Below are 55,435 nucleotides of genomic sequence, written 5' to 3'. Positions count from 1 at the left end.
GCGGTGGCTTCTGCGGCATCGCCTGGAATGATGTCGGCATTACGCGGTTTCAGCTGCCGACGTCGAGTGCCGAGGCAACCGAGCGATTGCTCCTTCGCCGCATTCCCGGCGCCGAGCCGGCGAAGCCGACGGCCGCCGTTGCCGAAGCTGTTGCCGCAGTGAAGCGCTATTTCAGCGGCGAGCCGACGGACTTCTCAACCGTGAAGGTCGATCTCGCTGGTCAGGATGCCTTCTTCAGGCAGGTTTACGATGCTGCCCGCCAGATCGGCTGGGGCCACACGACCACCTACGGTGCGCTCGCGAAACAACTCGGCGTAGGGCCGGAGGCCGCCCGCGACGTCGGCCAGGCGATGGCGAAAAATCCGGTCGCCTTGATCATCCCCTGCCATCGCGTGCTAGCGGCCGGAAACAAGATCGGAGGCTTCTCCGCGCCCGGCGGCTCAACGTCCAAGCAGAGGATGTTGGAGCTCGAAGGCGTTAGCCTGGCGCGGCCAAAGCCGGTGCAGCAGTCACTTGATTTCTGATGGACGTCGCCTCGATTGAGGCGACTCTCAAATCATTCCCACTCGATCGTGCCGGGCGGTTTCGACGTCACATCGTAGACGACGCGGTTGATGCCACGTACTTCGTTGATGATGCGGGTAGCGGCGCGGCCGAGGAATTCCATGTCGTAGTGGTAGAAATCCGCCGTCATGCCGTCGACCGAGGTCACGGCGCGCAGTGCGCAGACGAATTCGTAGGTGCGGCCGTCGCCCATGACGCCGACGGTCTGGACGGGAAGCAGCACGGCGAAGGCCTGCCAGATCGCGTCGTAGAGACCGGCCTTGCGGATTTCGTCGAGATAGATGGCGTCGGCTTCGCGCAGAATTTCCAGCTTTTCGCGGGTGATGCCGCCGGGGCAGCGGATCGCGAGGCCTGGACCCGGGAAGGGATGGCGGCCGATGAAGCTGTCGGGCAGGCCGAGCTCCTTGCCGAGCACGCGCACTTCGTCCTTGAAGAGCTCGCGCAGCGGCTCGACGAGCTGCATGTTCATCCGCTCCGGCAGGCCGCCGACGTTGTGGTGCGACTTGATCGTCACCGATGGGCCGCCGGTGAAGGAAACGCTTTCGATCACATCGGGGTAGAGCGTGCCCTGGCCGAGGAAGTCGGCGCCACCGAGCTTCTTGGCCTCTTCCTCGAAGGTCTCGATGAACAGGCGGCCGATGATCTTGCGCTTGGTCTCGGGGTCGGAAACCCCTTCCAGTTCGCCGATAAACTTGTCGGATGCGTCGACGTGGATCAGGTGTAGATTGTAGTGTTCGCGGAACATGGCGACGACGTTGGCCGCCTCGTCCTTGCGCATCAGGCCGTGGTCGACCAGTACGCAGGTGAGCTTGTCGCCGATCGCTTCGTGGATCAGCAATGCTGCAACAGAGCTGTCGACGCCGCCCGAAAGGGCGCAGAGGACACGCTTGTCGCCGACCTGCTCGCGGATTGCCTCGACGGCCTTCTGGCGATAGGCCGACATCGACCAGTCGCCCTTGATGCCGGCGATGTTGTGAATGAAGTTGGCGATCAGCTTGGCGCCATCGGGAGTGTGTACGACTTCCGGGTGGAACTGCACGCCGTAATATTTGCGCTTCTCGTCGGCAATGAAGGCATAGGGTGCGTTCGGTGAAGTCGCGACGACCTCGAAACCTTCGGGGAGCGCCGTGACGCGGTCGCCGTGGCTCATCCAGACCTGATGGCGCGAACCCTTCGACCATAGGCCCTCGAACAGCGCGCTGTCTTCGTCGACTTCGAGGAAGGCGCGGCCGAATTCGCGGTGATGGCCGCTCTCGACCTTGCCGCCGAGCTGCATGCACATCGTCTGCTGGCCGTAGCAGATGCCGAAAACGGGCAGGCCGCTGTCGAAGATGATCTGGGGGGCGCGGGGCGAGCCTTCATCCACCGTCGAGGCCGGGCTGCCGGACAGGATCACTGCCTTCGGCTGCAGGCGCTTGAAGCCTTCTTCGGCGGACTGGAAGGGAACGATCTCGCAGTAGACACCCGTTTCGCGCACGCGGCGTGCGATCAGCTGGGTTACCTGGCTGCCGAAATCGACGATGAGAACGCTGTCTGGATGTGCTGTCTGGGTCATGGCGAGCCTTTAATGAAAAGCACCCGGTCTTGCAATGCGCGAAATCCTTGGCTGGAGGATTTTATTGTCCCGATTGTCCCTGTTTAGCAGGGGTTAGAACCAGAATACCCCGTCCTCCAGCGCCGTAAACAGACTGTCGACGGCATAAGACAGCTTGCGATCGACGACATGCAGGTATTCTGTCCAACCGGAAATGTGCTGCAGTTCCTCCACACCGTCTGAAATCCCGCGCAGGCCGATCAGCGGCAGGCCATAGGCCTGGCAGGCACGCAGGATTGCGAAGGTCTCCATATCGACCATGTCGGCGGCGATGCCGCTGTAGGCCTGCCCGGACACGACGTTGCCACCGGTCGAGAGGCTTGCTTCGGCAATGCCCGGAATCCTCAGCGGCAATTCGACGACGGCGGGCAGATCGAGAAAAGGCGTGCGCCCCTTTTCGAAACCAAGTGGCGAGGCGTCCATGTCGCGATAGGAGACTGACGTGACCTGGTAGACTTCGGTCTGCTCAAGCTTGGACGAGCCCGCCGATCCGAGCGAGACGACGAGTTGTGGCAGGTCGTCCGCGTTATCCAATTCCGTCAGTGTCCGCGTGAGGGCGACAGCCGCCTCGACGGGGCCGACCCCGGTCATCAGCGGCTCGAAGCGGGAGCGCAGGAACGGACCGTATTCGGCCTCCGCCGCCATCACGAACAGAATGGATTTGCCGGCGACCGATTTCAGCTCAAACTTCATCCCGAAATTCCCTCTCTGCCACGGATGATCATCATGGTGCTTGTCATGGAAGCAATCAGCTTTGCCGGCCCGTCGCCAATCGCGTAGCCGCGCCCGTCCGCGACGATGATGTTCGATCCCGGCTTGGTGATCTCGCCGCGAAACAGAAAACGCTCGCCCCGGCCCGGCGACAGCAGATTGACCTTGAATTCGATCGTCAGAATGGATGCTTCGGCGTCAATGACGCTATAAGCGGCAAAACCACAAGCGGAATCGAGCGCCGCGGAAATCACGCCTGCATGCAAAATACCGTGCTGCTGGGTGAGCTTGACGTCGAATGGCAGCTCGATTTCCACCGTTGCCCGCTCGACGCGGGTCAACTCGGCGCCAATGGTCTGCAGCGCCGCCTGGCGCGCAAAGTTTCTTCGGATCCGCTCGTGGAAGTCGCCGTTGTCAGTCATCGCTTTGCCTTTTTTGCCGGCGCGAAAGTGGCATGGTGCGTCGCGTCAGACAAGCGGTTCCCGGAAATCAGTTGGCAGAAGGTTTCTGCGCGCTGGATGTTGTCTGACTGACGAAGCGTCCCGTGCCGCGCGTAAAGATTGGATTCAGTCTTTTTTGGTAATTTTCCATTAGCCATTGCCTTTCAATGGTTCCCCGGTGGCGGCTCCCTGCCATCGACAATTGTTTTGCGTGCGGGTTCTCAATGCGTCTATCGGCTGCGCCAGCGTTCTTTCTTGCTTCTCTTGCTCTGTCCGGCTGCACATCCAGCTTGGGGCCGGACCTTGTCGCGAGCGTGCCGTCCCGCGAGACGACCAGCTCGGTTGCACGCCCAAGCGCGCCTGTGCCGGCAAGCCCGGTGCCATCGGCGGATGTTGCAGAAACGCCTGCGGCAACGGCGCCAAGACAGGAAGAATTGGCCTGGGCCGGCCCGGTTCCTCAGCCACGAGCCTTCGAACCGCAGGCAGGCGTGTCCGCCGCCCCCATGCCTTCGGAAAGGCCGGTTGCAACAGTCCAGCCAGCCGTGCTAACGCCGACGGCCCCCGAAATCGACGACGCGCCGCGGACACGCTCGCGGATCTACAACCATCGTTTCCGCGACGTCAAACCGATCAATTTCGGCTCCTCGTCGCCCAGAAAGCTTGCCGTCCATGGTGTCGACGTTTCGCGCTGGCAGGGCGATATCGACTGGCAGAAGCTGAGAACGCAGGGCGCGAACTTCGTTTACATCAAGGCGACCGACGGTGGCGATCACCTCGATCCGATGTTCCGGAAGAACTGGCGCGACGCCAAACAGGCCGGGATCAAACGCGGGGCCTATCACTTCTTCTACTGGTGCCGCACGGCGGGCGAACAGGCTGACTGGTTCATCCGCAACGTTCCCCGCGAAGCCGGGGCCTTGCCACCGGTCATCGACGTCGAATGGAACGGCGAGTCGAGCTGCAAGCGGCGAGTCTCGCCCGAGAAGGTTCGCGAGAAGATGCAGGTCTTCATGGACAAGCTGGAGCAGCACTACGGGCAGCGGCCGATCATCTACACCGCGCCGGACTTCTATCGCGACAACCTGAAGGGAGCCTTCCTGAACTATCCCTTCTGGCTGCGTTCGGTCGCGGCGCACCCTTCCAAGGTCTATCCCGGACGCCGCTGGGTGTTCTGGCAGTATTCAGGCTCCGGCATCTCGCACGGCGTTGACGGCCGGATCGACCTGAATGTCTTCCACGGCAGCGAAGCGGACTGGCACGACTGGGTCGCCAAAGCCGATTAGAATCCGGCAAACGAGCTCTCTTTTTCTGCCTTCGGGCGGAAGCCTCCGTGGCTCGCGACCGACGATCCCGCTGCCGCTGCTTCAGTTCAGATAGACGATCGAGGCGTTGAGAAGCGTCGCGAAACCGACCCAGATGGCATAAGGCATGAAAAGCAGCGCGGCTGCCCGGTCGGCGTTCCAGCGGTTGACGACAAAGGCGATCACTAGCCCCAGCAACAGCACGATGACGACCAGGGAGGCGGAGAGCATCCGCATGCCGAAAAAGAACGGCGACCACAGAAAGTTCAGTACCATCTGCCAGGCCCAGATCAGCATGCCGACGGAGAGATGGCCGCGCAACCATGTCCGCGCACCGGCAATACCAATCAAAACGTAGAGGGTGAGCCACACAGGGGCGAATATCCAATCAGGTGGATTGAACGGCGGCTTGGCGAGGGATTGATACCATTCACCGGGCAAATTGTTGACGCCGACAGTCAGGCCCCCGCCGAGCGCGATGGCGATGAAGACGACGTAGGTCAGGGCTCTGCTCATCCGCGCTAGATAGGGCGAGCGCACCCTCCAACCAGATCGCTAGCGATCTTTTGCGCACAATTCAGACGGCCGCAATACGCACGATATGCTGGTCCCAGGCCACATCGCTCCGCGTTGATAAAAACCCGCCATCATAGGATGACACGGCAAAGCCGGTCTTGGCCGCTGCAATCCCAGCCGCGTCAGGCACGACCGCTTCACGCAGCACGCGGCCGCTCTTCGCATCGATCGTCACGGATGCACCGCCCTTGGGCGAGGTGATGCCGACGAGCCCATCTGCCCGGTTGATGGCGATAGCTCCGACATAGTTGGCGAGGCGGCGCGTGGTTTCGTCCGGCAGATCGACGAAGCGCAGGTCTTCTCCCTTTGCAAAGGAACCGACGAGCGGCGGCAGGTCGTTGCGGTGACCCTCGTACTGGCACGCAAACCAGATGCGGCCGCTATCGTCGACATCGACGTGACGCGTGGAGAGTTGTGCCCATTGCGACGGCAGAGAGCGCTTTTCGATCAGCGATCCCGTCGCTGCATCGATCAGCGTCAGCGAAGGCTGCATATTGAAAAGATTGAGCTTGGTGCGGCCGAAATCCGGATGCGTTTCAATCCCGCCATTGGCAATGATCAGCATGCGCCCGTCGTCGGACACCGTCATGTCATGCGGACCGACACCGTAGGTCTCGAATTCATCGATACGATCGAAACGACCGGTCGCGTCGTAAAGGCCGATCACGCCGCGATTGGCGTCGAAGGCATTCTCGCTGGCATAAAGGAGCCGACCATCTGGTGAAAAGGCGCCATGACCATAGAAATGGCGTCCCTCGGCGGCGGCAATGGTGATTGGCTCGTTCTTGCCGCGCGGGTCGAAGATCATCGCATAGGTGCCGGGGCGACGCGCAAAGGCGACGGTCTTTCCGGTCGCCCGGCTGAAGGCCATGCCATGCGCCCGCGCGGGAAGCGCAACCTGGTCGATAATTTCACCGCGTTCCGAGACCGTGGCTATGGCATAGGATCCGTCGGCCGTCCGCAAACCGGATGCATAAACAGCATCTGCACGCTCCAGTGCCATCAGCGCGCGCGGCTGCAGTGCCGCCAGGAACGTTAGTCCGGCAGCCTTGACGAAACTGCGCCGATCAATCGCAGAGCTGTTCCACATGTTCAGTCGCCGTCGGAGAAGGAGAAGCCAGCCGATAGGCCGATCGCCGCTCCGTAGTCGTCGCTTATCTTGGTAATCAGCTCACGCGTGCTGACCAGAAGGGCATCCAGCTTTGCTTTCTCGGCATCGCTTGTCGCGACTTCGATATCGGGGTTGAGCTTTGGTACGGTTTCCAGCAGCGACTTGAAGCTGGCATCGATCGCGTCGGCAATTGGTTTCTTGTCGGCGGGAAGAAGCTCTACCATGCCGGCCTTCTGCCAGAGCGTGCGCAGTCCGTCGAGATTGGCTGCCATCGACTTCCAAGTGTTCTTGGAACGCCAATAGATCGCCATGCGCGGGCGCGGCGTGCTGTCCTTGCCCTTGTAGAACTGCTCGAGACGCTGATCGCGAACCGTTTCGGCGCCGTGGACGAGAATACCGAGCAGCGCCGTCACTGCTTCCTTGTTATCCATGAAGTCCGCGCTTTGCGGGCCGGGATGCTTCCAGCTCGCCTGCACGCCGTCGGGCTTTTCCCAGGCGGCGACAACCTCGCCGGCCTCGCGCTGAATGTTGCCGGCGACGGCTGCGCCATAGAGGCATCGGAAACTATTTTTCTGTGTCGTCAGGTCTTCGGCGCCGGTGCCGTAGAGCACGTATTCAAGCGCAGTGAGCCCTTGCAGCGCAACACTCTTGCCGGCGATCGCATCGACCGTGGTGTCCTTCGGATCGGCTTTGGCGATCAGCGCCTGAACCTGCTTCAGGCCGACCCCTTTGCGATCGGGATAAAACAGGATGTGCTCGAAGAGATTGTCCTGAATGACAGGTCCTGTCTGGACGATCTCGATGACCGACCAATAGCGGATCGTGTCGTCGAAAGCCGACTTCGCCTTGTCGAGCTTCTGCTGCGTCGCGTCTTCGCAGAGGTCCTTCATCGCCGTCGTCAGGCGTGCGGCCGATTGCTGGGCATTGCGATAGCCGGGGCGGATCACCTCGTCAACTGCCCGCTGCATCACCGTGGATACCGCTTCCTCGTTCAGGCCGGCTTGCGGTGCGGGGGTCTGTGCGGAGGCAGAAGTAGCAAGGGCCAAGGAGAGAAGAAGAGGTTGCCAAAGGCGCATCAAAGGGACTCCAGGAATGTAATCAGTGCCTGCCGATCATCCTTCGGCAGGGATGCGAAAGCGTCACGCGCTTTTTGAGCCTCGCCGCCATGCCAGAGAATCGCTTCGGTGAGATTTCTGGCGCGGCCGTCGTGGAGGAAAAAGCTGTGCCCGCTGACAGTCTGGGTCAGACCTATACCCCATAGTGGCGGCGTGCGCCATTCACGACCGTTGGCGCTCCCGACTTGTTGTCCGTCCGCGAGACCTTCGCCCATATCGTGCAGCAGGAAGTCGGAATAGGGCCAGATCAGCTGGAAGGATTGGGCCTTGTCGGCGCTGTCCCGGCGGGTGACGAACTTCGGCACGTGGCAGGAAATGCAGCCGCTTTGGTAGAAGATCTTCTTGCCCTGCAGGGTAGCCGGGAAGCTCGCCTTTCGCCGGGCAGGGACGGCCAAGTTGGCAGAGTAGAAGGTCACGAGGTCGAGGATCGGGCCGGGGGCCTCCTCCTTGCCAAGCCGTTTCTGCACGCCGGTCGGCATCTCCCTGCACTTGGCCTCGGCTACGGTGCAATCGCCATGCGAGTCAGGCTGGTCCGGCGTCGAAATGCCGATGTCATTGGAGAAGGCATCCGCGCTCTGATCGCGCACACTTGCGTTCTGCGCCTTCCAACCGAAGCGGCCGAGCGCGATCTTGCCTGTGCGATGGTCGCGCACAACAGCCGCCTTGCCGTGAATGCCATCGCCGTTCGTATCGTCCGGATCGGCATGGGCCAGGATATCCGCCTCGGGGATGGCTTCGATCAGGCCGAGCCCGATCATCGCGGGCGCAACGCGCGGCGAGATCGTCGTCGCCGGGTCGAGTGGGCCATAGCCTGGGTTGGTCACCTCGTAGCTCGGGCGGCGGAGCGAAGCCGTCTCTCCGCCAGCAAGTGTGACCGTTACCTCGGAGTAGCGGATCGCCATCTTGCCCTCGGAGGGCAGACCCGGAACCGCAAGATCCTGCAGCTGGTGGCCGTAAACGGGATCAGGGAAGTTGACGATCTCGGCGTTGGCAATTGCCCGCTGTTCGTCAGGCGTGGCTGCGGGACGCGACAGGCGCAGGAACATCGAGGTGGCGCTGACGCCGCCTTCCGGCGGCTTGCCGCGGCCGTCGTTTACGTGACAGCTCATGCAGGAGCGGGCATTGAAGAGCGGCCCAAGGCCATCCGAGGCCTGTGTCGAGGAAGGAGCGGAAACCCAGAGCTTCTTGAAGAGGGCGTTTCCCAGTCGGAACGGCTGCTCTTCCTCGAAGGGGATGGTCGCGGAAATATGCGAAAAGGAATCCTCGGTGGCCGGATCGATGGACGTGGCGCCGCCCGCCTGCATCGCCTCGTATTGCTCGGCCTTGGAAAAATCCGTGGTCGGCCGGGTCACCGCGGCGACGCGTTTCATATCCGCTTCGGAAAGGTCGCCTCGTTTCGTCGGAAGATCGAACCCGGATGCCAGCGCAACGGAAAATCCGGCAATCGCGGCGCAAAATGCTGCGCAACTCAGAAGACGACGAGCCGATCTGGGAGGCATTCGAGAGTTCGGGCCGCTGCGTCGAACGAAGCGGCCCGCCTTTTCACTTATTGGAAGACCGCGCCAGGATTATCCAAGCTGTCGGAACCTTCAAGCTTCACCGTGCCGAGATCGAGTGCGGCAATAACGCGCTGCACCGTCTTGGTCTGGTCGACGAGACCGTCGATGGCAGCCTGAACGACAGCGTTGCCCTTCTTGTTGCCTTCGCCGATCATCTGGTCGTACTTCTCGACGTTCAGACCGCGCTTCGCCATGACCTGCATCGCATCGAGCGTCTTCTTCAGTTTGGCCTGCATTTCCTTGTCGAGTTTCTCGTCCTTGGCGGCGACGAGATCGTGCAGCGACGGTCCCTTCATCTTCGTGCCGTCAACGCGGGTGTAGTCGCCCGTGTAGGCAGCGGCGATGCCGATCGCGTCGTTGAGGTGCGAGTTGAAGGTGTTGTCGGAGAAGCAATCATGCTCTTCTTCCGGATCGTGCAGCAGCAGGCCGAGCTTCATGCGCTCGCCAGCCAGTTCTCCGTAGGAGAGCGAGCCCATACCCGTCAGGATGGCAACGAGACCAGCTTTCGGATCGGCTTCGACATGCTTGGTGGCTTCACCATCCGCAGTCCAGTTGTTGGTCATCTCCTGAAGGTCGGAGACCAGCAGCGTCGAGGCGGACTTCAGATATTCGGCACGGCGATCGCAATTGCCGTGCGTGCAATTCTTCAGGTCGTAGTCAGTGGCAGGGCGGTTGCCAGCTCCGGGACCGGTGCCGTTCAGGTCCTGGCCCCAGAGCAGGAACTCGATGGCATGGTAGCCGGTGGCGACATTGGCTTCGACGCCGCCGGCTTCGGCCAGCGTGCCGGAGAGGAATTCGGGCGTTAGCTTCGACGCGTCCACATCCTTGCCGTCGATCTTGATCGTCTTGTTGGCGATGACATTGGCAACGTAGAGCGAATTCTCGTCGCTCTCGGTTCCGTACGACGCATCGACGTAATCGATCAGGCCTTCGTCGAGCGGCCAAGCGTTGACCTTACCTTCCCAGTCGTCAACGATCGGGTTGCCGAAGCGATAGACTTCCGTCTGCTGGTAAGGGATGCGTGCCTTGATCCACGCGGCGCGGGCAGCCTTCAATGTCTTGTCGGTCGGGTCCTTGAGCAGGGCGTCGATTGCCGCGTCAAGGGCCTTGGCCGTCGTCAGCGAATCTTCGTATTTGGCATGCGCAACGTCAGCGTAGTGCTTTACAACTGCAGCAGCATCCGGAGCCGCGTAGGCGGGAATGGCAAGCAGAGCGGTTGGGGCCACCGCCAGCGCCACGGCTGCGCAGAAATTCTTGTTGAGTTTCATGATCCTCTCCTGTGCGGACGTTCAGCGCGAAGTCCGACGCAAATCTCTTTGCGCAAAAGCAAACTGGTGTCAAACACTCTAGTTTGGAATGGTTTTAAGTGTATTCGCCGCGGTTGCGGGCGCGAAGACCGGCTGTTCAGCCGTTCCGCTTCATGCGGCAGAAGAAGAACCCGTCCGTATCGGTGGAAGCGGGCGTCAGCGTGATGGTCTTGCCGTCGGACGAGCGTGGGCGCGGGCTGTCCTTTCCGAACAGTCCGTCCCAGGCGGGCAGGGCGCTGACGATCTCGTAGTCGCCGTTCTCGGCGGTGAAGCGTCGGACCTGCTCTTCGTTTTCCTGCGGCAGAACCGAGCAGGTGACATAGATCAACTCGCCACCGGGGCGGACAAAGGCGCTCGCCTGCTTGAGGGCATCCTGCTGCTGGGCCGTGCGCTCGTCGAGGTTCTTGGCGGTCAATCGCCATTTGGTGTCGGGCCGCCGCCGCCAAGTCCCGGTTCCCGTGCACGGCGCATCGACGAGCACCTTGTCGCAGCGATCGCTAAGGCTCTTCAGGGCCTTGGCGTCATCATGGACCTGGACATTGCGGGTGCCCGCACGCTTCAGCCGTTCGATGATCGGGGCGAGCCGCTTGCGGTCGGCGTCGTAGGCATGAACCTGGCCCTTGTTGTGCATCGCCGCCGACATGGCGAGCGTCTTGCCGCCGCCGCCTGCGCAATAGTCAAGCACCTGTTCGCCGTCCTTGGGAAGCACGAGATCGGCAACGATCTGCGATCCTTCGTCCTGAACTTCGAACCAACCTTTTTGGAACGAAAGCTCAGCTGTCACGTTTGGAAGTCTTGAGGCTCCTTCGCCGGCGGGAATCCGGATCCCGTAGCGCGCGATTTTTGCCTCTTGTGCGCCGGCCCTCTCAAGCGCTTTGACCGTCTTGTCGCGGGTCGCCTTGAGGATGTTCGCGCGCAGATCAAGTGTAGGACGTCCCGCAAGGGCCTGTGCCTCGGCAAGCCAGCTGTCGCCGAAGGCATTTTCAAAGGAGGATTGGACCCACTCAGGGATATCACCCTGGATATGAGCCGGAGCGTCGGTCAGGCGCCGGCTATTGAATGCGGACAGTTGAGCTTCCGAAAGGGGGGCAGGTGCGAACTTGTCGTCCGCAAGTTCCGCAGCAAGCGTGTCCGGCGTGAAACCCCACTGGCGGAACATCACGGCGTAAGCGATGGAGGAAGCACTGTCGTCGTCCATCAGCCAGGCGTGGGACAGGCGCATGCGGAGCGCATCGTAGACGATGTTGCCGATCGCGGCGCGGTCGCCGGAGCCGGCAAACCGATGAGCGAGGCCCCAGTCCTTCAATGCATCGGCTACAGGCCGTCTGCGGGCATCGATATCTGCAAGAACCGAAATCGCCCCTTCGAGCCGCCCGCCCAATCGCATTCAAACAGCTCCTATCGCCTGGATCAAAATACCGGGCTTGTGAACAATCCGCAGGAAGCGCGACAGACGCAGCGGATAGTACACAAGTCTAAACCGCGTCGTAGACGCGATTGGCGGCAAGAGCAAGCGACCCGTTCGTATACGGGCGAACGCTTAGCCTATGACTTCGTAGCAGACCTTTGCCGTGCCACTGCTGACCATGCCAATGTTCTGGGCGGCAGCGCGGGAGAGATCGAGGACGCGGCCGCGAATGAACGGACCACGATCGTTGACGCGAACGACGACGCTGCGGCCGTTGTTGCGGTTGGTAACTTTCAGCTTCGTGCCAAATGCCAATGAACGATGTGCTGCAGTATTGATGGTCGGGTTCATACGTTCCCCGGAGGCGGTTTTGGAGCGAAGTGCGTACCAGGAAGCGCCACCGCAACCATTTGCAGCAAATCCTTCGACGGGAAGGATGGTAGAGCAAGCTGCAATTGTTGCTGCGGCGATAACAGAACGGCAGATTTTCTTCAAAACGGATTGTCCCTCAACTGTTGAACTCACGCCTTGTGGGCGGTGAAGGGGTTGAATCCGGCCAAGTGTGGCGAAAAAGTGCCCCCAATTATCACGGAATGTTACAGAGTGTAATATCTGTGATGGATAGATGCACGACAGGTAACGCCGTTAAAAACAAGGAGATGGAAAAAAAGATAATGAAATCAAGTAAAATTCGAACGTTTTTTACAAGACATGATCCACGCAACCCGAGATCACAAAATTTACGAAAATAATTTTGCGCAATTGCCATAATTGCTGCCCCATTTGAGCAAATTTAGGGGCCGTTAACCATAAAGCGGCGCAGAATTGTGCGTGCGCACCGGAAAGGTAGGAATTTCCTACCTCTTTTGGCGAGCTGTCTGCGAGCGGTTGCACAACCCATGGACGTAAAAATCTGAGGTCCGCTCCCGCCGGCTTGCCAACTCGTGCTATCAAGTTGGCTGGGAGTTGGCGAGGTGTCGCTCAAAATACGACGACGTTGTCGAAAATGCGGACGCCCGAACGTCTTTAGCTTGCAGGCGCGCAAGTAGTGCACGCCTCGTCAACTTGGGCAGGGAGGCTGCGAAGTTATGAGCATACCCTATCGTTGGATCATTGTTGCTGCTGGGGCTTTGATGACGTGCGTCGCGCTCGGCGCGATGTTCTCCCTAGCGATTTTCCAGGAGCCGATCGCCATAGACACCGGCTGGTCACATGCTGGCATCGCGAGCGCAATGACGCTCAATTTCATTGTCATGGGGATCGGTGGCTTCTTCTGGGGCACCGCAAGCGATCGCTACGGGCCCCGCGTCGTCGTTCTGATCGGGGCCGGAGGCCTCGGCCTGGCGCTTGTGCTTGCAAGTCGAGCCGAGTCCCTTCTGCAATTCCAACTGACCTACGGCATTCTGGTCGGGCTGGCCGCCAGCACCTTCTTTGCGCCGATGATCGCGACGACGACGGGTTGGTTCGAGGAGAACCGTGGCCTTGCCGTTTCGCTGGTGTCGGCTGGCATGGGCGTTGCGCCCATGACTATCTCACCGTTCGCGCGCTGGCTGATCTCCGCCTATGATTGGCGAACTGCGATGCTGCTGATCGGCATCACCGCCTGGGTGCTACTGATACCGGCAGCCTTGCTCGTTCGCCGTCCGCCCGCGGAAACGGGGGACGCTGCGGCCGCCGATGTGGCGAGTGGCGAGCAGCCGTCGCTTTCCCGAGTGTTCCGCTCGCCGCAATTCATCGTGCTCGGGCTGACATTCGCTGCCTGCTGTGCCGCGCATTCAGGGCCGATCTTCCACATGGTCAGTTACGCCACGATCTGTGGCATTGCGCCGATGGCCGCTGTCAGCATCTACAGCGTCGAGGGGCTCGCGGGGCTGGGCGGACGGCTTCTCTATGGCGGGCTTGCCGACAGGATCGGCGTGAAGCCGGTGCTTGTGGCCGGCCTGCTTGTCCAGGCGATCGCGCTGGCAACCTACCTTTTCGTCAGCAGGCTCGGTGAATTCTATGCTCTGGCGATCATCTTCGGTAGTGCCTATGGCGGCGTGATGCCGCTCTATGCGGTGCTGGCGCGGGAATATTTCGGACCGCGTATCATCGGCACCGTTTTCGGCGCCGCCACTATGCTCTCCAGCCTCGGCATGGCCTTCGGCCCACTGATCGGTGGCTGGATCTTCGACACGTTCCACAACTACTCGTGGCTCTTCATCGGATCCGCCCTGGTTGGGCTTGGGGCGGCTGCGATTGCCCTGGCGTTTCCGCCGCTCGCAAGAGCAAAGACCGAACCGGCTCTCGGCGTGTCGGCTTGAGGCTGCCTATCCTCGCCAGCTGTTGCTTTGCTTCAGCTGCGCGAGGGAGGTCGGATAGGTCGGGAACGTGAAGGTAAAGCCTGCCGCTTTCAGCTTGGCGTTGGATACCCGCTTGTTCTCGCCGTAGAAGGACCGCGCCATCGGCGTGAGTTCGGCAGTCTCAAACGGCTGCTCCGGCGGGGGCTCGACGCCCAGAAGGCGAGCGGCCTCGACAATGACATCCTGAGGCGGGCCGGGCAGATCGTCGGTGACATTGTAGATGCCGCCAAGTCCGCGCTCGGCAAGGAACCGCGTCGCAGATCCAATGTCCTCGACGCGGATGCGGTTGAAGACCTGGTCTTTCTTGATCAGCCGCCTTGCCGTGCCGCGCTCCAGATTGCAAAACGCATTGCGGCCGGGTCCGTAGATGCCGGAAAGGCGGAGAACCGCCGCCGGAATATTGTTCTTTGCGCCGATGGCCATCCAGCCGTCTTCCGCTTCCAGCCGCTCCTTTGAGCGGCCGGAAACCGGCGTGCAGGGCGTGTCTTCAGTGACCCAGTTGCCCTTGTGATCGCCGTAGACGCCGACCGTCGAGAGATAGCCGATCCACTGGAGCTTCGGCATCATCTCCCGCAATCGCTCACCTGCGAGCCCGATCAGCGGATCGCCGCTTTCCCGTGGAGCAATGGATTGAACGAGATGCGTCGTATCGCGCATCGCGACGCTCAGATCATGTCCCAGAGTCTCGCCGTCGAAAAGGAACGCGTTGATCCCGAGGCCACGCAAAGCGGCAGCCTTTTCGTCCGTCCGTGTCGTCCCGGTTACGCGCGCCCCATCAGCTATGAAAGCCTCGGCGATTGCCTTACCGGAAAAACCGCAGCCGAAAATCATCACATCCATCATACAGCTCCCGCTAGCCGCCATTCGTCCCTGACATCGCTGTCCGATTCATCTGGCCTTTGTGCCGCAAAGGCTGCGAATTCACCAGCCTCGAAAAGGCGTGAAAGCGCCCAGACCGCCATACCACGTACGACGGGCGAGGGGTCCAGCGACAGCGCCCGACATCGCTCGACAAAGCGGCGGTCGCCCGAATTGCCGGCAGCGATGAGCACATTGCGGATGAAGCGGTCGCGGCCGATCCGCTTGACCGGCGAGCCGCTGAAGAATGCGCGAAAGGCGGCGTCGTCGAGGTTGAGCAGGAACTCGATCGTCGGTTCCTTCAGGTCCTCTCGGGGCTGCAGCTTCATTTCGGACGCCTCATGGGCAAACTTGTTCCATGGGCAGACGGCAAGGCAATCATCGCAGCCGTAGATCCGATTGCCGATCAACGGACGCAGGGCGGGATCGATCGGTCCCTTGTGCTCGATGGTCAGGTACGAAATGCAGCGTCGCGCGTCGATTTGATAGGGTGCCGGGAATGCATTGGTCGGGCAGATGTCGAGACAGGCACGACAGGAGCCGCAGTGGTCGACTTCAGCGGCATCTATATTCAGATCCGCGGTTGTGAACATCGAGCCGAGAAAGAGCCACGAGCCGAGTTCACGGCTGACGAGGTTCGTGTGCTTGCCCTGCCAGCCAAGGCCGGCCGCAGCCGCAAGCGGCTTCTCCATCACAGGCGCGGTATCGACGAAGACCTTCACGTCCGCCCCCGCACGCGCCGCAAAACGCGTCGCAATCTCCTTCAGCCGTCCCTTGATGACGTCGTGATAGTCGCGATTGCGCGCATAGACCGAGATCGCGGCCTTGTCGGGTTTCGTCAGAATTTCGCGGGGATCTTCATCCGGTCCGTAATTGAGGCCGAAGACGACGATTGACCGGACATCGCTCCAGAGCGTGCGCGGATCGCCGCGCCTGTCGCGAGTTTCCGCCATCCACTCCATCGTGCCGTGCCGCCCGGCGTCGATGAATTCGCCAAGCCGCTCCTTGGCCTCGGGGATTGCATCGGCTCGGGTGATGCGACAGAGATCGAATCCGAGAGCGTTCGCCTCCGAGCGAACGAAGGCGGTGAGGGTGTCGCGGCGTTTCTGTTCCTTGTTTTCTGTGGCCATCGAAGGCCCTCGTCAGAAATCCAGATCGGCGTAGTGGGACACCGGTGTCAGGCCCCGTACGCGTTCGGTGAGCAGGGGCCGGAAGGATGGACGCGACTTCAGGCGCTGATACCACTCCTTGACAACAGGCGCTTCCGACCAGTCGATCTCGCCGAGGTAGTCGAGAATGGAAACGGCGGAGGCGGCAGCCAGGTCGGCATAGCTCATGCGGTCGCCAGCCAGCCACTGGCGCGAGCCTGCGAGCCATGTGAGGTACTTCATATGCTGGCGGATGTTTGCCCGTGCCGTGCGAAGGATCTTCGAGTCAGGCGCACCGCCTCCCTGGTCCGCCGTCATCTGCAGCTTGTAGACCCGCTCGCGGGCAAGCGGCCTGGTGACGTCGGTTTCCATCTTCTGCATGAACCACTCCGCCAGCCGGCGGATTTCGGCGCGCTGGAACGGATCTTCTGCGAGTAGCCGGCGATCCCGCTTGAGCACGCCATGCGTCTCGTCGAGATACTCCGAGATGACTGTGGCGCCGCAGAGCGCCCGCATGCTGTCATCGACATACACCGGCAAGGTTCCGGCCGGGTTCAGCGCGAGGAAATCCCGCCGCTTCTCCCATGTCTGTTCTTCGATCAGATCCGCCTGATAGCCGTACTCCGTCAGGATCAGCCGAACGAAGCGTGATGCGGATGACATGGGGTGATGATAGAGCGTGGGCATCGATTCTCGGATTTTTGATGGCTGTGGGTGCGTTGCGGGAGCGCGATGATCATAGCGCCCTAGTCATGACTTATTCGTTGAAGCTATAGGAGTTTGGTCCTTCCAATACAAGCGAGTCGGACAGCCGACCGCCTGGACAAAGGACGTGTACGCGCCAAAGACCGATTTTTGCCTTCCCGCCCTGCCTTCGTCACTTACGGCCGCCATAACCCCCGCGCAGCCCGACCAAATTTCCACGGAGAGAATGTATGGAATATGTGAACTCTATAATTCTAGGCATAATAGAGGGAATTACCGAGTTTCTGCCGATTTCGAGCACTGGCCACCTTATCATTGCGGAACAATGGCTCGGCCACCGCTCGGACATGTTCAACATTGTCATTCAGGCTGGTGCCATCCTCGCCGTCACCATTATCTACTGGCGGCGCCTCGTGGATCTCGTTCTCGGATGGCGTGATCCGAGAAACCGCGCCTATGCCGCCAAGCTGATTGTCGCATTTCTGATCACGGCCGTCCTCGGGCTGATCGTCAAGAAGCTCGGCTTCGAGTTGCCGGAGAACGCAACACCGATCGCCTGGGCGCTGATCATCGGCGGCGTCTGGATGATCTTTGCCGAGTGGGCCGCCGCGCGTAGGCCCCCGCACAAGGAAATCACCTGGCTTGTTGCCATCCTGGTCGGCATTGCCCAGGTCGTCGCAGGCGTTTTCCCGGGAACTTCCCGCTCGGGTGCCACGATCTTCGTCGCTATGCTGGCCGGCACTGGCAACCGCGCTGCGGCGACCGAATTCGCCTTTCTGGTCGGCATCCCGACCATGTATGCTGCCAGCGCCTACGAACTGTTGAAGACGTTCAAGGATGGCGGCGCCGCAAATGAGAACTGGACGAGCCTCGGTATCGCCTTCGTCGTCTCGACGATTGTCGCGTTCGTGGCTGTGAAGTGGCTGCTCTCCTATATCCGCAGCAACCGTTTTACGATGTTTGCCATCTACCGCATCATTCTGGGCGCCATTCTGCTTGGCATGGCCGCGACTGGGGCGATCGCCTGAGATAGCTTTTGACTGCCGCATTTGCGCACTGATCGCGCAAATGCGGATTGCCCGACGAAGTGACAAACACTTCAGATGTCTGACGGCACAAAAAAACCGGCGTAGAGCGCCGGTTTTTCGTTATCGGCTGATGGAGCCGGTCTCGCAGGGATCGATGCCATAAGCTGGCGAGCACTCACCCTTCACCGCTGCAACCGAGCCGGGTGCAATGAAGGAGCCTGCCAGAATAACCAGCGCCGCGCACGCAAACAGAAGCGCGATTGACCTACCCATCGAAGAAAGCCTTTCAAAGTCGTTAGCGCGCCGTCAAGGCGCTGAGTCCATTGGGAGACGCGCGGGGTGTGTAGTCAGTGGAATGACAAATAGCAATAAATGTTCCTGCTAAATTTGGTGTTAATTCCGCTAATTTTTTGGTGCGGCTTTTATGCAACGAGTGCCTTGCCGGCACAGAGAAAAAAGCATCCACAACTTGCGCGATTCCGGAAAACTCTTCCAAGAAAAATGCCGCCCGCGATCCCGCGAGCGGCACACCTAGATAGAAGTGGACAGCGGCTTTAGGCGGCCTTGCCCGAGCCGGTGTATTGGCCGTGTGGACGATACTGCACGAGGTACGACCCGATAACCGAGTTCACCAGAGTTGGCGTGACGCCGATGCCCTTCAGCGTACGGCCTTCGGCTTCTGCTTCCTTCGAGACGACGTTGTTCTTCCTCAGGAGGCGCACCTGGTCCGCCGTGATCGGCGGGGTGATGAACGGAACGAGCGAGGCAATGCTGCCGATCATCGAGGCGATGCCGAACGGAAGCGACACGAGGCGGTTCTTGCGCGAGGTTGTCTTCAGCATGATTTCAAGACATTCGCGGAAGGTCAGTACTTCGGGGCCGCCGAGCTCGAAGGTTTCGCCAGCGGCAACCTTGCCCTCGACAGCCTTCGCGACCGCTTCGGCGACGTCGACGACGTAGACCGGCTGGAATTTCGTCTTGCCGCCGCCGATCAGCGGCAGCATCGGCGACATGCGCGCCATGTCGGCGAACTTATTGAAGAAGCTGTCCTCGGGGCCGAAGACCACCGACGGACGATAGATGATGGCGTCCGGCTTTATCGCGTGGATCGCCGCCTCGGCGCGACCCTTCGTGCGGGCATATCCGGAGTCGGAATGGGCATGTGCGCCGATCGCGGAGGTATGGATCAGCTTGGCACCGACGCCGCGCGCGGCTTCGGCGACGGCACGGGCGCCAAATTCCTGGACCGCCTCGAAGGTATTGCGGCCGGCTTCGTGGAGGATGCCGACGCAGTTCACCACATAGTCAGCGCCGTCGACCGCACGATCGACCGAGTTGCGGTAGCGCAGGTTCGCCTGGACAAAGGAAATCTGGCCGACATTGCCGAGTGGCTGCAGGAAGCCGGCGAGATCGGGACGGCGGACGGCAACACGGATGCGGTAGCCGCGCTTTGCGAGCTCGCGAACGATATGCCTGCCGATGAAGCCGGACCCTCCGAACACGGTGACGAGTGGCGGCAGGTTGGCAAGGGTCATGGCAGGCTCCTCGAAAGGCTCAGTTGTGTGGTCGATGTGGTTTCGTCTTAGACCAATCACGGCGTGACGAAAAGGGCCATCGCGCCGCAGTTCTCACCGCTGAGAACTCGTCTCAGATGCCTTCGACGACGACCATCTCGGCATCGGCGATTTCCTGGCGGATTTTCGCGGCGATCTGGTATTCCGGTGAATTGTAGCAATCGACGGCATGCTGCATCGAGGGAAATTCGATGACCACGTTGCGTGCGCGGGACTTGCCTTCAAGCTCGGTGATCGCGCCGCCACGGGCGAGGAAGTTGGCGCCGTACTTGTCGAATGCCAGCTTTCCGGCTGCGACGTAGTCCTTGTAACGCTCGAGGTCGCGAACATCGACGCGTGCGATCCAGTATGCTTTTGCCATCTGAGTGCTCCCTGGCATGCTTGGTTATTGTAGGACGGTTGCCATTTCGGCGAGGATCGCCCGCGCGGCTTCGCGAGGATCGGCGGCTTTGACGATCGGGCGGGCAACGACCAGATGGCTGGAGCCGGCCTTCAGCGCATCGGCCGGTGTCATCACACGTTTCTGGTCGCCCTTGTCGGCGCCGGCAGGGCGGATGCCCGGCGTGACGAGCGCCATATCGGGGCCGATGATCTTGCGCACGGCCGCAGATTCTTCCGCGGAGCAGACGATGCCGCCCATGCCGGCGAGATGCGCCTGTTCGGCGCGGCGCAGCACGAGCGTATGCGGATCATACTCGTAGCCTGCGGCGATCAGGTCCTGCTCGTCCATCGATGTCAGCACGGTGACACCGAGGAGGCAGAGATCGGAGCCCTTCGCCGCCTCGACCGCAGCCTTCATCGCCTTCGGATAGGCGTGCAGCGTCAGCATCGACATGCCCATCTTGACGATGTTCTCGACGCCCGACGCGACCGTATTGTCGATATCGAGCAGCTTCATGTCGAGGAAGACCTTCTTGCCGCTCTTGGCAAGGTCGCGCGCAAATTCCAAGCCGCCGGCAAAGGCCAGTTGATAGCCGATCTTGTAGAAAACCACGTCGTCGCCGAGTGTGTTGACGATCCTTTCGGCTTCGCCAAGCGTTGGAACATCCAGCCCGACGATCAGGCGCTCGCGTGCGTCCATCTCACATCCATCCCTGCCACTCTTCGATAGGCGTCCAGTCGCACGATAGGCGCTGATCTGCAAGGCTGAAACAATAGAGATTACCGCCACCGCCAGGCTGATCGCCGTCGCGCCGGATCGCCCGGCCCTGAAGGTGGCATTTCAGCAGCGTGCCGACGCCGCCGTGCCCGACAAACGCGATGGGCAGGACGGAATCATGCGATGCGAGGACATCGGTAACCGCCGAAACGATACGCCGTTGTGCATCGATTGCTCGCTCCCAACCGCGGAAGCTCTCCTCGGGGTGCGCAAAGAACCAGTCGGCTGCCTTTTCGAACTCCGGCGGCGACAGGAAACCGGTTGCCGTGCGATCGTTCTCATGCATGCCCGGGACGATTTCGACGGTCAGTCCGGCTGCGGACGCAAGGATTTCGGCAGTTTCGATCGCTTTCGTCTCGTCGCTGGAAACGACCCGCCGCAACTGCCTTGCCCAACCGCTTTCAGCTGCCTTGCCAGCGCGCGCAGCCCCGATCTCCGACAGCCGCCATTTCGGTACAGGGACATCGGGGTCGATCTTCACCTGTGGATGCGTGATGTAGAGGCCGAACACCGGTTCAGCCGCGCCGGTAGATCCAGAGCTGCGCAGGTGGAATGTTGCGGACGATGAAGTCGAAGTGCTGGATATGGTAGCGATCCGGCCGCGCGATGATCGGCGATACAGGGCCGTAGGAAATCTGCACGACCGGGCGACCGGCTGGCAGACGGTCGAGCAGGCTCTCGAGAAGTGCGATGCGCGCCTGCATCGGAAAGTTCAGCAGCGGCACGGCGGAAACGACGGAATCGAACGTTTGATCCTTCATGGCGCCGAGCGTCTTGTCGAGATTGAACGCGTCGCCATTGATGAAATTCACGCCCGGATAGAGCCGGACGAGATGTTCGTAGAAGTCGGTCGAATATTCGACGGCGACCAGATTTCCTGGCTTCACGCCGCGACCAAGAATGGCTTTGGTGATCGCCCCGGTGCCGGGTCCGAGCTCAAGGACCGGCAGTCCCGAGTGAGGGTTGATGACGCTTGCCATCTTACGGGCTGTAATGGAGGAGGTGGGAACAATCGAACCGACGGTTTTCGGCCCCTGCATCATTCCTTTGAAGAAGCGGATCTCTTCGTCAAACTTCTTGCCCAGCCGTTCCTTTAGGCGCAACGCCATGCCCGTCCTCCTGGTTATGCAACAAAACAGCCCGCTTTCTAATTGCAGTCAGTCTCAGCGAAAAACAAGGCCTGACGTCGCAATTGGCAAAGTTTGCACGGCAAATGCGACGCCCGTCTAGACGCGCATCGGCATCAGCACGTAAAGGGCGTCGTCGCCTGCGGTGTCGCGAATGAGCGTCGGCGATCCCGCATCGGCGAGCAGGAAGATCGCTTCGTCGCCGGAAAGCTGTGCAGTGATATCAAGCAGGTATTTGGCGTTGAAGCCGATTTCCATCGCGTCCGTGTCATAGCCAACGGCGACTTCTTCCGTCGCGCTGCCCGAATCCGGATTGTTGACGGTGAGCAGCAACTGGCCGTCCGAGAGAGCGAGCTTGACGGCGCGGCCACGCTCGGAGGAGATCGTCGAGACGCGGTCCACGGCCTGCGCGAACGTCGTGCAGTCGACACGCATTTCCTTGTCGTTGTTGGCCGGGATAACGCGCTGGTAATCGGGGAATGTGCCGTCGATCAGCTTCGAGGTCATGACGATCGGGCCGATGCTGAGGCGGATCTTGGCGTCCGACACTTCGACGGTCACCATCGCATCCGGAACATCGACGAGCTTCTGCAGTTCGCCGACGGTCTTGCGCGGAATGATGATGCCCGGCATGCCTTCGGAGCCCGATGGCGCATCGACGTCGGCGCGGGCGAGGCGATGGCCGTCGGTTGCGACGGCGCGCAGCTTCAGATCGCCCTGGCTTTCGATGGTGTGGAAGAAGATGCCGTTCAGGTAATAGCGCGTTTCCTCAGTCGAGATCGCGAACTGGGTACGATCAATCAACATCTTGAGGTCCGTCGCCTTCAGCTTGAAGGTGTGGCTGAAGGTGCCCGCGGTGAGATCCGGGAAGTCGGACTGCGGCAGGCACTGAAGCGAGAACTTGGAGCGACCGGACGCGACAGTCATCGAGCCGCCGTCTGTGCTCGTCGCCAGCAGGACTTCGGAACCGTCAGGCAGCTTGCGCACGATGTCGTAGAGAAGATGGGCAGGAACGGTAGTGGCGCCGGCCTGTTCGACGTTCGCAGGCGTCGCCTCGGTCACCTCTAGATCGAGGTCGGTCGCCTTCATGTCGAGGTTCTGACCATCGGCGCGCAGCAGGATGTTGGACAGGATCGGGATCGTGTTCCGGCGTTCGACCACGCGATGCACGTGGTTCAGCGACTTCAAAAGGTTGGACCGCTCAATTGTAATACGCATGGGATGCTACCGCTTTCGACCGTTACTGCTTGGGCGCGCATGCTGCGCGCCGCAAGGAATGCCTTTGCCCAAAAGGGACCGTAGAGTGGATAGGCAAAATGGCAGGATTTTGAGACCGATTGCAAGAGGCGCAAATGGCCGCGCCAGTGCAATTGCCGTTTTCCGGTGCAATGCACACAGAAATTGCTGCGGCCTTGCCGAAAGGCGGGGTCTCGCCCATAACAGCGGAAACGAGAGATGAGTATCGATACCTTGAGCAATGACGATGTGATGGCCGATGGCGGCAGGCAACGCAGCTTCCGCCTGCACAATATGTCCGTTCCGGCACGACCATTGGAGCCGGCGCTCTATCTCGTCGCGACGCCGATCGGTAATCTAGGCGACATCACGCTGCGTGCCTTGGAAACGCTTGCCGGCGCCGACGTCCTGGCCTGCGAAGACACGCGCGTCACCCGCGTCTTGCTTGACCGGTTTGGCATTCAGAACCGCCCCTATGCGTATCACGAACACAATGCCGACGAGGCTGGGCCGCGGCTTTTGCAGGCGCTGGAGGCCGGAAAGTCTGTGGCTCTCGTCTCGGACGCCGGAACGCCGCTGGTCTCCGATCCCGGCTATCGCCTCGCACAGAACGCCATCGAGGCGGGCTATCGCGTCGTGCCGATTCCCGGCGCCTCCGCGCCGCTTGCGGCTCTGGTCGGTTCCGGCCTGCCGAACGAGGCCTTTCTGTTCGCCGGGTTTCTGCCGACCAAGGACAAGGCCCGCCGTGATCGGCTGGCGGAGTTCGAGGCAGTTCCCGCAACGCTGATGTTCTTTGAATCGCCGCATCGCATTGCTGCTACGTTGACCGCTGCCGCCGATGTGCTCGGCGGCGATCGCGCGGCATCCGTCTGTCGCGAATTGACGAAGACCTATGAAGAGTTTCGCCGTGGGACGCTGGCCGAGCTCGCGGCGCATTACGCCGATGTCGATAACGTCAAGGGCGAGATCGTGCTGGTCATCGGACCGCCTCCCGAGCGGGCGGTCGAAGCAGCCGATGTCGATGCGATCTTGGCGGACTTGGCCAAAACCTTGCCAACCTCCAAGGCTGCCGCGGAAGCGTCAAAGCTGACCGGCGTCTCCAAGAAGGAACTCTATCAGCGGCTCCTCGACATGAAGGGCGGCGATGGGCGATAGGACTCCTCCTGCTGCCGACCGCCGAAGGGCGCTCCGCCGGGGCCATGTCTCCGAGTATTTCGCTGCTCTCTATCTCATGTTGAAGGGATATCGCATCGTCGCCATGCGTTATCGCACCAAGCTCGGCGAGATCGACATCATTGCACGCAAGCGCAATCTGGCGATTTTTGTTGAAGTGAAGGCGCGGCGCGAGGAGATGATCGCCATCGACGCCGTGTCGCCAACGGCGCAAAAACGGATCAGAGCGGCCAGTGATCTATGGCTTCAGCGCCAACGCGATTATGCTTTGCTTTCGCAGCGTTACGATATTGTGGCCATCCTGCCCGGCCGGCTGCCGCGTCATTTTCCGAACGCCTTCTGACCTCTTTGCACTCGCGTGCAAAAAGAGCCGACTGTAACAGTCCCGTCATCAAATCATCAAGGAGGCGTCATGGAACGCCTCTATTGCACTCCTCACCCCAACAACTGGTGGAGAGGGATTAGTCATGTTCAAGAAATTTACGATGGCGGCCGTGGCCGTGAGCTTCTCGGCCTCGTCGTCTTTTGCCGCGACCAATATCACTTGGTGGCACGGCATGGGCGGCCGCAACGGCGAAGTCATCAACGAAGTCGCACAGAAGTTCAACGCATCGCAGACGAGCTGCGCGATCACGCCGGTCTCCAAGGGATCGTATGAAGAAGCGCTGGCAGCCGGCATCGCCGCTTTCCGCTCGGGCGAACAGCCGAACATCCTGCAGGTATTCGATGCGGGTGCCGCGACCATTATCAACGCCAAGGGCGCTGTCATCCCGGCTGAAGACCTGATCAACAACGCTGGCTACAAGTTCGACCGCAACGCCTTCATTCCGGGCGTTCGCTACCTCTACGCTGCTGCTGACGGCAAGTTCGTCGGCATGCCGTTCAACTCGTCCGCTCCGATCATGTATACGAACCCGGAAGCGCTGAAGAAGGCCGGCGTCGAAGCCCCGAAGACCTGGGAAGAGTTCGAGGCGATCGCGCCGAAGCTCAAGGATGCCGGCTACATCCCGCTCGTCCAGACGCAGCTGACCTGGGAGTTCACCGAGAACTTCTTCTCGCGCAACAACATCCAGTTCGCCACCAACAACAACGGCTACGACAGCATCGTCGACACGAAGCTCAAGGTCACCGACCCGAACCTCATCATGATGTTCGAAAAGCTCAAGGCCTGGAAGGATGAAGGCTACTTCGCCTATTACGGCGCCGGCTGGAACGACAACCAGAAGCCCTTCGAAGAAGGCAAGGTCGCTCTGTGGATCGGTTCCTCGGGCTCCTTCGGCGGTCTGAAGAAGACGGCAACCATGCCCTTCTCGGCAACCTTCCTGCCTTATTGGAACTCGATCAGCGGCGCCGGCAAGAACACCTTCATTGGTGGTGCTGCCCTTTTCGCGATGGCCGGCAAGCCGGAAGCCGAAAACAAGTGCGTTGCCGACTTCTTCCAGTTCCTGACCTCGCCTGAGATCCAGAAGTTCTACCACCAGGCAACCGGTTATGTCGCCATCACCGAAGCAGCCTACGATCTCGCCAAGAAGGAAGGCTACTACGAGAAGGAGCCTGTCGCCGAAGTCGGTATCAAGCAGCTGAAGCTGGAAGGCGGCGAATGGTCGAAGGGCTATCGCCTCGGCTTCTACCCGCAGATCCGCTCGATCATGGAGCGCGAATACAACCGCATCTTCGCTGGTGAAACCACAGTCAAGGACGCGTTCGACACCATCGAGAAGGAAGGCAACGAACTTCTCGCCCGCTTCGCCAAGACCGCTGGCTGATCCAAGCCACGTCGACCATGACAGTCAACATGGACCTCCCTTCTCCGGAAGGGAGGTCCTATCAGCGATAGAGGACCGCGCGTGGCCTATACACCTTCTCAACCTCGCCTCGGCCGGTTCATACCGGGCTTTGCGGCAGGCGCCAGGAAACCGGCAGCCGCTGCCGAGCCGGCAGGCGCCAAGCGCGTCCAGTTCTCGCCATCGCTCATCCCCTATCTGTTTCTGGCGCCGCAGCTCGCGGTGATCTTCATTTTCTTCTACTGGCCGTCGGTACAGGCGGTGCAGTCGTCCTTCTACATCGAGGACCCCTTCGGCTTCGGCTCGACCTTCGTCGGCTTCGCCAACTATACGGACGCCATCTTCAGCCCCGAGTATCTGAGCATCGCCAAGTTTACGGTCGTCTTCACAGCGCTGGTGACCTTCTTCTCGCTGGCGCTCGGTCTGCTGCTGGCGGTCAAGGCTGATGCCGTCATTCGCGGCAGCTCCGCCTACAAGACGCTGCTGATCTCGGTCTATGCGATCGCCCCGCCGGTTGCGGGCCTCATCGGCATGATGTTCTTCGACCTGCACATCGGCCCCTTCGTCAAACTGGCGGCATGGTTCGGCTGGGACATGCAGGTTGGTCTGAACTACTACGACACCGCCTTTGCGCTGATTGTCGTCGCGGTCTGGAAGCAGATCCCCTATAACTTCATCTTCTTTCTGTCGGGTCTTCAGGGCGTGCCGGTTTCCGTGCGCGAAGCCGCCACCATCGACTGCCGCTCCGGCTTCCGTCGCTTCTGGACGGTGACGCTGCCGCTGCTGGCGCCGACGGCCTTCTTCCTGCTGATCATCAACATCACCTACGCGCTGTTCGACACCTTCGGCGTCATCGACGTGATGGTGAAGGACAAGCCGGCCAACAATCCGATCACCCTTGTCTACAAGGTCTACATGGATGGCTTCCGCGGCAATGACATCGGCAGCTCCTCGGCGCAGTCGGTGATCCTGATGATCGTTGTCTTCGTCCTCACCATCATTCAGTTCCGCTTCATCGAGAAGCGCATCCACTACACGTGAGAGGGGACGACCATGTATAAGACGAAACCCCTCGACCATCTGATCCTGATCCTCGGTTCGCTGTTCCTGATCGTGCCCGTGATCGTGGCCTTCATGACCTCGACCCACGAGGCGGCCGAAATCCACACCAAGGGCCTGATGCTGCTCCCCGGCGACAATTTCGTCGGCACCTATGAGAAGGTCCTGACCCAGAAGGGCGGCTTCACCGGCCAGGTCACCGGCCTCAACATGGTGCTGAACTCGCTCATCCTCGGCATCGGCTTTGCCGTCGGCAAGATCGTGCTGTCGATGATGGCGGCCTACGCCATCGTCTATTTCCGCTTTCGCTTTGCGACGCTCGCCTTCTGGATCATCTTCACGACGTTGCTGCTGCCGCTCGAAGTGCGCATCATGCCGTCCTATGAGGTGATGAGCAAACTCGGGCTGCTGAACACCTACACCGGCCTGATCGTGCCGCTGCTGGCGTCGGCGACCGGCACCTTCTATTTCCGTCAGTTCTTCAAGTCCGTTCCCGAGGAACTCTTGGAGGCGGCCCGCATCGATGGCGCCGGGCCGTTCAAGTTCTTCGTCGATATCCTGATCCCGCTGTCGCGCACGATGATGGCGGCGATCTTCATCATCATGTTCGTCTATGGCTGGAACCAGTATCTCTGGCCCATGCTGATGACCACCGACGAGAGCTTCTTCACGCTCATGCGCGGCATCAAGTCGATCCTGCAGGTCTGGGTCGGTTCGCAAATTCCCGATTACAACGAAGCCTTTGCACTCGCCGTGCTGGCCATGCTGCCGCCGGTGCTGATCGTCGTGATTTTCCAGAGATGGTTCATCAAGGGCCTCACCGAGAGCGATAAGTAAGGAAGAAACATGGCACGGATCGAAATCTCGAAGGTCTGCAAGGATTATCATGGCGGCGTTCGCGCCGTGAACGGCGTCGATATCTCGATCGCCGATGGTGAGTTCATCGTCCTCGTCGGCCCGTCCGGTTGCGGCAAGTCCACGCTACTGCGCATGGTGGCGGGTCTCGAGGAAATCTCCGACGGCACCGTCAGCATCGGCAACCGCGTGGTCAACAGCGTCGACCCTGCCGATCGCGACATCGCCATGGTCTTCCAGAACTATGCGCTCTATCCGCACATGACGGTGCGCGAGAACCTTGAATACGGCCTGAAGAACCGCAAGACGCCGAAGTCGGAAATCGACGCGCGCGTCGCCGAGGCCGCCCGCATGCTGCAGCTCGAGCCCTATCTCGATCGCCGCCCGCGCGCGCTGTCGGGCGGTCAGCGCCAGCGCGTCGCCATGGGCCGCGCCATCGTCCGCAAGCCGGCCGCCTTCCTGTTCGATGAACCGCTGTCGAATCTCGATGCCAAGCTGCGCGTTTCCATGCGCGGCGAAATCAAGCGCCTGCAGCGCCGCCTCGGCACCACCTCGCTCTATGTCACCCACGACCAGCTGGAAGCGATGACGCTCGCCGATCGCCTCGTGGTTCTGAGCCATGGTGAAATCGAGCAGATCGGCACACCGCTCGAGGTCTACCATCGCCCGGCTTCCACCTTTGTCGCCAGCTTCATCGGCTCGCCGGCCATGAACCTCCTTAAGGGCGAGTTGCATGGCGACAAACTGGCGCTCGGCCCGAGCCTGATTGACCTTGCCGGCAGCGCGCCGACGTCGGGTCCGGTCACGGTCGGGATTCGCGCCGAAGACCTCCGCCTTGCCCGTGCCGGTGAACATGCCATGACGGTCGCGATCGACTATGTCGAAGAGTTGGGTTCACAGCGTCTGGTGCACGGAAGTCTTGGCGATCAGCAGTTGACCGCGGTCCTGTCGCCTGAGGCGGAGCTGAAGTCCGAACTACGGCTGGTCATCGGCGCAGAGCGGCTGCATTTCTTCAATCACGAGACGGGCAAGCGCATCGGCGAGCCGGCAGCTTCGCCGGCCGCCGTGGTCAAAACGGAAATCGCCTGACGCCTCACTGATCCTTAAAATTGTACGGATCGCCTGTACGGTGCCTTTACGACTCTCTGCTATCCCGACACGGATTGGATAGCTGGGGGGCTCATGGGTATTCATATGATGCTGGCAAGCGTGGTCGCGATGGCGGCGCGCGTGGTGCCCTTTCCGAGCCTGCCGCAGCCGCAAGCAAAGACATTCGTGGCGAAGTCCGGCGATACTTTCGACATGCGCGCGACGCCGATCAATCCGGATTGGGTGATCAGCGGTAACCCTCAGGCGCGCACCGGCGAGCATTCTCGCAGCAATGACGATGCAGCCTATACGGCGATCTGGGATTGCACGGCCGGCGAATTCCGTTGGCACTTCTACTGGGACGAAACGGTGATGATCCTCGAAGGCGGCGTCCATATCGTTGCCGGGGACGGCACGGAGCGGACACTGCAAGCCGGCGATGTTGCCTTCTTCGCTGCGGGCACCTGGGCCAGCTGGCGCGTGGACAGTTACGTGCGCAAGGTTGCGTTCCTGAGGAAGCCGTTCCCGAAGCCGGTCGCGCTCGCCTACCGGCTGAAGAGCCTGTTGCGCGGCGACGTCCAAAAGAGCGGCATCGCCGCCTGACGATTTCCCGTCCCGCCACAACGAAGCCGTTGATTGACGTTGCTTTCGGGGCATCCGCAGCCTACATCTGTCCGCATCAGCTAAGGGACGGAAATGGCTAAGATCAGGAATGTAGCGGTCCAGATGGACCATGTCGCCGGCATCAATATCGCGGGCGATTCCACATTTGCGATGAGCCTGGAAGCGCAGGCTCGCGGCTACAAGCTTTTCCATTACACGCCTGAGCGCCTGAGCTTCCGGGACGGCAATCTGTACGCCACGGTGGAGCCGATGGTGTTGCGCGACGTCAAGGGCGATCATTTCGAGCTCGGGGCGCCCGAACGCGTCGACCTTTCCACCATGGACGTGATCCTGCTTCGCCAGGATCCGCCGTTCGACATGGCCTATATCACCTCGACCCACCTGCTGGAGCGGATCCATCCGAAGACGCTGGTCGTCAATGATCCGGCCTGGGTTCGGAACTCTCCCGAAAAGATCTTCGTCACCGAATTTGCCGATCTGATGCCGAAGACGCTGATCACCAAGGATGCAGCGGAAATTCGCCGCTTCCGAGACGAGATGGGCGACATTATCCTGAAGCCGCTCTACGGCAACGGCGGCGCCGGCGTTTTTCATTCGACAAAGGACGACCGCAACCTGTCGTCCCTGCTAGAAATGTTCGGTCAACTCTTCCGTGAACCTTTCATTGCGCAGCAGTACCTTCCTGATGTTCGCAAGGGCGACAAGCGCATCCTGCTCGTCGACGGCGAGCCCGTCGGCGCCATCAATCGCGTGCCCGCCGAGCACGACAGCCGTTCCAACATGCATGTCGGAGGACGCGCCGAGGCGACTGAACTGACGGCCCGCGAGATCGAAATCTGCAAGCGCATCGGCCCTGCGCTGAAGGAACGCGGCTTCCTCTTCGTCGGCATTGACGTCATCGGCGACTACATGACGGAGATCAACGTCACCTCGCCGACCGGCATCCGCGAAGTGCGCAAATTTGGCGGTTTCGATATCGCCGCCCTGCTGTGGGATGCGATCGAGCAGAAGCGCTAGGCATCGTTTTGTTGCCGCGCGCTGAGAACGGGCGCGCGGTTTTGCGGACATTTCGTCTCTTCCGGATGCTCCCGCTCGATACGGTCGGGACACGTCGGCCGGTTTGTTCCGCCTATGCAACCTGCCACAACCTACCCACAGCGTTGGCTTGAATCTGTTCTTTTATTGTTCTTGTTTCATTCCTGTTTCTATGCAAGATTGCAATTGGCGACAATGATGCGTCGTTAAACTGCAGTGTAGTGGGTTGCGGCACAGGGGATGGGGCATGGTCGCACGCGTCAGCACGGTTGCATTTCAGGGTATTGAGGGTGTTCCGGTCGAGGTCCAGGTCATGGTCGCGCCCGGCCGGGTCGTCACCCAGATCGTCGGCCTTCCCGATAAGGCGGTGGCAGAAAGCCGCGAGCGCGTTCACGCCGCGCTGCACGCCTCGGGCCTGGCCCTCCCGGCCAAGAAGATTACTGTCAACCTGGCGCCGGCGGACCTGCCCAAGGAAGGAGCCCATTTCGACCTGCCGATCGCCCTTGGCCTGATGGCCGCCTTGGGCGCCATTCCGGCGGATGCACTCTCCGACTACGTGGTGATTGGCGAACTCAATCTGGATGGGACGATCGCCCCCGTCGCCGGGGCGCTGCCGGCCGCGATTGGCGCCAACGCCATCGGCAAGGGATTGATTTGCCCGGCCGAAAGCGGCGCGGAGGCGGCCTGGGCGGGACCGGATATCGACATCCTCGCGCCGCGCAGCCTGATCGCGCTCGCCAATCATTTTCGCGGCACCCAGGTTATCTCCCGTCCAGAACCCTCGATCCGCGCCAATACGGTCAGCCTGCCTGATCTTGCCGATATCAAGGGGCAGGAAAGCGCCAAGCGGGCGCTGGAAGTGGCGGCGGCCGGTGGCCACAATCTCCTGATGGTCGGTCCGCCCGGCTCCGGAAAATCCATGCTTGCAGCGCGTTTGCCCTCGATCCTACCGCCGCTTTCCGCTGCCGAGCTTCTGGAAGTGTCGATGATCCATTCGGTAGCCGGACAATTATCCGGCGGGAAGCTCTCGGATCGACGCCCCTTCCGTACGCCGCATCATTCCGCCACCATGGCAGCCCTCGTCGGCGGCGGTGTGCGCGCCAAGCCCGGCGAGGCGTCGCTAGCCCACCATGGCGTTCTGTTTCTCGATGAGTTTCCCGAGTTTTCGCCGCAGGCGCTCGATGCTCTGCGGCAACCGCTCGAAACAGGCGAATGCATCATCGCCCGCGCCAATCATCGTGTGGCCTATCCGGCCAACATCCAGCTCGTCGCGGCGATGAACCCCTGTCGCTGCGGCATGGCCGGCGAACCCGGCCATAGTTGCGTACGCGGTCCACGCTGCATGACGGACTATCAGTCGCGCATTTCAGGCCCGCTAATGGATCGCATCGACATCCGCATCGATGTTCCGGCTGTCTCCGCCTTCGATCTCATTCGGCCGATGCCTGCTGAAAGGAGCGTGGATATCGCCCGCCGCGTCGCCCGTGCGCGCGAGATTCAGCGGGATCGCTTCAAGGCGGCGACCCCGGGGGCAATCGGGACCAACGCCCGCTGCTCGACCGCCATGATCGAGACATACGCCGCACCGGATGCTTCCGGCCTGCAGTTGCTCCGCGACGCAGCCGAAAAAATGAAGTTCTCGGCGCGCGGATATCATCGTGTCCTGAAGGTGGCGCGCACCCTGGCAGATCTCGATGGCAATGAGATGGTGGGTCGCATCCACCTCGCCGAGGCGATCTCCTATCGCATCGCCGGCGAACGTCTGACCACGCCCGCCTGAAACGAAAGGGGGGCGCCCGCCGAGAGCGCCCCGCGTCAGGAATGCCGGCTTAGCCGCCAAGCCCCTCAAACAGGGCCGTGGAGAGATAACGTTCGGCAAAGGATGGGATGATCACGACGATGTTTTTCCCCGCGTTCTCCTCACGGCTGCCGATTTTGATTGCGGCGGCCAAGGCTGCGCCCGAGGAAATGCCGACCGGCACGCCTTCCAGCCTGGCAACCTCGCGGGCAAGGTCAAGCGCTTCGGGGCTGCTGACCGTGACGATTTCGTCGTAGATGTGGGTATCGAGGATCGCCGGCGCGAAGCCTGCGCCGATGCCCTGGATCTTGTGCGGACCCGGCTGGCCGCCGGAAAGGACGGGAGATTCCGCAGGTTCGACGGCGACGACCTTGAAGCCAGGCTTCTTCGATTTCAGCACCTGGCCCGCGCCGGTGATGGTGCCGCCGGTGCCGATGCCGGCAACCAGGATATCGACCGCACCGTCGGTATCGTTCCAGATCTCCTCGGCTGTCGTGCGGCGGTGGATTTCTGGATTGGCAGGATTTTCGAACTGCTGCGGGATAATCGCATCGGGGAGTGTCGCCGCCAATTCCTCGGCCTTGGCGATCGCGCCCTTCATTCCCTTCGGACCTTCGGTGAGCACGAGTTCGGCGCCGAGCAGTGCCAGCATCTTGCGGCGCTCGACGGACATGGTTTCCGGCATCGTCAGGATCAGTTTGTATCCCTTGGCCGCCGCGGCAAAGGCGAGCGCAATTCCGGTATTGCCCGATGTCGGCTCGATCAGGGTCGTCTTGCCGGGCGAAATCTTGCCCTGTGACTCCAGCGACTCGATCATTGCGACGCCGATGCGGTCCTTCACGGAAGCAATCGGATTGAAGAATTCCAGCTTCGCCAGGAGGTTCGCTTTGACGCCCTTCGCCTTCGCGAGCTTGTCGAGCCGCACAATTGGCGTGTCACCGATGGTCTCGGTGATCGAGGAATAGATGCGGCCGCGGCCCGGTTTCTTCGACATTAGGCTCTCCCTTGGTGAAATGTGCGGAGAGAATAGGGTCAAAGATGGATGGAGGCCAGTGTGGGTTCATCCGCCAGAAGCGGTCAGGCGAGAAAAAATCCTTTAGGAACCGGGCTTTGTCGAATGAATTTTTCAGGCCGCGCGGGTGGCGATGAAGGCGGCCGTGCCGGCGAGAATACCTGCCGCCGTCTTGTTCAGCGCCGCCAGCGCACGCGGTTGCTTCAGCATCATGCGGGCGCGTGACGCAAGCAGCATATAAGGGACCAAAACCACAAGCAGGACGACGAAGGTGGTTGTCAAAAGGACACCATATTCACGAAGCCCGATGCTGTTGATGTCGATCAAAGTCGGCACCAGTGCGACATAGAAGAGCATGGTTTTGGGATTGCCGAGTGTTACCAGCAGGCCGGACAGGAAGCTCATGCCGACATTGCTCGCCTTCCTGGCCGCGATGTCGTGGGGCAGCAACCCGGCCGTCCAGAGCTTGTAAGCGATGTAGCAGAGATAAAGCGCACCGGCGATCTTGATGACAATGAAGAGTTCGGTGAACGTCTGCGCCACGAAAGCGAGGCCGAGAATGACGGCAGTGAGATAGGTCATATCACCAAGCACTAGACCGAGGCCCATAAAAAATGTCTCGCGAAAATTCGAGCCGAGTGCGCGCGCGACGATCGCCGTGATGCCCGGTCCGGGGATGGCGGCAGCGATGAAAAGGGCTGCAGCATATGCAAAAAGGGCGGTGAAGGACATGGTGCAAGCTCCTGCTTCAGACGCCTTCTACGCCTGCAAACGGGGGATTTCAAGGATGTGACGCTCTGTCACTAGGCTGCAGTGCATAGCCGCTATTGACGCTTGTTGTGACGGTTCTAGTTCCAAGGCGGGGTCGAAGCTGTGAAGGCCGGCATCGCGCCAACAACCAAATCCGAGGGGCAATGGGCAATGAACCCTCCATACCGACCAATACCTACTGTTCGCCAAAGGAGATATCGATGAGCCTCAACGCAGCCGAAAAGCGCAAACTCGCCCCACTTGCCACTCCGACGGACCTGAAAGGCAATGCCATCCAGGACATCTCGGCCGCTTTAGCGGCGCTGCTGGCAGACGTCTTCGCGCTCTACATGAAGACCAAGAATTTCCACTGGCATATGTCGGGGCCGCATTTCCGCGACTATCACCTGATGCTCGACGAACAGGCTGAGCAGATCTTTGCCACGACCGACGCGATTGCCGAGCGCGCCCGCAAGATCGGCGGAACGACGTTGCGCTCCATCGGCCATATCGGTCGCCTGCAGCGCATCAATGACAATGACGCCGAGTATGTGACGCCGGAGGACATGCTGGCGGAACTGCGCGACGACAACAGGCAGCTTGTATCGCTGTTGCGCGAAACCCACGATGTCTGCTCCGAGCACAATGACTTCGCTACCACAAGCCTGCTGGAAGTCTGGATCGACGAGGCCGAGCGCCGCACTTGGTTCCTGTTCGAAACGACGCGGCAGCAGAAATAGCGTCGGCGCCCTCTGGCCTATGAGCTTGCCCGCGCACGTAGCAACTGCGCGGGCGTCCAGCCGAGGTTCATGCCGGCCGCGGCGACGAGAATGATCGCTGCACCAACGAGCTGAAGCGGTTGCAGCGCATGTCCGAAGGCCACCCGGTCCACGAGGATGGCGGCGATCGGATAGATGAACGACAGCGCCCCTGTCAGATGGATCGGCAGCTTCTGGATCGCTCCGTAGAGCAGCACATACATCAGCCCTGTATGAACGATGCCCATGGTGGCAAGGATTGACCAGGACTGTCCGTCGGTTGGCAGGTCCGAGAAGTTCACGGTCGGCAGCAGCATCAGCACGCCGGTCGCAACCTGTATCAGCGCTATGAGATGCGGCGGCGTTCCCTTGAGCCATTTCGCGGCAAGGGCTGCCAGCGCGTAGAAAAACGCAGCGCCAAGCGCCAAAAGGATCCCGGCCGCATAGCCCTCGTGTTCGGCTGACGTCGCCGGCTTGGCCTCGACGATGGCCGCCATTCCGCCAAAGGCCAGCGTCAGCCACAACAGCTTCGCGGCGGTGATCTTCTCGCCGAGAAAAAGCGCACCGAGCGCAAGCAACATGAAGGGTTGCGTATTGTAGACGGTCGTCGCTATCGAAATCGAGGCGTGGCCGTATGACGCAAACAGCAGCAGCCAATTGAGAACAATGGCAACTCCGCCGAAGACCGCGATGCCAAACGCCTTGAAGCTGATGACGCCCGGTCGCAGCAGTCCCATGGCCGCGCAGACGGCGAGCAGGCTGATCGCCCCAAAGAAGCAGCGCCAGAACACCACGCCGCTCACAGGCTGGCCGGACATCACGACGAACCAGCCGATGGTTCCTGAAATCAGCATTGCCGCTGTCATTTGGGCAGCGCCGGCGCGAACTTCGCTGTGCATCGCATCTCTCCATGTTGATGGAGAAAGAATATTGCGGGGTCATCGTGACTTATATAGATTCCATTAGGCTCGCTGCGCAATCGTCCTATCTTTGTGAGGAAAAGTGTCTGTATTGCCTAATGACAACTTGATCGATGCGGTCGACCAGAAAATCCTGCAGGCACTGGCGGAGAATGCCCGCATTTCCTTGAAGGAACTGGCGCAGGCCGCGGGCCTCTCTTCGCCCAGCGCCGCCGAACGTCTCCGCCGCCTTGAGGAACGCGGGATCATCGCCGCGTTCACAATTGATATCGACGCCGCGGCGCTCGGATATCCGCTGCAGGCGATCGTGCGCGTCCGGCCGCTGCCGGGACAGTTGCATGTCGTCCAGCGCATCATCCAGGATACGCCCCAGTTCGTGGAGTGCGACAAGGTGACGGGTGATGACTGTTTCATTGCCCGGCTTGTCGTTTCCTCCATGGCGGAACTCGACGCGATCCTCGACAAGGTGGCCGAGAAGGCCGAGACCAGCACCTCGATGGTCAAGGCATCACCGGTAAAACGCCGTCTGCCGCCGCTCTCGCGGGACCGATAGATCAGAAATCGGCCATCGGCGACAGCATTGCAGGTCGATCAAAGGCGATCGCGCCGGGTGTGCGGATCATGAAGTGCGTGTGGCCGTCGAGCGGTCGCGCCTCGCCGTTCCACCCGAGTTTGTCAGGGCAGAACAACACATCGACGGCGCCAGGCTCTATGTCGAGAGCTCCGATGATCGAGGTCAGCGAGGGGATATCGGCCGCGACGACGTCGAGGAGAATCAAACGTCCCGGCGGTTCCATCTTCCAGGCAATCGCGGCCTGTTCCCGTTCCATCCAACTGACCCTGACGCCGGGGTCGAGCTGTGTGTTGATGAGAAACATCGCGGCGCTCTGACACACGGCGAGCACGTCTGAGACTGGTTCGCGGGCTCTCAAAGCTGCGCGCAACAACTCGAGGTCTGCCGCGTCGAGCGGATCGAGGCAACAGGCTGGCGTTTGCGCCTTTGAAACAGCCGGCGCCTTGCCGGAATAGGCATGCATTGGAACCGAGCGGAATCCGTAGGGTTCATACAGCGACGGCTTGTCCGTGTAGAGGGCGATCGCTTCGAAGCCCATCTCCTCACACCACGCGAGCGCCTTGCGGGTCAGGTCGCGATACAGGCCGCGTCTGCGCCAGGGCGGCCGGACCGCGCCTGATTGGAATGCGGCGGCATTCAGTGTTCGACCGTTGATGACGAGGGGCATCGCAAAGGCCGAAAGATTGGCGGCAAGCAGGCCATCGCGGTCAAACCAGCCGAAGGGCATGCTGCTAGGGTCGGGTCCGCCCATTTGCTGCAATGGGCCGATATCGATATCGAATGTGTCCTTTAGGAGATCGACCAGCGCCTGCCATGCCTTAAGGTCGCCGAAATAGTCTTGGCGGAAGGTCAAGCCGGAATGATCGATCCCCTTGGAGGTCATACCCCGGTCGAGCCGAAACCGCCGGCGCCGCGCGCCGTGGCACTCGCCTCGGAGATTTCGCAGATATGAGCCTGAATCGCCGGTGCGATTACCATCTGGGCGATGCGCATGCCCCGGGTGATCTCGAACGGCTCGTCGCCGAGGTTGATCAGCAGAACCTTGACCTCGCCGCGATAGTCGCTGTCGATGGTGCCGGGTGTATTCAGGCAGGTGAGGCCGTGCTTGAAGGCGAGGCCGGAGCGCGGACGCACCTGGCCCTCGAATCTTTCCGGAATTTCGAAGATGAAACCGGTCGGCACCAGCGCGCGCTTGCCAGGCGCGAGGATGGTCGGCGCGTCGGCATCGACGGCGGCGCGCAGGTCCATGCCCGCCGCCCCCTTGCTTTCATAGGCCGGCAGTTCGAGGTCCTTGCCGTTGGCAAGGCGGATGATGTTGAGCGTCGGGCGCGTATCGGCATGAATGGTCATGCCGCATTAGTTTGCGCCCGAAGCGCCAAGGTCAATTGCAATGCCGGGCTTTAATCGCTAGATACGCCGCAATTCCACAGGATTCACATTATGGCCGAAAGTCTCGCCGAGGCGGTCTCCCGCCGCCGCACATTCGCTATTATCGCGCACCCGGACGCGGGTAAGACCACGCTCACCGAAAAGCTGCTGCTGTTCGGCGGCGCCATTCAGCTTGCCGGCGAAGTCAAGGCAAAGAAGGATCGCATGCAGACGCGCTCCGACTGGATGAAGATCGAGCGTGAGCGCGGCATCTCGGTCGTCACCTCGGTCATGACGTTCGAGTACAAGGACAATGTCTTCAACATCCTCGATACGCCCGGCCACGAAGACTTCGCCGACGACACCTATCGCACGCTGACGGCGGTCGATGCCGCCGTCATGGTGATCGATGCCGCCAAGGGTATCGAGCCGCGGACACTGAAGCTGTTCGAAGTCTGCCGCATGCGCGACATTCCGATCATCACCTTCATCAACAAGATGGACCGGGAAAGCCGCGATCCCTTCGAGATTCTTGACGAAGTCGAGGAGAAGCTGGCGCTTGACTGCGCACCGGTGACATGGCCGATCGGCCGTTCCAAGACCTTCTGCGGCACCTACCACCTGGCGAACAACGAGGTGCGTGCTTCGGACACGCAGGAGATCATGACCAAGGTCACCGATCCCGAGATGGTAGCCCATCGCCTGCCGGAGAACGAGCGTGACGCGTTCATCGAGGAGACGACGCTGGCGATCGAGGCATGCAAGCCCTTCGACAGGAAGGCCTTCCTCGAAGGCCATTTGACGCCCGTCTTCTTCGGTTCGGCGCTGCGCAATTTCGGCGTGCGCGACCTTATCGATGCGCTCGGCGAGTTCGCCCCGCCGCCCCGTGATCAGGTCGCCGACATCCGTACCGTGCAGGCGACCGACAACAAGATGACCGCCTTCGTCTTCAAGATCCAGGCGAACATGGACCCCAATCATCGCGACCGCATCGCGTTTGCCCGCATCTGCTCGGGCAAGCTCGAGCGCGGCATGAAGGCCCGCCTGTCGCGCACCGGCAAGCAGCTCGGCCTCACCGCGCCGCAGTTCTTCTTTGCCTCGCAGCGGCAGCTTGCGGATACGGCCTATGCCGGCGACGTCGTCGGCATTCCCAATCACGGAACGCTGCGCATCGGCGATACGCTGACGGAAGGCGAGTCGCTGGTGTTCCAGGGCGTGCCGAACTTCTCGCCGGAAATCCTGCGCCGCGTACGTCTGGAAGACGCCATGAAGGCGAAGAAGCTCAAGGAAGCGCTGCAGCAGATGGCGGAAGAGGGCGTCGTCCAGCTGTTCTCGCCGGAAGATGGTTCGCCGGCTATCGTTGGCGTCGTCGGCGCGCTACAGCTTGACGTTCTGAAGGAGCGCCTGATGGCCGAATACGGCCTGCCGGTCTCCTTTGAAATGTCGCGCTTCTCCGTGTGCCGCTGGATTTCGGCTGATCAGCCGGCAGAGCTCGAAAAATTCATAACCGCGCGTCGCGGCGATATCGCCCGCGACCTCGATAACGACCCGGTGTTCCTGGCGCAGGACAGCTTCTCTCTGCGCTACGAGGCCGAGCGCTACCCGGCGATCAGGATGGCCGCCCTCAAGGAATACCACGCCGTCAAGGCCGCGTGATATTGGATCGGATACACCGATCTGCCATGATGTATCTTCGAACAGGAGCGTTTGATGGTACGCGAGAACGAAATCCGGGAAAACGAAGTCGCGGTCGATCTGCCGCCGGCGACGGATGCGGGGCTGGTGTTCATCGGGCGTATCTTGACCCCTTGGACCTCGCGCATGGAGACGCCGCGCCAGGGGCGGCATGACGGTCCGCTTTGCAAGGTCGAGATATTCGAGCCATGGAGGCAGGCACTCCAGGGCGTGGAAGCCTTCGAGCGGCTGGAGATCCTCTATTGGCTTGATCAATCACGTCGTGATCTCGTTCTGCAAAGTCCTGCCAATAGCGGAAAAGTGCATGGCACTTTTTCGCTTCGCTCGCCGGTGCGGCCAAATCCGATCGGCACCTCCATCGTCAAGCTGGAAGGGGTCGAAGCGGGCGTTCTTTTGGTTCGCGGGATGGATTGCCTTGACGGCACGCCGCTGCTCGACCTGAAGCCCGATCGCACGCTGTTCAAGCCGATCGCGCCGCCGCAGCCCGGAGATTTCCAGACCGGCGACGACGTCGCGCATTATTGCAAGAAGGCCTGACGATCAGTCGACCGCGACCATAACGTCAGAGGCCTTGACGACCGCATAGGCGTCGCCGCCGACGGCCAGCCCCAGTTCATCGACGGCTTCGTTGGTGATCGAGGACGTGACGATGGAACCGCCGCCGATATCGATGCGGACGTGCGCCGTGGTCGCACCCTTCTTCACCTCGACGATCTTTCCTTTCAAGCGATTGCGTGCACTGATCTTCATGGAAGCCTCCTGTTTTGCATGCGGACAGTAGTGGCTAAGGTGTGCGCCGGCAATCTACTCGCCGCGCGGATAGCGTTGGCTTTCCTCCAGCACGTTCAGATCCATGTGATTGCGCATGTAGCGCTCGGAAGCCCGCTGCAGCGGCTGGTAGTCCCAGGGATAGTAGGCGCCGTTCCGCAACGCCTCGTAGACCACCCACCGGCGCGCCTGGCTTTCGCGCACGTCGGCGTCGAAGTTCTGCAGGTTCCAGCGCTTCTCGGCCTGAGCCGTCAATCCGGCGAGAGCATCGGCATATCCCGCATCGCCCGCAAGGTTCTTCAATTCCCTTGGGTCCGCCTCGAGATCGAACAGCATCGGCGGGTCCTTCTCGCACAGCGTCAGCTTGAAGCGGCCGTCGCGCAGGCAGACGAGCGGGGCTTCCGACCCCTCGGCGGCATATTCCATCGGCACCGGGCCACGACCGCCGGTGCCGGTGGCAAGCGGCGTCAGATCCTCGCCATCCGTCCATGGTGCGAGCTTGGCGATGTCGATGCCCGCCAGTGCCGCAAGCGTCGGCGTCACGTCGAGCGTCGAGGCAGGCTGCCGGATAGAGGCCGGTGCCCAGCCGGGCGCCGCAATCGTCAGCGGCACGCGCGACGAACCATCGAAGAAGCACATCTTGAACCAGAGGCCACGGTCGCCGAGCATGTCACCGTGGTCGGAAACGAACAGCACGATGGTATTGTCCGCCATCCGCGCACGCTCGAGGACATCAAGGATCTCGCCGATCTTGTCGTCGATGTAGGAGATATTGGCGAAATAGCCTTGGCGCGCGCGGCGGATCTGTTCCGGGGTGATGTCGAATGCGTCGTAGTCGCAGGCCTTCAGCAGGCGCTGAGAATGCGGATCCTGCTCGTCGAACGGAATTGCGCCGACCTCGGGATCGAGCGCCGGGGAATTCTCGTAGAGGTCCCAATACTTGCGGCGAGCGACATAGGGGTCGTGCGGGTGAGTGAAGCTCACAGTCAGGCACCATGGGCGGTCGTCCTGACGGCGCGAGAGGTCGTAGAGCTTGCGGGTCGCGTTGTAGGCGACCTCGTCGTCATACTCCATCTGGTTGGTGATTTCGGCCACGCCGGCACCGGTGACCGAGCCGAGATTGTGGTACCACCAGTCGATGCGCTCGCCGGGCTGGCTGTAATCGGGTGTCCAGCCGAAATCGGCAGGGTAGATATCGGTGGTCAGGCGTTCCTCGAAGCCATGCAGCTGGTCGGGGCCGACAAAATGCATCTTTCCGGAAAGGGCGGTGTGATAGCCCGCCGCCCGCAGGTGATGGGCGAATGTCGGAATGTCGGACGCGAATTCGGCGGCGTTGTCATACACGCGGGTCCGGCTCGGCAATTGCCCGGACATGAAGGATGCGCGCGCCGGCGCGCAAAGCGGACTTGCCGTGTAAGTGTTGGCAAAACGCACCGAACGCTGCGCCAGGGATTTCAGATGCGGCGCATGGAGAAAATCAGCCGGCCCATCGGGAAACAGCGTGCCATTGAACTGATCCACCATCAGAATGAGAATATTCGGGCGCGCCATGCGTATCGTCCTTCGGTTTGCGGGAGCGGGAACTTAGCCGTGTGCTCTGCGCTATTCCAGCCCGCATCGACTGGAAGGCGCAACAGGAATCTCGGCCTCATCTCGCATGTGCCATTTGATTGCTTTATTGATTATCGATACCAATTGACCTGTGAAGCGGGCATTTTTTGATATCATCTCTAAGGATTTTTTATGGAAAGCCGCCGCGTCGAACTTGGGTGGATGCGCATATTCTCCGAGATCGGCAAGACAGGTAGTCTGTCGGCTGCGGCAAGCGCTCTTGGTCTGACGCAACCCGCCGTCAGCTATCAGGTTCGCCGGCTGGAGGAGCAACTAGGCGTGAGCCTCCTGAAACGACAACATCGCGGCGTTGAATTGACGGCGGAGGGCCAACGCCTGCTCGATGTAGTGGCAAAGAGCGTCAGCGAGATTGACGAGCTGGCGCGGCGCTTCCGCACTGAACCGGACAGGCCAACGATCCGACTGCGGACGGACTTCGCATTCTCTTCGCTCTGGCTGATCCCGCGGATGCACGCATTCCGCACGCTTTACCCGGATGTCGACATTCAGATTGTCGCGACACAACGAATAGAGAAAGGTCGTTCGGACGACGGCGATATTGCAGTGGTCTTTGGTCGGCGATCCGAATTCGATCGCGGCGCGGTTCTGCTCCTGCCGGAAAAGGTCGCACCGGTCTGCACCCAGGGCTTTCTCGATCGCTACGGCTCCCTCTCGACGCCTGATGATCTCGCGCGGACGCGTTTGATTCATCTCGATACCGAGGAACCGTCGCCTTGGTTCGACTGGCGAACCTATCTGGCGGAGCTTGGTGTCCGCCGCGATGGTCACGCCGGGCAGGGCGACCTCAGCTTCAACACCTATTCGCTGGTGGTACAGGCGGCAATCGGCGAACAGGGCGTTGCAATCGGATGGATGGGCCTGGTCGACTCCCTGCTAGCAACCGGGATGCTGAAGACCGCTGGCCCCGCGCTGGAAGCGCCGGATCGAGGCTATTGGTTGCTGCTGCCGCGGCACATGCGCGATGCCCAAAGTGACCTGCTTGCAGCGTGGCTGATGGCCGAGGCTGGCATCGACTGACGCTACCCTCAAGCGACGAGGTCATCGAGGAAATCTTGGCACCAGCGCGATACATCGTGCACCAGCAGGTGGTCCATCATCTTCCGCCAACGTTCCTGGCGTTCCTCAAGCGGCATGTTCAAGGCCCGTGCCAGTGCGTTGGCTGTTCCCTCGATGTCGTAGGGATTGACCAGCAAGGCACCCTTCTTCAGTTCGCGGGCGGCACCCGCGAAGCGTGAGAGCACCAGCACGCCGGGATCCTCCGGGTCCTGGGCGGCAACATACTCCTTGGCCACGAGGTTCATGCCGTCCCGAAGCGGCGTGACCAATCCAACCTCGGCCAGCCGATAGAGACCGGCGAGGATCGGGCGGCTGACGGAGCGGTTGATGTAGCGGACCGGCACCCAGTCCACCGTTCCCAAGGCACCGTTGACGCGGCCGGCCTGCTCCGCGACGGTGCGTTGCATCTGCTCGTATTCAGGCACTTCCGATCGGGATTTCGGTGTGATCTGGAGATAGGTGACTTTCCGTTGGTGGGCAGGATTGTTGACGATAAAGCGCTCGAAAGCATCCAGCCGCTGTGTGATGCCCTTCGAGTAATCGAGCCGGTCGACGCCGATGATAAGATCGCGGTCCTTGACGCTCTGCCGTGCGCGCTGCACCAGATGATGGCTGCTCGCCTTCTTGGCAAAATCGGCAAAGGCAGCCGTTTCGATGCTGATCCCGTAAGCGCCGCCCTTGAAAACCTTGCCGTTTGCCGTGAACCGGCCATCCCCGATCGCATCGCCCATGTCCTCGCGGCGAAGGCACCCGGCGAAGTTTTCCAGATCATGGTCCGTCTGAAAGCCGACGAGATCGTAGGCCGCCAGACCATGCATGATCTCCTCGTGAACCGGCATCGTGTAGAGCACATCGGCCGGCGGCCAGGGAATGTGCAGGAAGAAGCCGATACGATTCTTGAACCCCATCTGCCTGAGTTCCGCAGCCAGCGGGATCAGATGGTAGTCATGCACCCAGATGATGTCGTCCGGCCGCAGCAGCGGCGCCAGCCGATGCGCGAAGAAGCGGTTGACGCGAAAATACCCTGCCATTTCCTTGCGACCGTACTCCGCGAGATCCAGCCGGTAGTGACATATCGGCCAGAGCACCCGGTTGGCGAAGCCGTGGTAGTACTCCTCGACATCCTTGCCGGTGAGGTCGGTCAGGGCGTAGGTGATCTTGCCTTCTTCTGTCAGGGAGAGCGGACCGGGCTCGTCGTTTTCGCTCGACTTTCCGGACCAGCCCATCCAGATGCCGCCGCGCTGTTCCAATGCCGCTTTCAGAGCCACTGCCAGTCCGCCAGCGGAGGCCGCGCCCTCCTTTGTCGGGGCTGGCACGCGATTGGAAACGATGACGAGACGGGACACAGGGATTCCTTTCCTGGGAGGGCAGCGCGAGCGCTCGGATCAAACGGCAAACTGCCCAATGAGTTCCCGTACTGCCGATGCCGAAGGCAGCGTCAGTGCGGCGGCCGTTTCGGAGGTTGCGCCCACCCGAACGGAGAGGCCGCCCTGACGATTGGCGATGCGAAACATCGCTTCATCGGTTACGTCGTCACCGATGGTGATCGGACGTCTGCCTGCAAACGGTGGCATCGACAGGAACGCCTCGACAGCGTTTCCTTTGTCGGCGCTGGCGGGGCGGATTTCGAGGACCATCTTGCCTCGCTGCAAGGTCCAGTTCGGGCCGGCCCGGGACAGCATCCGCTCCATGATGGACTCCACCTGCGCCTGCTTGTGTGGCGCTAGACGGTAGTGGGCGGCGACTGCCGCTCCCTTGTCTTCCACGAGCACGCCTTCCAGCCCTTCCGTTTCCTTCCGAAGATCGGCCTTCAGAGCCTCGAAGGCGGCTGTCGTTTCTGCCTTGGCGACCTTTCCGTCGGGTCGACGTAACTCGGCGCCGTGCAGGCCGGCGATCGGAAACCGGAATGGCGAGAATAATTCATCAGCATAGGCGAGCGCTCGCCCGGTGACCAAGGCCAACGCGCCACCGAGCCTTTGCGAAGCGATATCGAGACCTGCAGGCAGCAGCGGGGGTACGACGATCGCGTCCGGTACCTCGGCGAGATCGAGCAATGTCCCATCGATATCGAGGAAGAGAGCGCAATCTTGAGGCGAAGAGGACAGAGCGCTCAGCACTTTCTTCTGCCCCGAGGCCGATTGCGGCGTCGCGGCAGGAAATGGCTTACTGGTGTACGACATGGTGACTTACCTATGTCGCTATCATCCCAAGGCAACCCGCGCGGTTGAATGTTGCGAGGAAATCTCGGATTTCTACCGGCGTCCTGCGCTCGGCCGTTTCATTCAGCCGGGATCGTGCCGGAATGCTCGGCAAAAAAAGCCTTGGCGTCGGCCGTGAAGGCTTCTCGCTGATCTGCCCGCGTATAAAACATGTGGCCGCCTCGATAGACCTTCAGCGCCACCCGCTCGCCGGCAAGCGAAGGCGGCAGGTGGTCAACGACATAGCGGCTGACGCCGTAGGGCGTCACCAGATCGCTGGAGCCATGGGCGATCAGCAGGCGGAATTTCGGATTGGAGGCGAGCAGCTGGCGGATGTCGTCGGTCACGCTCGCCTGCAGCCTTGAACCGCCGCCGCGTCCGCCCCATTCCCATCTGCGGCTGATGTCGCCGTCCAGCAGCGAATAGGTCATCTCGGTCTTGAAACCGAGTTCGTTGCGCGCATAGTCGGCAAAGGCGCCGCCATAGGCGCGGGTGAAGCCGTCGAGAATTGCGTCGTCGCCGCGGTCAGAGTCCGACTCCGGGTAAGGATCGGGCGTCGAGAACGCCGCGTCGTAAGGGCTGACGACCTTGCCGTCCTGGCCACTTGACTGCTTGGCGTAGGCATTTCCGAGGAAGCCACGGTTCTTCGTTACGACATCCTCGGGAATACCGGTCATGCCGGCAATCTTCCCATAGAAGGCTTTGGCGGAATCGCCTGTCGGCGCCGGGCCGGCAAGTGTCGTCAGATAGTCGCCGAGTGCAAACTTCTCCGCCTCGCTTTGCCGTACTTCATCGAAGGCGTTGCGCCTCTCCATGTTCGCTGCAGCGAGCGATGGAAACTCAAGCGCGGCGCCGAGTGCAAACTGATCTGCATTGAACATCAGTTGCCCTTCGAGCAGGGGCGAAAGCAGGATCGCGCCGGAGACGATGATGCCTTGGCTATCCTTCAGTGCTCCGGCGACTTTGGCGGCGCGGAAGCCGCCGTAACTTTCGCCGAGAAGAAACTTCGGCGAACCGGAGCGATTGTTGTGAGCGACGTAGAGAGCGATCGCCTTTGCAATGCTCTCCGCGTCGGAGTTGACGTTGTAATATTTGGACGCGTCGTCAGCCTTGGCGGTCCGGCTCCAGCCGGTTCCGATCGGATCGATCAGGACAAGGTCGGTGAAGTCGAGCCAGCTCAGCGGATTGTCGACCAATTTCGCGTCGGCCCCATCGTCGCCCTTCGGGCCGAAATCGAGGATACGCGGCCCCACAAGGCCGAGTTGGAGAAATGCCGAGGCAGCACCCGGGCCGCCATTGAAGGCAAAGGTCAGCGGTCGGTCGGGCGCTCCATTCTTGGCGACATAGGCCGTATAGAAGATGGCGCCGGTCTTGGAGCCGTCTTGCGCGAAGAGATCCAGCGTCCCGGCCGTTGCGACATAGTCGAGCTGTCGGCCACCGATGGTCATTGTGCGCTCGGTCGCCGAGTCGATTGGCAACAGGCTCAGTACACTATCGTCAGATGCCCGCTGTGTAGAAGCATCGCCTCCGCCCTCCTGCGATACGGCGGGAGTGATCGGGGCAAGCAGGGCGGTTGCGAGCAGAATGGCGGACAGGAAACGCAAGACTTCTCCTCCGGCGGAAGCGGCATGGAAGAGGTCAGCCTAGCATCGCCCGGTGAGGGGAGAAATCAACAGATGGTGAGGCGGACGTCAGTCCGCCTTCTCGATCGTCCGCGCATTGACGAATTGTGCACGGCCGGCGTTCCAGCCATTGATGGCGGCACCGGTGCCCAGCGCCACGAAGAGCACCGCCGACCAGCCAAAGCTGCCGGTCCAGCTGCGGATCAGCCCAACGACGAGCGGACCGATCGCCGCAAGCAGGTAGCCGACACATTGGGCCATGCCGGAAAGGTGGGCCGCGACATGCGGATCGCGAGACCTCAAGACGATCGTCGTCATGGCAACCGCAATCAGTCCGCCTTGGCCGATACCCTGCAGCACGGCCCAGACCCAGACCGTGGACAGCGGCGCAAATAGCAGGCCGAACAGGGCGACGACGGCGACGGCGCAGAGCGACGCGTTGATCACCCGCTGATCCTTGCCCCTGACCGCGATCTGCGGGGCGACAAGGCATGCCGCGGCCTGAACCATCACCGACACGGAAACGATCGCCCCCGCAGTGATGCCGTCAATGCCGCGTTCGCGCAGGATCGGAACGAGCCAGCCGAACACGCAATAGGCCAGTGCTGATTGCAGCCCCATGAAGAGTGTGACCTGCCAGGCCAGGCGATCGCGCCAGAGCCCTTGCACCGAAAAGCCGGTGCGCTTGACCTGGTTCTTCGTGGACAGCACCTGCGGCAGCCAGATAATCGCGACGACCAGCGCGGGTATCCCCCACGCGGCGAGCGCCGCGGAAAGGGAATCACCGAGAATGTGTTCGAGCGGCAAGGTGAAGCCCGCCGCGCTCGCGGCGCCGGCGCACAGCGCCATCGTGTAGAAGCCGGTCATCAATGCGGCGCGATCGGCAAAGTCGCGCTTGACCAAGCCCGGCAGCAGCACGTTCCCGACAGCGATGCAGCCGCCGGCGAGGGCAGTGCCGACGAAGAGCAGCGGAATCGAGGAAAGGCCACGCAAGGCTGTCCCGAGCGCCAGCAGGACGAGCACGCCGAGAAGCGTGCGTTCCGTGCCGATCCGCTGGGCAAGCCGCGGCGCCAGCGGTGAAAAGGCACCGAGGCAAACAACGGGCAAAGTGGTCAGCAGGCTGGCGCCCAGCGCGGAGAGGCCGAGTTCAGATTTGATTTCGGGCAACAGCGCCGAGGCGCTGGAGAACACCGGACGCAGATTGAACGCAATCAGAACGAGGCTTGCCCCAAGCAGAAAGCGCGCCGCGGCGCTGCTGCCGACCGGCGGCTTCGGTTGCGGGACGCTGTCGGCCTCGGCGTCGATGAGCTGTTCGTCCGCCAGGTCGTAGACGTGAGCGGAATCCTGGAGGGGCGTTGTCATGAATGGAGCATCCGGTCGAGAGCACTGATGATCGGGGCCATGAAGCGGCGTACGGCGGCGTCGGCCTGCTGCGGATTGCCGCTGGCGATTGCGTCGATGATGTCCGCATGCGCCCGCATATCGGGCTCCGGAATTTCATCATCCAACGTCGCCTTGATCGTCTCGGTGATCGAGGCGGAGAAAAACTCATAGATTTCAATCATCGCACGGTTGGCAGACGCGGCGATGACCGCCTTGTGAAAGGCAAGATCGCGTTCGACGAAGGCGCTTTTGTCGCCGCCTTCGAAATTGCCGCGCTTTTCAAGAAGTGCCCGAAGCTCCGCGATGATCGCAGGCGTCTGCCGTAGGGCCGCGAGCCGTGCCGCCTCGACGTCGAGCGCGCACCGGGCCTCGAACAGATCGCGCAGACTGGCGCGACGGGCCATGGTGAGCGGCAGCCGGGTATCCGTGGTCGAGAGCACGTAGGTTCCCGAGCCCTGCCGGGTCTCCAGCAGGCCTTGCGACACCAGCACCCTGACCGCCTCGCGGACAGTTCCGCGGCTGACGGAGAGCATGGACGAAAGCGTCGCCTCGTTCGGCAATTTATCGCCAACCGCCCACCTTTTTCCGAGGATCTCCGCACGGATCGCCTCAATGGCGGTATCTGCTAGCTTGGTTTTTGCGAGTGGTTCCATCGTTCGTATTCGTAAAGTCATCAGATGACTTTACGAATACTCCGAGATCATGATGTTCGTCAATGCCATCGCGAAAATTGGAAAAGGGCCGCGCGAGCGACCCTTTCCATGAGTTCTGGCCTGTAAATGGCCGGACCGTCAAAGCGGCCCTAGGAAGGTGGGCTTAGAGCGAGGGCTGCCTCGCTTTCATCACCACTTCCATGCCTTTTACGAGGTCTGAAATCTCATTAGACATTGGATCACCTTCCTTTCGTTCTGTTGTCGATAAGAAGAAGGTAGGATGATTCGCCGGCGATGCAAGAAGAATTCCTGACGAGGACGGCGCGACAACTTGCCAATCCCACGATTTCATTTCGCTGTCATCGGTGATCCTGTAATGATTACAACGGAGTGCTTGCTTCTGTTCCATTGTAGACTTTAGTGGGAAAGCCTGTGGATTGAGCCGGCTCAATGTGCGGCCTTGATGAACGTGCCATTCTGCAGTTCGCGCATCGCCTGCATGATCTCTTCGCGGGAATTCATGACGATCGGCCCGTGCCAGGCGACCGGTTCCTCGATCGGCTTGCCCGAGACAAGCAGGAAGCGGATACCTTCGTCGCCGGCCTGCACTGTCACTTCGTCACCGCTGTCGAAGACGACCAGCGTTCGGTTGCCCGACATGTCGCGGATGTTCAGCTCTTCGCCGTTGACCTCTTTCTCGACGCGGACGCCGAAGGGTTTCGACGCGTCGCGGAACGTGCCGGAGCCAGCGAAGATATAGGCAAAGGCATTGCGATAGGTATCGACCGGCAAGCGCTTCTTCTTGCCTGGCGGTACCGAGACATCGAGGTAGATCGGCTCGGCTGCCACGCCGTCGACTGGGCCTGCCTTGCCCCAGAAGTCGCCGCAGATGACGCGCACAGCCGTGCCATCGTCATCGACCACGACAGGAATGTCGGCGGACTTGACGTCCTGGTAGCGTGGCGCCGTCATCTTCAGCGACGAGGGGAGATTGGCCCAGAGCTGGAAGCCGTGCATGCGTCCGGCAAAATCGCCCTTCGGCATTTCCTGATGCATGATGCCGCTGCCCGCCGTCATCCACTGGATGTCGCCGGCGCCGAGCAGGCCGCGATTGCCGAGGCTGTCGCCATGCTCGACCGTGCCGGCGAGAACATAGGTGATCGTCTCGATGCCGCGGTGCGGATGCCATGGGAAGCCGCGGATATATTCGGCCGGATTGTCGTTGCGGAAATCGTCCATCATCAGGAACGGATCTGTCATCGACGGATCTCCGAAGCCGAAGACGCGATGCAGCTTCACGCCGGCGCCTTCCATTGTCGGCGTTGCAGTGCTCATATGCTTTACGGGACGGATCGACATGGCATCCTCTCCAAGGTTCAACTTAGCCCGAAATATAGCCATCGGGCCGGCCCGAGCGAAACCGCCGGAGGCAGGAACGCACTGTTCACAAAAGAAGATGCGCCATTGCGCAATGTGAACGCGTCAACCGTCAGAAATTTGTCATCTTCCGCTTGCAAGCCACGAAGCCGTTCAGGTCTTATTAACCATCGGATTCGACAATCATTGTCGCGTTTCAGCATTTCTCCCGCTTCCGACGGAGCGGGTTCCGGAGTGGAAAGAGCATGTGTCGCTGGGCAGCCTATCGCGGAGAACCCCTCTATCTGGAGGAACTGGTGTCATCGCCCGCGCACTCGCTGATCGAGCAATCGCATTGCGCCACCCGGGCCAAGACGCCCACCAATGGCGACGGCTTCGGCATTGCCTGGTATGGCGACCGACCGGAGCCGGGTCGCTATCGCGACACCTTGCCGGCCTGGTCCGACTGCAATCTCAAGAGCCTTGCGCGGCAGATCCGTTCGCCGTTGTTCCTGGCGCACGTGCGGGCGGCGACCGGCGGCGGTACCCGTCGCGACAACTGTCACCCTTTCACCTACGGCAACTGGTCGTTCATGCACAACGGCCAGATCTCCGGCTTCGAGCGGCTGCGCCGACCCATGGAAGGCATGCTGGACGACGAACTCTTCAATGCCCGCGGCGGGACGACCGATTCAGAGCTGATGTTCCTGCTTGCCCTGCAGTTCGGTCTACAACAGACGCCGGTGGCTGCGATGGCGGAGATGATCCGCTTCGTCGAAAGCCTCGCCGACAAGCTGCTGGGATCTGTGCTGCTGCGCTATACGGCGGCCTTCTCCGATGGCAAGTCGCTCTATGCGATCCGCTATGCGACCGATCGCAAGGCGCCGACGCTTTACGCCTCACCGCTCGGCAAGGGCTATTGCCTAGTGTCCGAGCCGCTCAACGATGACGTCGATGCCTGGGCAGAGATCCCGGACGGCAGCGTCGTCACGCTCGGCGACGGTGGTCTCGACATCGTACCGTTTCGTCCGGTGCAGGCTGTGGTGAGAGCCGCTCCGGTCGCCATCACGGCTTGAGCCGTTCGGCAATCATTGCCGCCAGCCTGGTGGCAACCTCTTCCTTTGCAAGGTCCGGCCACTGCTCGATGCCGCTGTGGGCGACGATCTTTACGCGGTTGCGCACACCGCCCATGATGCCCGTTGCCGGCGAAACATCGTTGGCGACGATGATATCGGCGCCCTTGCGATCAAGCTTTGCCCTGGCGTTGTTTTCGACGTCCTGGGTTTCTGCGGCGAAGCCGATCACCAGCTTCGGCCGCATCGTGTGATGGCCGACTGTTTTCAGGATGTCCGGATTTTCCGTTAGCGCGAGCGTCGGAATGGATTCGCCCGGATGCTTCTTGATCTTCTGGTCGGCGGCTGAGGCCACGCGCCAGTCGGCGACGGCCGCGACCATCACGGCGACATCGGCGGGCAGCGCTGCGAGCACGGCATCCCGCATCTGATCGGCGCGCTCCACATGGACAACCTTGACGCCAAAAGGATCGGGAATGGAAACCGGTCCGGAAACGAGGGTCACATCTGCGCCAAGCGTGGCGAGTGCCGCGGCAATTGCATGCCCCTGGCGGCCGGAGGAGCGATTGGCGATGTAGCGCACGGGGTCAATCGGCTCATGCGTTGGCCCGGAGGTGACGATGGCCCTGCGACCGGCAAGCGGTTTTGGCCCATCGCTGAGCAAAGCTTCTGCCGCAGCAACGATCTCCAGCGGTTCGGCCATGCGACCGATGCCCGCCTCACGGCTCTCCGCCATCTCGCCGGACATCGGCCCGATGAAGCGGATGCGGTCGCCGCGCAGCGTCTCGACGTTGCGCTTCGTCGCCGGATGCGCCCACATATGCGGGTTCATGGCGGGTGCGACGAGAACCGGCCGGTCGGTCGCAAGCAACACCGTAGAAGCAAGGTCGTCCGCAAGCCCGTTCGCCATCTTGGCAAGCAGGTCCGCCGTCGCCGGCGCGATCAGGACAAGGTCGCAATCGCGCGCCAGCCGGATGTGCCCGACATCCTGCTCGTCCTGCCGAGAAAAAAGATCGGTGAACACATGGTCGGCGGCAAGCGCGCCGACGGCAAGCGGCGTCACGAATTCCTGCGCGCCTGTGGTCATCAGCGGTCGCACGGAAGCACCCCGCTCCCTGAGCCGTCGGATCAGGTCCAGGCTTTTATAGGCCGCGATCCCGCCTGAAATGATGAGGAGGATGCGTTTGCCGCTGAGAACCATGGCTCTTTCCATCGATTAGCTGATTGCATCAAACCCTAAGCCTTTGGGGAATAATAAGCAATCGGCACTGGAAGCGCATCGGTCGCAGTGACAACGCGGACGTCCTGTGGCATGGAGCGAAGCATGGGGACCATGCGGAGAATCTTGCGGGATCGGGTATCGGTAAGCGCCGTCGCGCTGCTGTTCGCCTGCCTGCTTTTGATCCAGGGGCTGCTGACCGGCACCGCGCAGGGATCGATGGCGGCATCCGCCGTCGATCCCTTCGCGATCATCTGTTCTTCGAGCGGACACGGTTCCGTCGATGATGCCGGGCACGGTAATTTGCCGGCCAAGAAGATGCCGGAGTGCCCGTGCGGCACGCTCTGCCGCCTCGCATCGACTGCCATGCCGGCAATTCTCGGCGGGCAGACAGCTCCTCTTTATGTTGCGGTCGAGGCCTCTATCGACATAGCGGCCCGAGCGGATGCCGTTGTTTCATATCCTTTGCGCGGACGGATCGCCGAACCGCGTGCACCTCCCATCACAGCCTGACGTCATCGTCGTCCGCCTCTACGCCTGTTGCTGCAGAGGCCGATTTTCTCACGTTGGGAGTCCTCCATGTCCGATCTTACCATCGGTCGCGAGAGCGTTGGCGCTTCGGTGCGCTCCGCCTCCGACCTCTACCGCGCCGTCTGGCGTTGGCATTTTTACGCAGGCCTTCTCGTCCTGCCTTTCATGATTACGCTGGCAATCACCGGCGGCCTCTATCTCTTCAAGGATGAGATAGACGCGGCGATCCATTCCGATCTCAAGCGCGTCGAAGTGCAGCCGGGCGTAAACCCTGCGGCACCTTCAGCTATGGTGGCCGCCGCGCTTGCTGTCCACCCTGGAACTGCAGTCAAATTCACCGACCCGGTCACGCCCGACGCTTCTGCCGAAATCACCGTCGGTACCGAGACGGAAGGTAAACTTGCTGTTTACGTCAACCCCTACACCGCCAAGGTGCTGGGCGCATTGCCGGATCGCGGCACCGTCATGTGGACGATCCGCTATCTTCACAGCCTAAAATATTTCGGAAACTACGCACGCATGCTGATCGAAATCGCGGCCGGTTGGTCAATCCTGCTGGTTGCCACGGGCATCTACCTCTGGTGGCCGCGACGCCAGACTGGGGGCGTTCTTTCCGTTCGCGGCACGCCGAAGCGCCGGGTCTTCTGGCGGGACATGCACGCCGTGAGCGGCATATTCGTCGGCTTCTTCATCGTCTTCCTGGCCATCACGGGCATGCCGTGGTCCGGGGTCTGGGGTGGCAAGGTCAATGAGTGGGCGAATGGTAATAACTTCGGCTATCCCGCAGGGGTGCGCGTCGCCGTACCGATGTCCGACGAGCACCTCGATCACATTGCCAAGACCTCGTGGTCGCTGGAGCAGGCGCAGGTCCCGCAGTCTGCCGGGCACGCGCATCATGCACAGCCGATCAGTCTCGACGGCGCCGTCGCCACCTTCGACCGTCTTGGCCTGCATCGTGGCTACGCCGTGAATATTCCGACGACGTCGGACGGTGTGTTTACCGGATCGGTCTATCCCGATGACCTTACCAAGCAGCGGGTCGTACATCTCGACCAGTATTCCGGAACGCCACTGATCGACATGAGCTATGCCGACTACGGTCCGCTCGGAAAGTCGCTCGAGTGGGGCATCAACACCCATCTCGGTCAGCAATTCGGGCTTGTGAACCAGCTTGTGCTTATCGTCGCTTGTGCGGCGATCATCCTGCTTGCGGTTTCGGCTGCGATCATGTGGTGGAAGCGACGCCCGGCCGGATCGCTCGGCGTTCCGCCGATGCCGGCGGACAAACGCGTGTTTCGCGGCCTGATTGCGATCCTTGCCATCGGCGGGGTGCTCTTCCCGCTGGTCGGCCTGTCGCTCATCGTTATGCTCGGCTTGGATTGGCTCTACGTCAGGTCCAGAAGGTTGCGATCGATGTGACATCGCGGGGGAGGCGGACACACTCGCGCCTAGCCCGATCGACAGATAGCAGAAAGGCCGTGGAGGAGAGAATCCACGGCCTTCTCACGCATCCTCTCTCGGGGTCTCGGTCCTCAGAGGTTGCTCGTCCCGCCATCGATGACAAGTTCGCTGCCGACGATGTAGGCAGCTTCATCGGAGGCGAGGAAGATGATCGTCTTGGCAACCTCGCCGGCGTCGCCGAACCGGCCGACCGGAATTTGCGCCTGGATCTGCGATGCCATCGCCTTGGCGTCGGCTTCCGACATTCCGAACTTGCCATAGAGCGGTGTCGCGATCGGACCGGGGCTAACCGCGTTGACGCGAATGCCGCGGCCGATCAATTCGCCGGAGAGCGTCTTTGCCAGCGTCAGCAGCGCGCCCTTGGTCAGGGCGTAGACGCTGGAATTCGGCATGCCGATATGGGCGTTGATCGAGGTGTTGAGAACGATCGAGGCCTGCTTCGAAAAGAGCGGCAAGAGTGCCTGGATCAGGAAGAACGGACCCTTGACATTGATCGCGATCGACTTGTCGAAGGCTTCCTCGCTCCATTGTTCGAGCGGGCCGAACTCGGCCACGCCGGCATTGACGAAGAGGATGTCGAGATGACCGAAAACTTCCTTGATGGTGGCGGCGACGGTCTTCTGGCCGGCAGCGTTGCCGGCATCCGCCTGGATGACCAACGCCTTGTCGCCAAATTCGGCACGGGCGGCCTCGACGCTCTTTTCGCTACTGCCGGTGATGGCAACGCGAGCGCCTTCGGCGATGAATTGACGGGCGGTTTCGAGGCCGATGCCGCTGGTGCCGCCAGTGATGAGAGCTGTCTTGTTCTGCAAGCGTGCCATTGTCGTGGGTCCTTATGATCCATTGATGTTGGGAGGATGCGATTGCAATTGCTAGCCGCGATATCCGCTCTTTCCACAATCTTTCCGGTCAGAGCGGATAGCTTTCGAACTCAGGTGCGGGTGATCGAGGCGCCACCGTCGACCAGCGAGGCGGTGCCGGTGACGAAGCTCGAGTCGTCGGATGCGAAGTAGAGCACGGAGCGGGCAAGTTCCTCAGGCGCAGCGACACGCTTCAGCGCATGCAGGTTGGTGATGAAGCTCTGCTTGCCTTCGGTGTCGTTCATCTCGCGATACATGTCGGTGTC

General features: G+C 61.2%; 57 protein-coding genes (2 of these 57 only partly in view). 21 read left to right on the top strand and 36 right to left on the bottom strand.

The window, feature by feature from the left end:
• On the top strand, nt 1-524 hold the 3' portion of the coding sequence (locus tag FHT97_RS06425; RefSeq protein ID WP_183860660.1) for a methylated-DNA--[protein]-cysteine S-methyltransferase. 40 nt of this gene lie to the left of the window's left edge; 524 of the gene's 564 nt are visible here — the last part of the coding sequence; the start codon falls outside the window, past its left edge; its stop codon occupies nt 522-524.
• Between the two features lie 32 nt (nt 525-556).
• Here the strand turns inward: FHT97_RS06425 and guaA are convergent, their stop codons facing one another.
• The 3 genes from guaA to FHT97_RS06410 form a co-directional block, all read right to left on the bottom strand.
• A complete protein-coding gene (gene guaA / locus FHT97_RS06420) occupies nt 557-2,119 on the bottom strand; it encodes a glutamine-hydrolyzing GMP synthase (RefSeq protein ID WP_183753406.1) in 1,563 nt (520 codons plus the stop codon).
• Between the two features lie 93 nt (nt 2,120-2,212).
• A complete protein-coding gene (locus tag FHT97_RS06415) occupies nt 2,213-2,851 on the bottom strand; it encodes a 5'-methylthioadenosine/S-adenosylhomocysteine nucleosidase (protein WP_016552405.1) in 639 nt (212 codons plus the stop codon).
• The gene (locus tag FHT97_RS06410; protein ID WP_183753404.1) at nt 2,848-3,291 is read right to left on the bottom strand and encodes a PaaI family thioesterase; all 444 of its coding nucleotides are present in this window, start codon (nt 3,289-3,291) and stop codon (nt 2,848-2,850) included. The genes FHT97_RS06415 and FHT97_RS06410 overlap by 4 nt, the downstream gene beginning before the upstream one ends.
• 242 nt (nt 3,292-3,533) lie before the next feature.
• On the opposite strand from FHT97_RS06410, the gene FHT97_RS06405 reads away from it, so the two are divergent.
• The gene (locus tag FHT97_RS06405) at nt 3,534-4,592 is read left to right on the top strand and encodes a GH25 family lysozyme (RefSeq protein ID WP_183753402.1); all 1,059 of its coding nucleotides are present in this window, start codon (nt 3,534-3,536) and stop codon (nt 4,590-4,592) included.
• An 81-nt stretch (nt 4,593-4,673) separates the two neighbouring features.
• On the opposite strand, the gene FHT97_RS06400 is transcribed toward FHT97_RS06405, so the two are convergent.
• From FHT97_RS06400 to FHT97_RS06370, 7 genes are all read right to left on the bottom strand, one after another.
• Nucleotides 4,674-5,126 carry a TspO/MBR family protein gene (locus FHT97_RS06400; RefSeq protein ID WP_183753400.1) on the bottom strand — a complete coding sequence of 151 codons (453 nt, stop codon included), beginning with the start codon at nt 5,124-5,126 and terminating at the stop codon, nt 4,674-4,676.
• A 61-nt stretch (nt 5,127-5,187) separates the two neighbouring features.
• Nucleotides 5,188-6,276 (bottom strand): DUF1513 domain-containing protein, encoded by a 1,089-nt coding sequence (locus FHT97_RS06395; RefSeq protein WP_183860658.1) that lies wholly within the window; start codon nt 6,274-6,276, stop codon nt 5,188-5,190.
• 2 nt (nt 6,277-6,278) lie between these two features.
• Nucleotides 6,279-7,373 carry an imelysin family protein gene (locus FHT97_RS06390; protein WP_183860656.1) on the bottom strand — a complete coding sequence of 365 codons (1,095 nt, stop codon included), beginning with the start codon at nt 7,371-7,373 and terminating at the stop codon, nt 6,279-6,281.
• A complete protein-coding gene (locus tag FHT97_RS06385) occupies nt 7,373-8,911 on the bottom strand; it encodes a di-heme oxidoredictase family protein (protein WP_183860654.1) in 1,539 nt (512 codons plus the stop codon). The genes FHT97_RS06390 and FHT97_RS06385 overlap by 1 nt, the downstream gene beginning before the upstream one ends.
• A gap of 47 nt (nt 8,912-8,958) precedes the next feature.
• Nucleotides 8,959-10,239 (bottom strand): imelysin family protein, encoded by a 1,281-nt coding sequence (locus FHT97_RS06380; RefSeq protein WP_183860652.1) that lies wholly within the window; start codon nt 10,237-10,239, stop codon nt 8,959-8,961.
• A 136-nt stretch (nt 10,240-10,375) separates the two neighbouring features.
• Nucleotides 10,376-11,665, bottom strand: a complete 1,290-nt coding sequence (locus FHT97_RS06375) for an RsmB/NOP family class I SAM-dependent RNA methyltransferase (RefSeq protein WP_183860650.1) — start codon at nt 11,663-11,665, stop codon at nt 10,376-10,378.
• A 153-nt stretch (nt 11,666-11,818) separates the two neighbouring features.
• Complete coding sequence (locus tag FHT97_RS06370; protein WP_183860648.1) at nt 11,819-12,181, bottom strand: septal ring lytic transglycosylase RlpA family protein; 363 nt, start codon at nt 12,179-12,181, stop codon at nt 11,819-11,821.
• A 593-nt stretch (nt 12,182-12,774) separates the two neighbouring features.
• Between FHT97_RS06370 and FHT97_RS06365 the strand changes: the two genes are divergently transcribed.
• Nucleotides 12,775-13,989, top strand: a complete 1,215-nt coding sequence (locus FHT97_RS06365; protein ID WP_183860646.1) for an MFS transporter — start codon at nt 12,775-12,777, stop codon at nt 13,987-13,989.
• 6 nt (nt 13,990-13,995) lie between these two features.
• On the opposite strand, the gene FHT97_RS06360 is transcribed toward FHT97_RS06365, so the two are convergent.
• From FHT97_RS06360 to FHT97_RS06350, 3 genes are read right to left on the bottom strand one after another with little or no spacing between them, the layout of a single operon-like run.
• Nucleotides 13,996-14,868, bottom strand: a complete 873-nt coding sequence (locus FHT97_RS06360) for an SDR family oxidoreductase (RefSeq protein ID WP_183753386.1) — start codon at nt 14,866-14,868, stop codon at nt 13,996-13,998.
• The gene (gene queG / locus FHT97_RS06355) at nt 14,868-16,016 is read right to left on the bottom strand and encodes a tRNA epoxyqueuosine(34) reductase QueG (RefSeq protein ID WP_183860644.1); all 1,149 of its coding nucleotides are present in this window, start codon (nt 16,014-16,016) and stop codon (nt 14,868-14,870) included. Before queG ends, FHT97_RS06360 begins: the two co-directional genes overlap by 1 nt.
• 12 nt (nt 16,017-16,028) lie before the next feature.
• On the bottom strand, nt 16,029-16,721 hold the full coding sequence (locus tag FHT97_RS06350) for a glutathione S-transferase family protein (RefSeq protein ID WP_016552418.1): 693 nt from the start codon (nt 16,719-16,721) through the stop codon (nt 16,029-16,031).
• A gap of 248 nt (nt 16,722-16,969) precedes the next feature.
• Here FHT97_RS06350 and FHT97_RS06345 point away from each other — a divergent pair, with 248 nt between their 5' ends.
• Nucleotides 16,970-17,767, top strand: coding sequence for an undecaprenyl-diphosphate phosphatase (locus FHT97_RS06345; protein WP_183753382.1), 798 nt, complete (start codon nt 16,970-16,972; stop codon nt 17,765-17,767).
• A gap of 120 nt (nt 17,768-17,887) precedes the next feature.
• Here FHT97_RS06345 and FHT97_RS06340 read toward each other — a convergent pair whose 3' ends face one another.
• The 7 genes from FHT97_RS06340 to dnaN all read right to left on the bottom strand — a co-directional run bounded on the left by FHT97_RS06340 (nt 17,888) and on the right by dnaN (nt 22,845).
• Nucleotides 17,888-18,040 (bottom strand): hypothetical protein, encoded by a 153-nt coding sequence (locus FHT97_RS06340; protein WP_016552420.1) that lies wholly within the window; start codon nt 18,038-18,040, stop codon nt 17,888-17,890.
• 281 nt (nt 18,041-18,321) lie between these two features.
• Entirely contained in the window at nt 18,322-19,302 is a 981-nt protein-coding gene (locus FHT97_RS06335) for a complex I NDUFA9 subunit family protein (RefSeq protein ID WP_183860642.1), read from the bottom strand.
• 112 nt (nt 19,303-19,414) lie between these two features.
• Nucleotides 19,415-19,702: a DUF1330 domain-containing protein gene (locus FHT97_RS06330; RefSeq protein WP_016552422.1), complete on the bottom strand. Its 288-nt coding sequence runs from the start codon at nt 19,700-19,702 to the stop codon at nt 19,415-19,417.
• 24 nt (nt 19,703-19,726) lie between these two features.
• Nucleotides 19,727-20,422: an orotidine-5'-phosphate decarboxylase gene (pyrF, locus tag FHT97_RS06325; protein ID WP_183753378.1), complete on the bottom strand. Its 696-nt coding sequence runs from the start codon at nt 20,420-20,422 to the stop codon at nt 19,727-19,729.
• Between the two features lies 1 nt (nt 20,423).
• The gene (locus FHT97_RS06320; RefSeq protein WP_183860640.1) at nt 20,424-21,011 is read right to left on the bottom strand and encodes a histidine phosphatase family protein; all 588 of its coding nucleotides are present in this window, start codon (nt 21,009-21,011) and stop codon (nt 20,424-20,426) included.
• Nucleotides 21,012-21,015: 4 nt separating this feature from the next.
• The gene (gene pmtA, locus FHT97_RS06315; RefSeq protein ID WP_183753374.1) at nt 21,016-21,609 is read right to left on the bottom strand and encodes a phospholipid N-methyltransferase PmtA; all 594 of its coding nucleotides are present in this window, start codon (nt 21,607-21,609) and stop codon (nt 21,016-21,018) included.
• Between the two features lie 117 nt (nt 21,610-21,726).
• Entirely contained in the window at nt 21,727-22,845 is a 1,119-nt protein-coding gene (gene dnaN / locus FHT97_RS06310) for a DNA polymerase III subunit beta (protein WP_016552426.1), read from the bottom strand.
• A gap of 270 nt (nt 22,846-23,115) precedes the next feature.
• On the opposite strand from dnaN, the gene rsmI reads away from it, so the two are divergent.
• The 9 genes from rsmI (at nt 23,116) to FHT97_RS06265 (ending at nt 32,262) form a co-directional block, all read left to right on the top strand.
• On the top strand, nt 23,116-24,018 hold the full coding sequence (rsmI, locus tag FHT97_RS06305; RefSeq protein WP_183860774.1) for a 16S rRNA (cytidine(1402)-2'-O)-methyltransferase: 903 nt from the start codon (nt 23,116-23,118) through the stop codon (nt 24,016-24,018).
• A complete protein-coding gene (locus FHT97_RS06300) occupies nt 24,008-24,379 on the top strand; it encodes a YraN family protein (protein ID WP_183860638.1) in 372 nt (123 codons plus the stop codon). Before rsmI ends, FHT97_RS06300 begins: the two co-directional genes overlap by 11 nt.
• A 124-nt stretch (nt 24,380-24,503) precedes the next feature.
• Nucleotides 24,504-25,802, top strand: coding sequence for an extracellular solute-binding protein (locus FHT97_RS06295; RefSeq protein WP_183860636.1), 1,299 nt, complete (start codon nt 24,504-24,506; stop codon nt 25,800-25,802).
• A gap of 81 nt (nt 25,803-25,883) precedes the next feature.
• Nucleotides 25,884-26,861 carry an ABC transporter permease subunit gene (locus FHT97_RS06290; protein ID WP_183860634.1) on the top strand — a complete coding sequence of 326 codons (978 nt, stop codon included), beginning with the start codon at nt 25,884-25,886 and terminating at the stop codon, nt 26,859-26,861.
• 12 nt (nt 26,862-26,873) lie between these two features.
• Nucleotides 26,874-27,716 carry a sn-glycerol-3-phosphate ABC transporter permease UgpE gene (gene ugpE / locus FHT97_RS06285; RefSeq protein ID WP_183753368.1) on the top strand — a complete coding sequence of 281 codons (843 nt, stop codon included), beginning with the start codon at nt 26,874-26,876 and terminating at the stop codon, nt 27,714-27,716.
• A 9-nt stretch (nt 27,717-27,725) separates the two neighbouring features.
• On the top strand, nt 27,726-28,823 hold the full coding sequence (locus FHT97_RS06280) for a sn-glycerol-3-phosphate import ATP-binding protein UgpC (protein ID WP_183860632.1): 1,098 nt from the start codon (nt 27,726-27,728) through the stop codon (nt 28,821-28,823).
• 93 nt (nt 28,824-28,916) lie between these two features.
• The gene (locus FHT97_RS06275) at nt 28,917-29,426 is read left to right on the top strand and encodes a cupin domain-containing protein (protein WP_183860630.1); all 510 of its coding nucleotides are present in this window, start codon (nt 28,917-28,919) and stop codon (nt 29,424-29,426) included.
• A 93-nt stretch (nt 29,427-29,519) separates the two neighbouring features.
• Entirely contained in the window at nt 29,520-30,464 is a 945-nt protein-coding gene (gshB, locus tag FHT97_RS06270; protein ID WP_183860629.1) for a glutathione synthase, read from the top strand.
• A gap of 265 nt (nt 30,465-30,729) precedes the next feature.
• Nucleotides 30,730-32,262 (top strand): YifB family Mg chelatase-like AAA ATPase, encoded by a 1,533-nt coding sequence (locus tag FHT97_RS06265; protein ID WP_183860627.1) that lies wholly within the window; start codon nt 30,730-30,732, stop codon nt 32,260-32,262.
• A 49-nt stretch (nt 32,263-32,311) separates the two neighbouring features.
• Here the strand turns inward: FHT97_RS06265 and cysK are convergent, their stop codons facing one another.
• Both cysK and FHT97_RS06255 read right to left on the bottom strand, forming a co-directional pair.
• Complete coding sequence (gene cysK / locus FHT97_RS06260; protein ID WP_183860625.1) at nt 32,312-33,274, bottom strand: cysteine synthase A; 963 nt, start codon at nt 33,272-33,274, stop codon at nt 32,312-32,314.
• A 132-nt stretch (nt 33,275-33,406) separates the two neighbouring features.
• Entirely contained in the window at nt 33,407-34,024 is a 618-nt protein-coding gene (locus tag FHT97_RS06255; RefSeq protein WP_183860623.1) for a LysE family translocator, read from the bottom strand.
• Nucleotides 34,025-34,263: 239 nt separating this feature from the next.
• On the opposite strand from FHT97_RS06255, the gene FHT97_RS06250 reads away from it, so the two are divergent.
• The gene (locus FHT97_RS06250) at nt 34,264-34,782 is read left to right on the top strand and encodes a DNA starvation/stationary phase protection protein (RefSeq protein WP_016552437.1); all 519 of its coding nucleotides are present in this window, start codon (nt 34,264-34,266) and stop codon (nt 34,780-34,782) included.
• A gap of 17 nt (nt 34,783-34,799) precedes the next feature.
• Here FHT97_RS06250 and FHT97_RS06245 read toward each other — a convergent pair whose 3' ends face one another.
• Nucleotides 34,800-35,699 carry a DMT family transporter gene (locus tag FHT97_RS06245; RefSeq protein WP_183860622.1) on the bottom strand — a complete coding sequence of 300 codons (900 nt, stop codon included), beginning with the start codon at nt 35,697-35,699 and terminating at the stop codon, nt 34,800-34,802.
• A 112-nt stretch (nt 35,700-35,811) separates the two neighbouring features.
• Here FHT97_RS06245 and FHT97_RS06240 point away from each other — a divergent pair, with 112 nt between their 5' ends.
• Complete coding sequence (locus tag FHT97_RS06240) at nt 35,812-36,273, top strand: Lrp/AsnC family transcriptional regulator (RefSeq protein WP_183753352.1); 462 nt, start codon at nt 35,812-35,814, stop codon at nt 36,271-36,273.
• A 1-nt stretch (nt 36,274) separates the two neighbouring features.
• On the opposite strand, the gene FHT97_RS06235 is transcribed toward FHT97_RS06240, so the two are convergent.
• The gene (locus tag FHT97_RS06235; RefSeq protein WP_183860620.1) at nt 36,275-37,177 is read right to left on the bottom strand and encodes a GNAT family N-acetyltransferase; all 903 of its coding nucleotides are present in this window, start codon (nt 37,175-37,177) and stop codon (nt 36,275-36,277) included.
• Nucleotides 37,174-37,644 carry a dUTP diphosphatase gene (dut, locus tag FHT97_RS06230; RefSeq protein ID WP_183860618.1) on the bottom strand — a complete coding sequence of 157 codons (471 nt, stop codon included), beginning with the start codon at nt 37,642-37,644 and terminating at the stop codon, nt 37,174-37,176. Before dut ends, FHT97_RS06235 begins: the two co-directional genes overlap by 4 nt.
• A gap of 90 nt (nt 37,645-37,734) precedes the next feature.
• Here dut and FHT97_RS06225 point away from each other — a divergent pair, with 90 nt between their 5' ends.
• Nucleotides 37,735-39,318 (top strand): peptide chain release factor 3, encoded by a 1,584-nt coding sequence (locus tag FHT97_RS06225; RefSeq protein ID WP_183860616.1) that lies wholly within the window; start codon nt 37,735-37,737, stop codon nt 39,316-39,318.
• A 54-nt stretch (nt 39,319-39,372) separates the two neighbouring features.
• A complete protein-coding gene (tsaA, locus tag FHT97_RS06220; RefSeq protein WP_183860614.1) occupies nt 39,373-39,894 on the top strand; it encodes a tRNA (N6-threonylcarbamoyladenosine(37)-N6)-methyltransferase TrmO in 522 nt (173 codons plus the stop codon).
• 3 nt (nt 39,895-39,897) lie between these two features.
• Here the strand turns inward: tsaA and FHT97_RS06215 are convergent, their stop codons facing one another.
• Both FHT97_RS06215 and betC read right to left on the bottom strand, forming a co-directional pair.
• Nucleotides 39,898-40,107 carry a molybdopterin-binding protein gene (locus FHT97_RS06215; protein ID WP_016552447.1) on the bottom strand — a complete coding sequence of 70 codons (210 nt, stop codon included), beginning with the start codon at nt 40,105-40,107 and terminating at the stop codon, nt 39,898-39,900.
• Nucleotides 40,108-40,161: 54 nt separating this feature from the next.
• Entirely contained in the window at nt 40,162-41,676 is a 1,515-nt protein-coding gene (gene betC / locus FHT97_RS06210; RefSeq protein ID WP_183860613.1) for a choline-sulfatase, read from the bottom strand.
• A 192-nt stretch (nt 41,677-41,868) separates the two neighbouring features.
• Between betC and FHT97_RS06205 the strand changes: the two genes are divergently transcribed.
• The gene (locus FHT97_RS06205) at nt 41,869-42,774 is read left to right on the top strand and encodes a LysR family transcriptional regulator (RefSeq protein WP_183860610.1); all 906 of its coding nucleotides are present in this window, start codon (nt 41,869-41,871) and stop codon (nt 42,772-42,774) included.
• An 8-nt stretch (nt 42,775-42,782) separates the two neighbouring features.
• On the opposite strand, the gene otsA is transcribed toward FHT97_RS06205, so the two are convergent.
• The 6 genes from otsA to FHT97_RS06175 form a co-directional block, all read right to left on the bottom strand.
• Nucleotides 42,783-44,159 carry an alpha,alpha-trehalose-phosphate synthase (UDP-forming) gene (otsA, locus tag FHT97_RS06200; protein ID WP_183860609.1) on the bottom strand — a complete coding sequence of 459 codons (1,377 nt, stop codon included), beginning with the start codon at nt 44,157-44,159 and terminating at the stop codon, nt 42,783-42,785.
• 39 nt (nt 44,160-44,198) lie between these two features.
• Nucleotides 44,199-44,993 (bottom strand): trehalose-phosphatase, encoded by a 795-nt coding sequence (otsB, locus tag FHT97_RS06195; RefSeq protein WP_183860607.1) that lies wholly within the window; start codon nt 44,991-44,993, stop codon nt 44,199-44,201.
• Between the two features lie 98 nt (nt 44,994-45,091).
• Nucleotides 45,092-46,615 carry a carboxypeptidase gene (locus FHT97_RS06190; RefSeq protein WP_183860605.1) on the bottom strand — a complete coding sequence of 508 codons (1,524 nt, stop codon included), beginning with the start codon at nt 46,613-46,615 and terminating at the stop codon, nt 45,092-45,094.
• A gap of 87 nt (nt 46,616-46,702) precedes the next feature.
• Nucleotides 46,703-47,995, bottom strand: coding sequence for an MFS transporter (locus FHT97_RS06185; protein ID WP_183860603.1), 1,293 nt, complete (start codon nt 47,993-47,995; stop codon nt 46,703-46,705).
• Nucleotides 47,992-48,669 carry a FadR/GntR family transcriptional regulator gene (locus tag FHT97_RS06180; protein WP_183860601.1) on the bottom strand — a complete coding sequence of 226 codons (678 nt, stop codon included), beginning with the start codon at nt 48,667-48,669 and terminating at the stop codon, nt 47,992-47,994. The genes FHT97_RS06185 and FHT97_RS06180 overlap by 4 nt, the downstream gene beginning before the upstream one ends.
• Before the next feature lie 447 nt (nt 48,670-49,116).
• A complete protein-coding gene (locus FHT97_RS06175; protein ID WP_016552455.1) occupies nt 49,117-50,028 on the bottom strand; it encodes a pirin family protein in 912 nt (303 codons plus the stop codon).
• Between the two features lie 263 nt (nt 50,029-50,291).
• On the opposite strand from FHT97_RS06175, the gene FHT97_RS06170 reads away from it, so the two are divergent.
• Nucleotides 50,292-51,101, top strand: a complete 810-nt coding sequence (locus FHT97_RS06170) for a class II glutamine amidotransferase (RefSeq protein ID WP_183860599.1) — start codon at nt 50,292-50,294, stop codon at nt 51,099-51,101.
• Here FHT97_RS06170 and coaBC read toward each other — a convergent pair.
• Nucleotides 51,091-52,299, bottom strand: a complete 1,209-nt coding sequence (gene coaBC / locus FHT97_RS06165; protein WP_183860597.1) for a bifunctional phosphopantothenoylcysteine decarboxylase/phosphopantothenate--cysteine ligase CoaBC — start codon at nt 52,297-52,299, stop codon at nt 51,091-51,093. The genes FHT97_RS06170 and coaBC overlap by 11 nt on opposite strands.
• Nucleotides 52,300-52,431: 132 nt before the next feature.
• Here coaBC and FHT97_RS06160 point away from each other — a divergent pair, with 132 nt between their 5' ends.
• Both FHT97_RS06160 and FHT97_RS06155 read left to right on the top strand, forming a co-directional pair.
• Nucleotides 52,432-52,830, top strand: a complete 399-nt coding sequence (locus FHT97_RS06160; protein WP_246712557.1) for a DUF2946 family protein — start codon at nt 52,432-52,434, stop codon at nt 52,828-52,830.
• Between the two features lie 66 nt (nt 52,831-52,896).
• Nucleotides 52,897-54,267 (top strand): PepSY domain-containing protein, encoded by a 1,371-nt coding sequence (locus FHT97_RS06155; protein WP_183860594.1) that lies wholly within the window; start codon nt 52,897-52,899, stop codon nt 54,265-54,267.
• Between the two features lie 113 nt (nt 54,268-54,380).
• On the opposite strand, the gene FHT97_RS06150 is transcribed toward FHT97_RS06155, so the two are convergent.
• Together FHT97_RS06150 and FHT97_RS06145 are read right to left on the bottom strand one after the other, a co-directional pair.
• Nucleotides 54,381-55,130 carry an SDR family oxidoreductase gene (locus FHT97_RS06150; protein WP_183860592.1) on the bottom strand — a complete coding sequence of 250 codons (750 nt, stop codon included), beginning with the start codon at nt 55,128-55,130 and terminating at the stop codon, nt 54,381-54,383.
• Nucleotides 55,131-55,240: 110 nt separating this feature from the next.
• Nucleotides 55,241-55,435: the 3' portion of an SDR family oxidoreductase gene (locus FHT97_RS06145; protein ID WP_016552461.1), read on the bottom strand. The gene runs 570 nt beyond the window's last position; 195 of the gene's 765 nt are visible here — the last part of the coding sequence; its start codon lies off the right edge, out of view; its stop codon occupies nt 55,241-55,243.

The organism is Rhizobium sp. BK399 (assembly GCF_014194695.1).
Classification (GTDB): Bacteria; Pseudomonadota; Alphaproteobacteria; order Rhizobiales; family Rhizobiaceae; genus Rhizobium.
Note: the sequence above shows the minus strand (reverse complement) of the source record. Positions and strands in the feature narration are given on the sequence as shown.

Coding starts and splice junctions, on each gene's coding strand:
- guaA (WP_183753406.1), bottom strand. CDS start 2,119: ATGACCCAGACAGCACATCCAGACAGCGTTCTCATCGTCGATTTCGGC.
- FHT97_RS06415 (WP_016552405.1), bottom strand. CDS start 2,851: ATGAAGTTTGAGCTGAAATCGGTCGCCGGCAAATCCATTCTGTTCGTG.
- FHT97_RS06410 (WP_183753404.1), bottom strand. CDS start 3,291: ATGACTGACAACGGCGACTTCCACGAGCGGATCCGAAGAAACTTTGCG.
- FHT97_RS06405 (WP_183753402.1), top strand. CDS start 3,534: ATGCGTCTATCGGCTGCGCCAGCGTTCTTTCTTGCTTCTCTTGCTCTG.
- FHT97_RS06400 (WP_183753400.1), bottom strand. CDS start 5,126: ATGAGCAGAGCCCTGACCTACGTCGTCTTCATCGCCATCGCGCTCGGC.
- FHT97_RS06395 (WP_183860658.1), bottom strand. CDS start 6,276: ATGTGGAACAGCTCTGCGATTGATCGGCGCAGTTTCGTCAAGGCTGCC.
- FHT97_RS06390 (WP_183860656.1), bottom strand. CDS start 7,373: ATGCGCCTTTGGCAACCTCTTCTTCTCTCCTTGGCCCTTGCTACTTCT.
- FHT97_RS06385 (WP_183860654.1), bottom strand. CDS start 8,911: ATGCCTCCCAGATCGGCTCGTCGTCTTCTGAGTTGCGCAGCATTTTGC.
- FHT97_RS06380 (WP_183860652.1), bottom strand. CDS start 10,239: ATGAAACTCAACAAGAATTTCTGCGCAGCCGTGGCGCTGGCGGTGGCC.
- FHT97_RS06375 (WP_183860650.1), bottom strand. CDS start 11,665: ATGCGATTGGGCGGGCGGCTCGAAGGGGCGATTTCGGTTCTTGCAGAT.
- FHT97_RS06365 (WP_183860646.1), top strand. CDS start 12,775: ATGAGCATACCCTATCGTTGGATCATTGTTGCTGCTGGGGCTTTGATG.
- FHT97_RS06360 (WP_183753386.1), bottom strand. CDS start 14,868: ATGGATGTGATGATTTTCGGCTGCGGTTTTTCCGGTAAGGCAATCGCC.
- queG (WP_183860644.1), bottom strand. CDS start 16,016: ATGGCCACAGAAAACAAGGAACAGAAACGCCGCGACACCCTCACCGCC.
- FHT97_RS06350 (WP_016552418.1), bottom strand. CDS start 16,721: ATGCCCACGCTCTATCATCACCCCATGTCATCCGCATCACGCTTCGTT.
- FHT97_RS06345 (WP_183753382.1), top strand. CDS start 16,970: ATGGAATATGTGAACTCTATAATTCTAGGCATAATAGAGGGAATTACC.
- FHT97_RS06340 (WP_016552420.1), bottom strand. CDS start 18,040: ATGGGTAGGTCAATCGCGCTTCTGTTTGCGTGCGCGGCGCTGGTTATT.
- FHT97_RS06335 (WP_183860642.1), bottom strand. CDS start 19,302: ATGACCCTTGCCAACCTGCCGCCACTCGTCACCGTGTTCGGAGGGTCC.
- FHT97_RS06330 (WP_016552422.1), bottom strand. CDS start 19,702: ATGGCAAAAGCATACTGGATCGCACGCGTCGATGTTCGCGACCTCGAG.
- pyrF (WP_183753378.1), bottom strand. CDS start 20,422: ATGGACGCACGCGAGCGCCTGATCGTCGGGCTGGATGTTCCAACGCTT.
- pmtA (WP_183753374.1), bottom strand. CDS start 21,609: ATGGCGTTGCGCCTAAAGGAACGGCTGGGCAAGAAGTTTGACGAAGAG.
- dnaN (WP_016552426.1), bottom strand. CDS start 22,845: ATGCGTATTACAATTGAGCGGTCCAACCTTTTGAAGTCGCTGAACCAC.
- rsmI (WP_183860774.1), top strand. CDS start 23,116: ATGGCCGATGGCGGCAGGCAACGCAGCTTCCGCCTGCACAATATGTCC.
- FHT97_RS06300 (WP_183860638.1), top strand. CDS start 24,008: ATGGGCGATAGGACTCCTCCTGCTGCCGACCGCCGAAGGGCGCTCCGC.
- FHT97_RS06295 (WP_183860636.1), top strand. CDS start 24,504: ATGTTCAAGAAATTTACGATGGCGGCCGTGGCCGTGAGCTTCTCGGCC.
- ugpE (WP_183753368.1), top strand. CDS start 26,874: ATGTATAAGACGAAACCCCTCGACCATCTGATCCTGATCCTCGGTTCG.
- FHT97_RS06280 (WP_183860632.1), top strand. CDS start 27,726: ATGGCACGGATCGAAATCTCGAAGGTCTGCAAGGATTATCATGGCGGC.
- FHT97_RS06275 (WP_183860630.1), top strand. CDS start 28,917: ATGGGTATTCATATGATGCTGGCAAGCGTGGTCGCGATGGCGGCGCGC.
- gshB (WP_183860629.1), top strand. CDS start 29,520: ATGGCTAAGATCAGGAATGTAGCGGTCCAGATGGACCATGTCGCCGGC.
- FHT97_RS06265 (WP_183860627.1), top strand. CDS start 30,730: ATGGTCGCACGCGTCAGCACGGTTGCATTTCAGGGTATTGAGGGTGTT.
- cysK (WP_183860625.1), bottom strand. CDS start 33,274: ATGTCGAAGAAACCGGGCCGCGGCCGCATCTATTCCTCGATCACCGAG.
- FHT97_RS06255 (WP_183860623.1), bottom strand. CDS start 34,024: ATGTCCTTCACCGCCCTTTTTGCATATGCTGCAGCCCTTTTCATCGCT.
- FHT97_RS06250 (WP_016552437.1), top strand. CDS start 34,264: ATGAGCCTCAACGCAGCCGAAAAGCGCAAACTCGCCCCACTTGCCACT.
- FHT97_RS06245 (WP_183860622.1), bottom strand. CDS start 35,699: ATGCACAGCGAAGTTCGCGCCGGCGCTGCCCAAATGACAGCGGCAATG.
- FHT97_RS06235 (WP_183860620.1), bottom strand. CDS start 37,177: ATGACCTCCAAGGGGATCGATCATTCCGGCTTGACCTTCCGCCAAGAC.
- dut (WP_183860618.1), bottom strand. CDS start 37,644: ATGACCATTCATGCCGATACGCGCCCGACGCTCAACATCATCCGCCTT.
- FHT97_RS06225 (WP_183860616.1), top strand. CDS start 37,735: ATGGCCGAAAGTCTCGCCGAGGCGGTCTCCCGCCGCCGCACATTCGCT.
- tsaA (WP_183860614.1), top strand. CDS start 39,373: ATGGTACGCGAGAACGAAATCCGGGAAAACGAAGTCGCGGTCGATCTG.
- FHT97_RS06215 (WP_016552447.1), bottom strand. CDS start 40,107: ATGAAGATCAGTGCACGCAATCGCTTGAAAGGAAAGATCGTCGAGGTG.
- betC (WP_183860613.1), bottom strand. CDS start 41,676: ATGGCGCGCCCGAATATTCTCATTCTGATGGTGGATCAGTTCAATGGC.
- FHT97_RS06205 (WP_183860610.1), top strand. CDS start 41,869: ATGGAAAGCCGCCGCGTCGAACTTGGGTGGATGCGCATATTCTCCGAG.
- otsB (WP_183860607.1), bottom strand. CDS start 44,993: ATGTCGTACACCAGTAAGCCATTTCCTGCCGCGACGCCGCAATCGGCC.
- FHT97_RS06185 (WP_183860603.1), bottom strand. CDS start 47,995: ATGACAACGCCCCTCCAGGATTCCGCTCACGTCTACGACCTGGCGGAC.
- FHT97_RS06180 (WP_183860601.1), bottom strand. CDS start 48,669: ATGGAACCACTCGCAAAAACCAAGCTAGCAGATACCGCCATTGAGGCG.
- FHT97_RS06175 (WP_016552455.1), bottom strand. CDS start 50,028: ATGTCGATCCGTCCCGTAAAGCATATGAGCACTGCAACGCCGACAATG.
- FHT97_RS06170 (WP_183860599.1), top strand. CDS start 50,292: ATGTGTCGCTGGGCAGCCTATCGCGGAGAACCCCTCTATCTGGAGGAA.
- coaBC (WP_183860597.1), bottom strand. CDS start 52,299: ATGGTTCTCAGCGGCAAACGCATCCTCCTCATCATTTCAGGCGGGATC.
- FHT97_RS06160 (WP_246712557.1), top strand. CDS start 52,432: ATGCGGAGAATCTTGCGGGATCGGGTATCGGTAAGCGCCGTCGCGCTG.
- FHT97_RS06155 (WP_183860594.1), top strand. CDS start 52,897: ATGTCCGATCTTACCATCGGTCGCGAGAGCGTTGGCGCTTCGGTGCGC.
- FHT97_RS06150 (WP_183860592.1), bottom strand. CDS start 55,130: ATGGCACGCTTGCAGAACAAGACAGCTCTCATCACTGGCGGCACCAGC.